The organism is Nocardiopsis sp. TRM 82005 (assembly GCF_056312425.1).
Window position 1 is genome coordinate 115,343 of record NZ_JBWDTQ010000022.1, and the last position, 46,134, is coordinate 161,476.

41 protein-coding genes (1 of these 41 running past the window's edge) are annotated in these 46,134 nt (G+C 70.8%); 37 read left to right on the top strand and 4 right to left on the bottom strand.

Features of this window, described 5'->3' with window-relative positions:
• The 36 genes from AC0T5L_RS18355 to AC0T5L_RS18530 form a co-directional block, all read left to right on the top strand.
• On the top strand, positions 1 to 86 hold the 3' portion of the coding sequence (locus AC0T5L_RS18355; protein ID WP_476166679.1) for a DUF948 domain-containing protein. It extends 307 nt beyond the left edge of the window; only the last 86 of its 393 coding nucleotides appear in the window; its start codon lies off the left edge, out of view; the stop codon is at positions 84 to 86.
• Entirely contained in the window at positions 83 to 355 is a 273-nt protein-coding gene (locus AC0T5L_RS18360; protein WP_476166678.1) for a hypothetical protein, read from the top strand. The genes AC0T5L_RS18355 and AC0T5L_RS18360 overlap by 4 nt, the downstream gene beginning before the upstream one ends.
• A gap of 118 nt (positions 356 to 473) precedes the next feature.
• The gene (locus AC0T5L_RS18365) at positions 474 to 1,121 is read left to right on the top strand and encodes a hypothetical protein (protein WP_476166677.1); all 648 of its coding nucleotides are present in this window, start codon (positions 474 to 476) and stop codon (positions 1,119 to 1,121) included.
• 345 nt (positions 1,122 to 1,466) lie between these two features.
• A complete protein-coding gene (locus AC0T5L_RS18370) occupies positions 1,467 to 1,943 on the top strand; it encodes a hypothetical protein (protein WP_476166676.1) in 477 nt (158 codons plus the stop codon).
• A gap of 41 nt (positions 1,944 to 1,984) precedes the next feature.
• Entirely contained in the window at positions 1,985 to 2,509 is a 525-nt protein-coding gene (locus AC0T5L_RS18375; RefSeq protein ID WP_476166675.1) for a hypothetical protein, read from the top strand.
• A gap of 224 nt (positions 2,510 to 2,733) precedes the next feature.
• Positions 2,734 to 5,400: an alanine--tRNA ligase gene (gene alaS, locus AC0T5L_RS18380; protein ID WP_476166674.1), complete on the top strand. Its 2,667-nt coding sequence runs from the start codon at positions 2,734 to 2,736 to the stop codon at positions 5,398 to 5,400.
• A gap of 584 nt (positions 5,401 to 5,984) precedes the next feature.
• Complete coding sequence (gene ruvX, locus AC0T5L_RS18385) at positions 5,985 to 6,473, top strand: Holliday junction resolvase RuvX (protein WP_476166673.1); 489 nt, start codon at positions 5,985 to 5,987, stop codon at positions 6,471 to 6,473.
• The gene (mltG, locus tag AC0T5L_RS18390; RefSeq protein WP_476166672.1) at positions 6,470 to 8,953 is read left to right on the top strand and encodes an endolytic transglycosylase MltG; all 2,484 of its coding nucleotides are present in this window, start codon (positions 6,470 to 6,472) and stop codon (positions 8,951 to 8,953) included. The genes ruvX and mltG overlap by 4 nt, the downstream gene beginning before the upstream one ends.
• Positions 8,953 to 9,813, top strand: coding sequence for a shikimate dehydrogenase (locus AC0T5L_RS18395; RefSeq protein WP_476166671.1), 861 nt, complete (start codon positions 8,953 to 8,955; stop codon positions 9,811 to 9,813). The genes mltG and AC0T5L_RS18395 overlap by 1 nt, the downstream gene beginning before the upstream one ends.
• Before the next feature lie 433 nt (positions 9,814 to 10,246).
• On the top strand, positions 10,247 to 10,813 hold the full coding sequence (gene infC, locus AC0T5L_RS18400) for a translation initiation factor IF-3 (RefSeq protein WP_274534038.1): 567 nt from the start codon (positions 10,247 to 10,249) through the stop codon (positions 10,811 to 10,813).
• A gap of 175 nt (positions 10,814 to 10,988) precedes the next feature.
• Complete coding sequence (gene rpmI, locus AC0T5L_RS18405) at positions 10,989 to 11,183, top strand: 50S ribosomal protein L35 (RefSeq protein WP_476166670.1); 195 nt, start codon at positions 10,989 to 10,991, stop codon at positions 11,181 to 11,183.
• A 156-nt stretch (positions 11,184 to 11,339) separates the two neighbouring features.
• On the top strand, positions 11,340 to 11,711 hold the full coding sequence (gene rplT, locus AC0T5L_RS18410) for a 50S ribosomal protein L20 (protein WP_476166669.1): 372 nt from the start codon (positions 11,340 to 11,342) through the stop codon (positions 11,709 to 11,711).
• Between the two features lie 25 nt (positions 11,712 to 11,736).
• A complete protein-coding gene (locus tag AC0T5L_RS18415) occupies positions 11,737 to 12,579 on the top strand; it encodes a TrmH family RNA methyltransferase (protein WP_476166668.1) in 843 nt (280 codons plus the stop codon).
• A gap of 527 nt (positions 12,580 to 13,106) precedes the next feature.
• Positions 13,107 to 14,339, top strand: a complete 1,233-nt coding sequence (locus tag AC0T5L_RS18420) for a sensor histidine kinase (RefSeq protein WP_476166667.1) — start codon at positions 13,107 to 13,109, stop codon at positions 14,337 to 14,339.
• 191 nt (positions 14,340 to 14,530) lie between these two features.
• On the top strand, positions 14,531 to 15,649 hold the full coding sequence (pheS, locus tag AC0T5L_RS18425) for a phenylalanine--tRNA ligase subunit alpha (protein ID WP_476166666.1): 1,119 nt from the start codon (positions 14,531 to 14,533) through the stop codon (positions 15,647 to 15,649).
• Positions 15,649 to 18,135: a phenylalanine--tRNA ligase subunit beta gene (gene pheT / locus AC0T5L_RS18430; RefSeq protein WP_476166665.1), complete on the top strand. Its 2,487-nt coding sequence runs from the start codon at positions 15,649 to 15,651 to the stop codon at positions 18,133 to 18,135. Before pheS ends, pheT begins: the two co-directional genes overlap by 1 nt.
• Positions 18,136 to 18,599: 464 nt before the next feature.
• Complete coding sequence (locus tag AC0T5L_RS18435; protein WP_476166664.1) at positions 18,600 to 19,826, top strand: aminotransferase family protein; 1,227 nt, start codon at positions 18,600 to 18,602, stop codon at positions 19,824 to 19,826.
• A 229-nt stretch (positions 19,827 to 20,055) separates the two neighbouring features.
• On the top strand, positions 20,056 to 20,544 hold the full coding sequence (locus tag AC0T5L_RS18440) for a MarR family winged helix-turn-helix transcriptional regulator (RefSeq protein ID WP_476166663.1): 489 nt from the start codon (positions 20,056 to 20,058) through the stop codon (positions 20,542 to 20,544).
• Between the two features lie 196 nt (positions 20,545 to 20,740).
• The gene (locus AC0T5L_RS18445) at positions 20,741 to 22,162 is read left to right on the top strand and encodes an NAD(P)/FAD-dependent oxidoreductase (protein ID WP_476166702.1); all 1,422 of its coding nucleotides are present in this window, start codon (positions 20,741 to 20,743) and stop codon (positions 22,160 to 22,162) included.
• A 163-nt stretch (positions 22,163 to 22,325) separates the two neighbouring features.
• Complete coding sequence (argC, locus tag AC0T5L_RS18450) at positions 22,326 to 23,354, top strand: N-acetyl-gamma-glutamyl-phosphate reductase (RefSeq protein ID WP_476166662.1); 1,029 nt, start codon at positions 22,326 to 22,328, stop codon at positions 23,352 to 23,354.
• Between the two features lie 12 nt (positions 23,355 to 23,366).
• The gene (locus AC0T5L_RS18455; protein WP_476166661.1) at positions 23,367 to 24,152 is read left to right on the top strand and encodes a bifunctional ornithine acetyltransferase/N-acetylglutamate synthase; all 786 of its coding nucleotides are present in this window, start codon (positions 23,367 to 23,369) and stop codon (positions 24,150 to 24,152) included.
• Positions 24,149 to 25,150: an acetylglutamate kinase gene (gene argB / locus AC0T5L_RS18460; protein WP_476166660.1), complete on the top strand. Its 1,002-nt coding sequence runs from the start codon at positions 24,149 to 24,151 to the stop codon at positions 25,148 to 25,150. Before AC0T5L_RS18455 ends, argB begins: the two co-directional genes overlap by 4 nt.
• Positions 25,147 to 26,355 carry an acetylornithine transaminase gene (locus AC0T5L_RS18465; RefSeq protein ID WP_476166659.1) on the top strand — a complete coding sequence of 403 codons (1,209 nt, stop codon included), beginning with the start codon at positions 25,147 to 25,149 and terminating at the stop codon, positions 26,353 to 26,355. Before argB ends, AC0T5L_RS18465 begins: the two co-directional genes overlap by 4 nt.
• 2 nt (positions 26,356 to 26,357) lie before the next feature.
• Positions 26,358 to 27,305, top strand: coding sequence for an ornithine carbamoyltransferase (gene argF / locus AC0T5L_RS18470; protein ID WP_476166658.1), 948 nt, complete (start codon positions 26,358 to 26,360; stop codon positions 27,303 to 27,305).
• Positions 27,302 to 27,835, top strand: a complete 534-nt coding sequence (locus tag AC0T5L_RS18475; RefSeq protein ID WP_476166657.1) for an arginine repressor — start codon at positions 27,302 to 27,304, stop codon at positions 27,833 to 27,835. Before argF ends, AC0T5L_RS18475 begins: the two co-directional genes overlap by 4 nt.
• A 55-nt stretch (positions 27,836 to 27,890) precedes the next feature.
• The gene (locus AC0T5L_RS18480) at positions 27,891 to 29,093 is read left to right on the top strand and encodes an argininosuccinate synthase (RefSeq protein ID WP_476166656.1); all 1,203 of its coding nucleotides are present in this window, start codon (positions 27,891 to 27,893) and stop codon (positions 29,091 to 29,093) included.
• Between the two features lie 67 nt (positions 29,094 to 29,160).
• The gene (gene argH, locus AC0T5L_RS18485) at positions 29,161 to 30,579 is read left to right on the top strand and encodes an argininosuccinate lyase (protein ID WP_476166655.1); all 1,419 of its coding nucleotides are present in this window, start codon (positions 29,161 to 29,163) and stop codon (positions 30,577 to 30,579) included.
• 386 nt (positions 30,580 to 30,965) lie between these two features.
• Positions 30,966 to 33,485, top strand: a complete 2,520-nt coding sequence (locus AC0T5L_RS18490; protein WP_476166654.1) for a sensor histidine kinase — start codon at positions 30,966 to 30,968, stop codon at positions 33,483 to 33,485.
• 1 nt (position 33,486) lies between these two features.
• Positions 33,487 to 33,921: a roadblock/LC7 domain-containing protein gene (locus AC0T5L_RS18495; protein ID WP_476166653.1), complete on the top strand. Its 435-nt coding sequence runs from the start codon at positions 33,487 to 33,489 to the stop codon at positions 33,919 to 33,921.
• Positions 33,918 to 34,406 (top strand): DUF742 domain-containing protein, encoded by a 489-nt coding sequence (locus AC0T5L_RS18500; RefSeq protein ID WP_476166652.1) that lies wholly within the window; start codon positions 33,918 to 33,920, stop codon positions 34,404 to 34,406. The genes AC0T5L_RS18495 and AC0T5L_RS18500 overlap by 4 nt, the downstream gene beginning before the upstream one ends.
• Entirely contained in the window at positions 34,387 to 34,983 is a 597-nt protein-coding gene (locus tag AC0T5L_RS18505) for a GTP-binding protein (protein ID WP_476166651.1), read from the top strand. The genes AC0T5L_RS18500 and AC0T5L_RS18505 overlap by 20 nt, the downstream gene beginning before the upstream one ends.
• Positions 34,984 to 35,142: 159 nt before the next feature.
• Positions 35,143 to 36,072, top strand: coding sequence for a sirohydrochlorin chelatase (locus AC0T5L_RS18510; protein ID WP_476166650.1), 930 nt, complete (start codon positions 35,143 to 35,145; stop codon positions 36,070 to 36,072).
• 304 nt (positions 36,073 to 36,376) lie between these two features.
• On the top strand, positions 36,377 to 38,803 hold the full coding sequence (locus AC0T5L_RS18515; protein WP_476166649.1) for a sensor histidine kinase: 2,427 nt from the start codon (positions 36,377 to 36,379) through the stop codon (positions 38,801 to 38,803).
• Complete coding sequence (locus tag AC0T5L_RS18520) at positions 38,790 to 39,257, top strand: DUF742 domain-containing protein (RefSeq protein ID WP_476166648.1); 468 nt, start codon at positions 38,790 to 38,792, stop codon at positions 39,255 to 39,257. The genes AC0T5L_RS18515 and AC0T5L_RS18520 overlap by 14 nt, the downstream gene beginning before the upstream one ends.
• A 65-nt stretch (positions 39,258 to 39,322) precedes the next feature.
• Positions 39,323 to 40,534: an L-2-hydroxyglutarate oxidase gene (gene lhgO / locus AC0T5L_RS18525; protein WP_476166647.1), complete on the top strand. Its 1,212-nt coding sequence runs from the start codon at positions 39,323 to 39,325 to the stop codon at positions 40,532 to 40,534.
• A 248-nt stretch (positions 40,535 to 40,782) separates the two neighbouring features.
• Complete coding sequence (locus AC0T5L_RS18530; protein ID WP_476166701.1) at positions 40,783 to 41,190, top strand: hypothetical protein; 408 nt, start codon at positions 40,783 to 40,785, stop codon at positions 41,188 to 41,190.
• A gap of 6 nt (positions 41,191 to 41,196) precedes the next feature.
• On the opposite strand, the gene AC0T5L_RS18535 is transcribed toward AC0T5L_RS18530, so the two are convergent.
• The 4 genes from AC0T5L_RS18535 to AC0T5L_RS18550 form a co-directional block, all read right to left on the bottom strand.
• Entirely contained in the window at positions 41,197 to 41,907 is a 711-nt protein-coding gene (locus AC0T5L_RS18535; protein WP_476166646.1) for a GmrSD restriction endonuclease domain-containing protein, read from the bottom strand.
• Positions 41,908 to 42,054: 147 nt separating this feature from the next.
• The gene (locus AC0T5L_RS18540; protein WP_476166645.1) at positions 42,055 to 42,636 is read right to left on the bottom strand and encodes a permease; all 582 of its coding nucleotides are present in this window, start codon (positions 42,634 to 42,636) and stop codon (positions 42,055 to 42,057) included.
• On the bottom strand, positions 42,636 to 43,235 hold the full coding sequence (locus tag AC0T5L_RS18545) for a TetR/AcrR family transcriptional regulator (protein ID WP_476166644.1): 600 nt from the start codon (positions 43,233 to 43,235) through the stop codon (positions 42,636 to 42,638). The genes AC0T5L_RS18540 and AC0T5L_RS18545 overlap by 1 nt, the downstream gene beginning before the upstream one ends.
• Complete coding sequence (locus AC0T5L_RS18550) at positions 43,228 to 44,037, bottom strand: alpha/beta fold hydrolase (protein ID WP_476166643.1); 810 nt, start codon at positions 44,035 to 44,037, stop codon at positions 43,228 to 43,230. Before AC0T5L_RS18550 ends, AC0T5L_RS18545 begins: the two co-directional genes overlap by 8 nt.
• 254 nt (positions 44,038 to 44,291) lie before the next feature.
• Here AC0T5L_RS18550 and tyrS point away from each other — a divergent pair, with 254 nt between their 5' ends.
• A complete protein-coding gene (gene tyrS, locus AC0T5L_RS18555) occupies positions 44,292 to 45,590 on the top strand; it encodes a tyrosine--tRNA ligase (protein WP_476166642.1) in 1,299 nt (432 codons plus the stop codon).
• The last annotated feature ends 544 nt before the right edge of the window (positions 45,591 to 46,134 follow it).

Genomic DNA, 46,134 nt, shown 5'->3' on the forward strand with positions numbered 1-46,134 from the left:
CGCTGTCCTACGGTGTGCGCCGCGTGCTCGGCCAGCGCAAGGCCCTGGCGGTGGTGCGGAGCCGCAAACGGAGGGCGAACCGGTGATCGGCAGGCTGTTCTATCTCGCGGCGGGGGCCGCCATCGGCGGTTACGCGGTCCACCGGGTGAACCGGGCCAGGCGTGCACTGACACCCGGGGGTATCGCCGACCGCGTGGAGGGCCAGGTCAGCGAGTACCGGGGTGCCCTGCGCGAACTCAACGAGGACCTGTCCCGGGCGGTGTACGAGCAGGAGGAGGAACTCCTGCGCCAGTACGCCCCGAAGGGCCGACGGTCCCTCCCCGAGGGCGACGGGCGGCCTCCGGAGCTGTCCTGAGGGCTCCGGAGGCCGCTGCCGTACGGGGCTGCGGCGTCATGGTGCTTTTCGCGGCAGCTGGGTAGGGGCGCCCGTAGAACCGACATAGGACCGTTCCCCAACTAATGGAGGTCGCCCCGTGTATCCGCAACAGCCTTCGGAGGATCCGAACAAGGGCGGACAGCGCTCCGGGGGTCAGTACCCCGGTGCCCCGCACGCCGGTGACCCCTACGCCGGGGGTCAGTACCCAGAAGGCCAGTCCCCACAGGACCCGGCGCAGTACGGCGGCTACCCGCCACCCGCCCCGGGGGCACCGGGCGCGGGTCCGGCCAAGATGCCCGGCGCGGCCATCGCCGTGCGGGTGCTGATGTTCATCGGCGGCGCCTGCGGCCTGCTGTTCGGCGGGCTGATGTGGATCGCCGCCGCGATGGCCGCCAGCGGCGGCCAGGTCGGTGAGGAGATGCGGCGCGCGATGCAGGAGGCGGGCCTACCGCTGTCCGGTGCCGAGGCCGGGGTGTTCTTCGGTGTCATGGGCGCGATCCCGTTCGTCTACGGGGTCGTGTCCATCGTGCTGGCCTCGCTCATGGGCCGCCGCAGCCCCGCCATCCTGTGGGCGGTCGTGGCCTTCCAGGGCCTGGCGGCGCTGATCCTGGTGATCAACCTGTTCACCGGCGGCCTCGCCGCGGTGATCCCGCTGGCCTTCACGGTGGCCATGATCGTGCTCATGCTTCTGGAGGGCACGCGTGCCTACTACACACGCCCCTCAACGGACGCCTACGGCTACTGATATCTCCTGGGCCCGTTGTGGCAGCGAGAGGGGGCCGGGTCGCACACTGACCGGCCCCCTCTCCGTGTCCGTGACTTTGCCCCACCTGCCCGTTTCGTGTTCTTTCGGAACCCCTCTGTAGGGTCGTGGCGCTGACACGATGGGTTACGGAAAGGCCGAAAAGTGAACCCAGCCCCCCGTCCCCAACAGTTCTCCGGTTCTCCGGAGCAGCCGCGGGGAGCGCCGTACGGGTACGGCGGCCAGTCGCCGCCACAAGCACACGGCCACCCGCCGGGACATGCCCTCCCCGGATATCCGGCCGCCCCACACCAGCACCCCCGGTATCCGTACGCGCCGCGCCCGCCGATGCCCGGCCAGGTGATCGTGGCGGTCGTCATGATGGGCCTCGGTGCCCTCCTCGGATTCGGCTTCACCCTGTTGTACGGGGCCGTGGCCCTCATCGCCGCGCTCAACGACGAGGCCAGGCAGGATTTCTTCAACGACGTCGCCGGCGCCGCGACCCCCGGGGCGATGGTCGTGCACACGACCCTCTTCGCCCTCATGGGACTGACCTACACCGTCGCCTCGATCACCATGGCCATCCGTGCGGGACGGCGCACACCGGCCACGCCCCGGGCGATCGCGGCCCTGCACCTCCTGGCCTCCCTCAGCCTGCCGCTGAGCGGATGGACCTCCTTCACCGGCGACGTCTCCACCGTGGTCCTCACGGGCGTCACGGGCCTGTACGGCGCGGTGGTCTGCCTGCTCGCCATGACGGGCCCGGCCCGCGCCTACTACCGGCCCCGAGACCGCCCGTCCACACCCCTCCACGATTCTCAGTAGAGTCCTGGCGTCATCCCCAACACGACCCCGAAAGGATCCCGGTGCACCCCTCACCGCAGCCCGGCCCCCACCAGCCCTTCCCAGGCCAGGCCCCGGCCGGTTACGGCTTCCCCGGGCAGATGCCTCCGCCTCCCATGGCCCCACCCGTACCGGTCGCCATGCCGGGCCAGGCCGTCACCGTCCGGGTGCTCATGTTCATCGGTGGCCCCCTCGGCATCCTCCTGGGCGTCCTCATCGGTGCCATCGCCCTGCTGGGCTTCGGCGTCGGAGAGATGCTCGGAGACGAGGACCCTGAAGGGTCCTTCGGCTTCCTGGCGGCCTTCACGGGAGCCATCGCCCTGATCCCCCTGGTCTACGGTGTCGCCTCCACGACCCTGGCCGCCCTCATGGGCCGCCGTAAGCAGGGCCTGTTCTGGGGCGTCGTCGCCTTCCACGGCGTCGCGTCCCTGATCCTGCTCCTCATGGTCGTCCTCGGCGACTACCTCTCCCTGATCCCGCTGGCTTTCGCCGCGCTGATGATCGGCCTGATGTTCACGCCCAGGGTCCGCGAGTTCTACCTGGCGTAGCCACGTCCTCCCGGGGCCCGCCAGTGGTCAGCGGCGATAGCCTTGGAACAAACCAGGCCGCCGACGCTGTCCAAGGGACGGGGCCCCGGCGGCCACCCGTAAACCACGCGCGCTGGCGCGGCGGCCCCCTCTACGATGGGCCCCTACCGACCACGCGTGACAACGGTCCCACGCTGGGACAGACACGTCGCCCCGGGCGGCGGAGCAAGCACAGGAGGGCATCAATGGAGACGGCAGAAATCGCGCGCCGCTTCCTCAGTTTCTTCGAGAAGAACGGACACACCGTGGTGCCCTCGGCAAGCCTCATCGCCGAGGACCCCACGCTGCTGCTGGTGCCCGCGGGCATGGTTCCGTTCAAGCCCTACTTCCTGGGCCAGCGCACGCCTTCCTACGACACCGCGACCAGCGTCCAGAAGTGCATCCGCACCAAGGACATCGAGGAGGTCGGCAAGACCTCCCGGCACGCGACGTTCTTCCAGATGCTCGGCAACTTCTCCTTCGGCGCCTACTTCAAGGAGCAGGCGATCCCGCTGGCGTGGGAACTGGTCACCACCCCTGTAGGCGAGGGCGGTTTCGGCATCGACCCCGACAAGCTGTGGGTGACCGTCTACCTCGACGACGAGGAAGCCGAGACGATCTGGCGTGACAAGGTCGGGGTCCGGCCCGAGCGCATTCAGCGCATGGGCATGGAGGAGAACTACTGGGACATGGGCGTGCCCGGCCCCTGCGGTCCCTGCTCGGAGATCTTCTACGACCGCGGCCCCGAGTACGGGGTCGAGGGCGGGCCCGAGGCGGACGAGAACCGCTACATCGAGATCTGGAACCTCGTCTTCATGCAGTACGAGCGGGGTGAGGGCAGCGGCAAGGACTACCCGATCCTCGGCGACCTGCCCAAGAAGAACATCGATACCGGACTGGGCCTCGAGCGCCTCGCGGCGGTCCTACAGGGCGTCGACAACATCTACGAAACCGACATCATCGGCCGCGTCCTGCACCGTGCCGCCGAGTTGGCCGGTACCCGTTACGGCGACAGCGCGGAGCAGGACGTCATGCTCCGCGTGGTCGCCGACCACGTGCGCAGTGCCGTCATGCTCGTCGGTGACGGCGTCAAGCCCGGAAACGAGAAGGCCGGGTACGTCCTGCGCCGCATCCTGCGCCGCTCCATCCGCAACCTGCGCCTGCTGTCGGGCACCGACACCGCCTTCCTGCACGAGCTGACCGAGGTCAGCATCGACGCCATGAAGGACATCTACCCCGACCTGCTGGACAAGGCCGACGTCATCCACGGTGTGATCGACACCGAGGAGAAGAACTTCGCCGACACCCTGCGCGCGGGCACCGCGCTGTTCGGCCGCGCGGCCGAACGCACCCGTGCCGCGGGCGGCACCGTCTTCTCCGGTTCGGACGCCTTCCAGCTGCACGACACCTACGGCTTCCCCATCGACCTGACCCTGGAGATGGCGTCCGAACAGGGTCTGTCCGTGGACGAGGGCGCCTTCCGCGAGCTCATGCAGCGCCAGAAGGACACCGCCAAGGCCGACGCCAAGGCCAAGAAGCTCGGCAACGCCGACATCTCCCTGTACTCGCAGCTGCTGGAGGGCGCCGGGTCGACCGACTTCCTCGGCTACACCGATGCCGAGAGCGAGTCGCACGTCAAGGGCATCGTCGTCGACGGCGCCTCCTCGCCCGTGGCCCGCGCGGGGGAGAGGGTCGAGATCATCCTGGACCGTACCCCGTTCTACGCCGAGAGCGGTGGCCAGCTCGCCGACACAGGCACGCTGACCGTGGACGGCCGCGGCGTCGTGGACGTGGAGGACGTACAGAAGCCGCTGCCCGGCCTGTTCGTGCACCGGGGCGCCGTCCGCTCGGGCGAGGTGGTCCTGGACGACACCGTGCACGCCACCATCGACACCGGCCGCCGTCACGCCATCGAGCGCTCGCACTCCGCCACCCACCTCATCCACTCGGCGCTGCGCAACTCCCTGGGCCCGTCGGCGGGCCAGGCTGGTTCGGAGAACCGCCCCGGCCAGCTGCGGTTCGACTTCACCGCGGACAACGCGTTGGGCGGCGCGCGCCTGGCCGAGGTAGAGGAGGAGGTCAACACCGTCCTGGCTGGTGACATCCCGGTCCAGACCGAGGAGAAGAACCTGGACGAGGCGCTCAGCATGGGCGCCCTGGCCATGTTCGGTGAGAAGTACGGTGACCGCGTGCGCGTCGTGGAGATGAGCGACTACTCCGTCGAGCTGTGCGGCGGCACCCACGTGCCCTCCACCGCCAGGCTGGGCATCGTCAAGCTCCTGGGCGAGTCCTCCATCGGCTCGGGCGTGCGCCGTGTGGAAGCGGCCGTGGGCGTGGACGCGTTCAGGCGCCTGTCCAAGGAGTCCGCGCTGGTCGGTCAGCTCTCCGAGCAGCTCAAGACCCCGCGCGAGGAGTTGCCCGAGCGGATCGACACCATGGTCTCCCGGCTGCGCACCGCGGAGAAGGAGATCGAGAAGCTGCGCGCCGCGCAGGTGCTCCAGGCGGCCGGCTCGATCGCCGAGGGGGCTCGCCGCCACGGTTCCGCGCTGGTCGTGGCCACCCCGGCGCCGGAGGGCGCCAGCGGCGACGACCTGCGCAAGCTGGTGCTGGACGTGCGCGGCCGTCTCGGCGAGAACGAGCCCGTGGTCGTGGCGATGACCGCCGTGCCCAAGGACCGCCCGGTCGTGGTGATCGCGGCGAACAAGGCCGCGCAGAAGGCCGGGATCAAGGCGGGCGAGCTGGTGGGTATCGCGGCCCGTGCGCTCGGCGGCGGTGGCGGCGGCAAGCCCGACATCGCCCAGGGCGGTGGCAGCGACGCTGGAAAGGTCGACGAGGCACTGCGTGCCGTCGAGGAGCGTGTGGCCAGGGACTAGGGAGTGTGTCTACGGGCGTGTGCGGAGACCGCCTACAGCGGTTTCGCACACGCCCGACGTGCGTCGCCCCCGTCGTAGCCAGCACGGCGCTGAATCGACGCACGGGCGTACGGCGAATCTGTAGTGTCGCGGTCTGTGACGATGTGGAGAATTCCGACACGCTCGGGCACCGCCGTTTCAGCAGGGCCGGAGCCCACCGCCGCAGGGGGTGGCGCCCCCGGGAGTCCGGTACGCCATGGCCGCACGTGCACCCGTCCGCGCCGGAGCGGCGCCGGAGCGGCGCCGGAGTGACTTACACTCAAACGGAACGCGTTCGATCCGGACCCCGCCGGTGCGGCCCCGTACGAGGAGACCGACGCGGACCGCGGACCAGTACCGCGACCGTCGGCGTCGAGGCTGCGCACCGTCATCGAATCGGGCATACTGTGGCGCGTCACAGCCGATCACACGGCTGTCTGTGCGGACTCTCCCGCGATCCAGCTGACGAACAGGACCACCGTGTTGAGGATTTTCCAGCCGCGGTGCTGTGCCGACAACGGTACGGCCCGCCCGCACACCATCCCCGGGGCCGGGGAGAGGTCCTCTTGAGGAACGGTGTGCGCCTGGCTGTGGACCCTGGCAACGCCCGTATCGGGGTCGCTGCCAGCGACCCCAGCGGCATGCTCGCCAGCCCGGTCGAGACCGTTCCGCGCGGCAAGGGCGACATGCAGCGAATCGCCCTGCTGGTCCTGGAACGGGAGGCGCGGGAGATCGTTGTGGGCTACCCTGCCTCACTGTCAGGCAAGGAGGGCCCGGCGGCCCGGTCCGCCAGGGAGTTCGCGAACGCGCTCGCCGCGCTCCTGCACCCCGTTCCCGTCCGACTGGTCGACGAACGCCTCACCACGGTGACCGCCCAGGGCCAACTGCTCTCCGGGGCTTCCTTCGCCAAGAAGGGCGCCAAGGGCGGGCGGGCCCGCAGGTCGGTCATCGACCAGGCCGCCGCCACCGTGCTCCTCCAGAGTGCCTTGGACCAGGAACGGTCAACAGGCCATCCCCCGGGCGAGATCGTCCGCTCCAGCCAGGGAGAAGAATGAACGACAGGGATGATTACCCCGACAATCCCTATCGTGGGCACCCCGACCGCGAGCGCGGTTACGACTACGACCCGCTCAGCGACCCCATGCCCGCGCAGCCGCCCCCACGTGGCCGCAGGGCGCGTCCCGAGTCCGCAGCCTGGAACGACACCCCCGGAGCGGGTGAGTTCCAAAGCAGCGGCCCGGACACCGGAGGGGGCCGCACGCCCCGGTACGCCAGCGGAGGGGGAGAGTACGACCCGCTGGGCCCAGATGCCCAGCCGCCCGGGCGCCGACGCCGCCCGGAGCCGCCCGTGGAGGGCCCCGGCGTCCCGCCTCGGCGCGTCGGGGCCGCCGACGCCCTGCGTGGAAGCCGTGCCGCCCGCTCCGGGACTTCCCACCCCCAGGGCACGGAAGAACCCCGGCCGCACGATCCCGCGCCGCCCCGGCGCACCGCCGGCGACCCGACCCAGGACGCCCTTGCCGCCCTGGCCAACCTGGGTGAGAGCGCCGCACCGTCCCAGCCAGTCGAGAGCGCTCCGCAGCCGCCCCCCGGAGCCGAGGAGCCGCCCCGGCGCAGCCGCCGCACCCGCTCCGAACCCGAGCCCGGGCCCCGTCGCGGGGCCGGCGGGGACGAGGACGTTCCCACGGGCCGTCGTGGCCGCCGCAAGCGCGGCAGGCGCGCGGAGGAGCCTGCCGGAGGCTTCCTGGACGACGTCCCCGAGGAGGACGGCGCCTTCGGCGCCGGCGCCCCCGCGGACACGGGAGCCTTCCGTGAGGAGGAGCCCCGGAGCCGTCGCGGCGGTCGTCGTAGACGCGGCATCCCGGTGGACGACGTGCCAGCCGGGGGCGCGGCCCCGCCCCCGCCCCCGGACGAGCAGCCCGAGGGCCGTCGTGGCCGCCGCAAGCGCGGCAGGCGCGCGGAGGAGTCCTTCGGCGGTTTCCTGGACGATGCCCCGGAGGACAGCGGGTTCTTCGACTCGGGGAGCTTTCCCGGTGTGAGCAGCTCCGCCGACACCGGTGCGTTCGCCGCGGTCAGCGAGCCCCCGGGTCGCCGCTCCCGTCGTAAGCGCGCCGACAGCGGAGACCGTGCCGACGAGGTCTCCGCCGACACCGGTGGCGACCCTGACACGGGTGCGTTCGCTGGGGACGTTCCTGAGGAGGCGCCTGAGCCGCGTGGTCGCCGTGCCCGCCGCAGGCGTGCGGCCGCGGCCGAGGACGAGCCCCGGAGCCGCCGCGGCAGCCGCCGCAGGCGAGGGCGGCGGGAAGAGCCGGAGGAGGAGCCGAAACCGGAGGAGGAGCCGGAGGAGGACGAGTACGAGTACGAGGAACCCGGACTCGCCGATATCGCCGAGGCCTACGGCGGCGGACGCAGCAGCCGTAGGAAGGCCAAGGAGCTCAAGCGGCGGGCACGCGCCAACGCGGGCAGGGGCGGCAGGAAGCGCCGCCGCAAGAGCAAGGGCATGATGATCCTGCTGGCCCTGGTCCTCGTCCTCGTGATCGCGGGCGGCGGCTACGGCGTCATGCGCACCTACGTCTTCCCGGCCGACTTCGAGGGCCAGGGCAGTGGTGAGGTCGTCTTCGTCATCGAGGAGGGCCAGAGCGGCACCGCCATCGCCGACAACCTCGCCGACGAAGGGGTCGTGGCCAGCGTGCGCGCGTTCACCAACGCCCTGGACGCCGTCCCGGAGGAGGAGCGCGGTGACGGGCTCGTCCCCGGCACCTACTCCCTGGCACAGGAGATGAGCGGCGAGGCCGCCGTGGCCGCGCTGCTCGACGCCGACAACCGGCTCGGCGGGCAGGTCCGCATCCGTGAGGGGCTGCGCTCGGAGGAGGTCCTCGAAGAGATCGCCGAATCCACCGACCTGACGGTGGAGGAGCTGGACGAGGCCTACGCCCGGACCGACGAGCTCGGCCTGCCCGGTTACGCCACCGAGGGTCCCGCGGGCTACCTGTTCCCGGCCACCTACCGGTTCGATCCGGGTACCGAGGCACTGTCGGTCCTCAAGACCATGGTGACCAAGCACCAGCAGGTCGCCGATGAGATCAGCCTGGAGGACCGGGCCGCCGATCTCGGCTACGACGCCAACGAGATCATGGCGATCGCCTCCATCATCCAAGCCGAGAGCGGTAAGCCCGAGGACATGCCGAAGGTCTCCCGGGTGATCCACAACCGCATGGACATCGACATGGCCCTGCAGATGGACAGCACCTGCTTCTACGCCATCGGCGAGTACGGCATCGCGCTCAACGACGATCAGCGCGAGAGGTGCAACCAGGACACCAGCGGGTTCGACACCTACCACAAGCCCGGGCTCATCCCAGGCCCCTTCGTCGCACCCGGGCAGGAGGCCATGGAGGCGGCCCTGGACCCGGCCGAGGGCGACTGGCTGTACTTCGTCGCCACCGACCCGGAGAACGGTGTCACCGAGTTCACCGGGGACCACGAGGAGTTCAAGCGGCTCAAGGAGGAGTTCGAGGAAAACTGGTTGGGGGATTAGTGCGCACCGCAGTGCTGGGCTCTCCCGTGGCCCACTCGCTCTCACCGGTTCTGCACACCGCCGCCTACACGGCGATGGGGCTGACGGACTGGTCGTACGGCAAGTACGAGTGCGGTGAGGAGGACCTCGCGTCCTTCCTCGCCGGGCTCGGTGGCGAGTGGGCCGGGTTCTCCCTGACCATGCCGCTCAAACGCCGTGCCCTGGAACTGGCCGACACGGTTACCGATCTGGCCCGGCAGGTGGGCGGCGCCAACACCTTCTTCCGGCGCAACGGAGCGTGGGAGGCCGCCAACACCGACGTCCCGGGGATCGCCGCTGCCTTGGCGGAGGCCGGGGTGACCACTCCGCGCGACGCGGTCGTTCTGGGCGCCGGGGCCACCGCGGCCTCCGCCCTCGCCGCGCTGCGCCAGCTCGGCCTGACCTCGCCGGTCACCGTGCTGGCCCGTGACACCAACCGCACAGGGGAGGTGACCGCCGCCGCCCGGCGGCTCGGCCACCCGATCAGGATCGCACCGCTCTCGGAGCTGGACGAGTACCTGGACGTGGACCTGGTGGTCTCCTCCCTGCCCTCGGGCGCGGCCGACCACCACGCCGACCAGCTCGCCGCCTCGGGCGCCGACCTGTTCGACGTCGTCTACTCGCCCTGGCCGACCCGCGCCGCCATGGCCGTCGCCGCGGGGGGCGGCCGTGTGGTCGGCGGTTTTCCGATGCTGCTCCACCAGGCCGTCGGGCAGGTCCGACTGATGACGGGGGTCGAGGACGTTCCGGTGGAGGCCATGCGCGAGGCGGGCAGCGCGGAGCTGGACCGCCGTTCCGTGTCCGTCGGGGCGGGCCGGCCCCCCGGCGCGCCTGGTGGCTGACCAGCGCGGCCGGACGGGGTCCGCCCTGCTTCCGCCGAAGCGGTGGGCCGAGCATGGGCCGACCCCTGGTATGATGAGGTATCGACTTGTTCCGGTGTGTTTCACACCGGAGCCGCAAGTGGAGGTGATCCTCCCACCTGCCGGGCACAGCTCGTGTAGGTCCGGTCCGGCGATCGAGCGCGCCAAGCTCTGTTGGCCGGGTGCCCGTGTCCGGGGTGCCTGGTGTGCGTGCCCGCTCCTCGCCGGGAATAACCGATTGGATCGCCCCGCTTGCAAACGCTGGCGGGGTTTCGCTGTATGTGGACCCCGACGAGGCCGAGCGCCCGACGGACGAGGGTGGCCCGGCCCGCAGGGCCGCCCACCGTCTGGCGGACGGCCGATTCCAGGTAATCCGAGAAAGCTAGGGAGGGGTCCCATCAGCGCCGAGCCCCGCATCAATGACCGCATCCGGGTGCCCGAGGTCCGTCTCGTCGGACCCAACGGTGAGCAGGTCGGAATCGTCTCCGTGCAGGACGCACTGCGTCTGGCGCAGGAGTCCGACCTCGACCTCGTCGAGGTCGCTCCGACCGCGCGCCCGCCGGTCGCCAAGCTGATGGACTACGGCAAGTTCAAGTACGAGTCCGCGGTCAAGGCCCGTGAGTCGCGCAAGAACCAGTCGAACACGATCATCAAGGAGATCAAGCTCCGCCCGAAGATCGATCCGCACGACTACGAGACCAAGAAGGGTCACGTGGTGCGGTTCCTCAAGAGCGGGGACAAGGTCAAGGTGACGATCATGTTCCGCGGCCGTGAGCAGTCCCGGCCCGAACTGGGTCGCCGACTGCTGGCGCGGCTGGCCGAGGACGTCCAGGATCTTGGCACCGTGGAGTCGCAGCCCAAGCAGGACGGCCGCAACATGGTCATGGTGATCGGCCCGCACAAGCGGCGGTCCGACCACAAGGCCGAGGCCCGCGCGGCGGCGGAGGACAAGTCACGCCGCGAGCAGCGTTCGGGCGCCTAGCGACGGGAAGTCCCCACCGCCCGGTCGCCGGGGAGGCACCGGGTGGTGGGGTGGGCTGTGCCAGCACAGCCCGGATGCATCGCATCAGCGCGCAGGGGCCCCGCCAGAGCAGCGGAAGAACCGTGCCAGCCGTCCCAGGCGGGTGGCACGCCGACGGAGTAGGAGACGCGGCGACATGCCGAAGAACAAGACCCACAGTGGGGCCAAGGACCGCTTCAAGCTCACCGGCTCCGGCAAGATCATGCGCCGCCGTGCCAACAAGAACCACATCCTTGAGCACAAGACCTCCAAGCGCAAGCGCAAGCTGAGCAACGAGTCCGTGCTCTCTCCCGCGGACACCAAGAGCATGCGCAAGCTGCTCGGCAAGTAGCCCCGAGACTCTTCCCAGGAGCGCCCACGTGCCGGGCAGTCAGCACGGTGACGGCCCCAGGAAGGGAACCACACGAAGCAACACGGCCGCCGGGTTCGTTGAAGCCGGGCCGGTCGGCGCGCCGCGCGCGCCGGACGAGACAACGAGGGAGTTCCAGTGGCACGCGTGAAGCGGGCTCTCAACGCCAAGAAGAAGCGCAAGGTCGTTCTCGACCGGGCGAGCGGTTACCGCGGTCAGCGTTCGCGCCTGTACCGCAAGGCCAAGGAGCAGATGCTCCACTCGATGACCTACTCCTACCGGGACCGCAAGGACCGCAAGGGGCAGTTCCGTCGCCTGTGGATCCAGCGCATCAACGCCGCGGCCCGGGTTCACGGCCTGACCTACAACCGCTTCATGCAGGGCCTGAAGCTGGCCGGCATCGAGGTTGACCGCCGTATGCTCGCCGAGCTGGCTGTCAACGACGAGGCCGCCTTCGCGAGCCTGGTGGAGACGGCCAAGAAGGCCCTCCCCGCCGAGGCCGCGGCCTAGGGTCGAAGGTGATCGGCGAATAGCGATGGCGAGCCACGAGTTCACGAGTATCCGCTCACCCAGGATCAAGGGGGTTCGGCGGCTCGCCAAGCGCACGTTCCGCCAGCGTGAGCGGCGCTTCCTCGCGGAGGGGCCGCAGGCGGTGCGGGAAGCCCTGTCCGCCGCGGGCGGCGGTGACGGGCGGCCCCACGGGGCCGCCCCGGGCGTTGTCGAGGTCTACGCCACGGCGGAGGCCATGCAGCGCCACATCGACCTGTTGGACGCCGCCCGCGCGGCGGGCGTACCCATTCACAGGGTCAGTCTGGACGTGATGTCGGAGCTGGCCCAGACCGTCACACCGCAGGGCGTCATCGCCGTCTGCGAGTTCGTCGACGTCCCCTTGGACGGTATCGGCGACGTTCGCCTGGTGGTCGTACTCTCCCACGTCCGCGACCCGGGCAACGCGGGCACGGTCCTGCGCACCGCCGATGCCGCCGGTGCCGACGCGGTGGTCTTCACCGACGCCTCCGTCGACCCCTACAACGGCAAGTGTGTCCGAGCCTCGGCGGGAAGCCTGTTCCACCTGCCCGTGGTCGTGGGCGTTCCGGTGTCACGCGCGGTCGACTTCCTACGCGGAGCCGGGGCGCGGGTATGGGCCGCCGACGGCAGCGGCACCCGCGACCTGCACACCGTCGCCGACGGCGGCGGCCTGGACGGCCGGGTCGGCTGGGTGTTCGGCAACGAGGCCTGGGGCCTGCCCGGGGACGTCGTCTCCCTGACCGACGGCGCGGTCAGCGTTCCGATCTACGGCGGGGCCGAAAGCCTGAATCTGGCCACTGCCGCAGCTGTGTGCCTGTACACCACCGCACGGCAGCAGCGGCGCTCCTGACCGATCCGGACGGACTTGGATCGTGCCAGGTCAGGGCCTGGCCGGTCACTTTGGGTGATCTCCTGGTGGCGCCTGACCCGCCCCTGTCGCGGGGTGTTACCCGGACGCACGCGCTCAGTCCGTGCGTTCATCTGCTTGAAATGCACGTGCACGGGGCCTGGGTGCCGATAGGGTCGCCAGGAGAGGGATCGCGGAGGGTCCATGCGCGTTGCGCGTAGGATCCAGCGTGCTCACCCGTGTTAGGGGTGGACGCTGTGACGTCCCGGCCTCACCCGGCAGGCTTGACGACACCGCGTGAACACGCGGGGCGTACTCGGATCGGCGATCCCTGTTCCCGGGTGGCGGGCCGACCGGAGAGGGCTTGTACGCTCTTCTCCCGCCAGGCGCCCGATCCCGGGCCGCGAGGCGTACCAGGTGGAAGTGCAGGGTAGACAACCTGCGGTGGTGCCCACGGGGTTGACCACCGGTCAGCGGTCCTCGGCCCAGGAGCCTGCGGTCGTGGACCTTCAAGGGGAGCGGGGAGAGGCGTGGGCAGCGGCCGGCAGGCGGATCACCCGGCGGAGGACTCGGGCGACGGAACCGCGCACTCCCCGGGCGGCCCCGGACAAGGGGCCGACCCAGCCACCGAGGCCTCTCCAGAGGCTGAGGACGACCGCGAACCCGGTATCCGCGACCCCTTCGGCGCGCAGACCACAGCCGCCCTGCAAGAGGTCGGCGGCGCCTCCGCCGGAACCGGCCCACTGCACCCCGACGACCTGCCCGACGGTGTGGTCGTGGCCGACGCGCGCGGCCGGGTCGTGCTGTTCAACGTCCAGGCCGCCCAGCTCATCGGTATCCCCGTCGAGGCGGCCCTGGGCCGCGACTACCGCGCTGTCCTGCCGCTGCTGGGCATCGACGGCAACGACTGGTGGGAGGCCAGCAACCCCTACGGCGGCGCACGTGACCGCGTCCGCCAGCCCGAGCGCGCCCTCCTGTTGCCCGACGACCGCGAGATCCTCGTCGCCGTGCGCTACGTGCGCGCCCGACCCGGCGGCGAGCTCGTCCGTCTGGTCGTCACCCTGCGGGGCGCCTCCGTGCGTGCCGAGCGCTCCCGTGCCGACCTGGTCTCCCAGGTGGCCCACGAGCTCCGCTCCCCTCTGACCAGTGTCAAGGGATTCACCTCCACCCTGCTCACCAAGTGGGAGCGCCTCACCGACAAGCAGAAGCTGTTCATGCTGGAGACGGTCAACGCTGACGCCGACCGCGTCACCCGACTCATCCACGATCTGCTCGACGTCTCGCGTATCGAGTCCGGCCGCCTGGAGGTGCGCCGCCAGATCGTCGACCTGCCCGAGGCCGTGCGCCGGGTCGTGGCCGGGCGCGTGGCCTCCGGCGAACCCGAGGAGCGCTTTCGCGTCGAGACCCGGGGCGAGCTGCCGCGTATGTGGCTGGACGCCGACAAGATCGAGCAGATCCTGTTGAACCTGGTGGAAAACGGCGTGCGGCACGGCGCTGGTACTGTCAGTGTTGTGATCGAGCCGTGTGAAGGAGGAACAGCGGTGTCGGTGCGCGACGAAGGCCAGGGCATAGCGCCCGAGACCATTCCGCGCGTCTTCCGCCAGTTCTGGCGCAGCAAGCGCCGGAGCGGGACCGGCCTCGGACTGTTCATCGTCAAGGGCCTCGTCGAGGCCCACGGCGGCACGATCACCGTCGGACGCGCCCCCAGCGGCGGTGCCGAGTTCCGATTTACCATGCCCGCCGGGACGCCTGAGTTCGTCTGAATACCCTTCGGACCCTCCAGCCTCCCCGGTGGGCGCCACGGCGTGCTCCCGGCCCCGCAACGGACTCTTTTCCGGGCATGCCCGCAATCCGTCTGCTTTCCCTGTCGGCTTCGTCCGCCCCGTCGCGGACCGTGACTGCCGCCCGTCCCCCCTCATCCTGGTCGGGGACTTCGGCGGCGAGGCAACCAACCATGTCTGCACCGAACAATTCCTTCGATCCGGTCGAGGTGACCCCCCTGCACCCCGACGAGGTCGCCCGCATGCGCGAGGAGGCCCTGGCCGCCATCGAGGCGGCCGCCGACCTCGCCGAACTCAAGGAGGTCCGGCTCGCACACGCCTCGGACCGTTCCCCGCTGGCCCTGGCGAACCGGGAGATCGGCGCCCTGCCCCCGGCCGCCAAGGCCGACGCGGGCAAGCGTGTGGGCGGCGCCCGGCGCGATGTCGGCCAGGCCCTCAAGGCCCGCCAGGCCGTCCTGGAGGCCGAGCGGGACGAGCGGGTCCTCATCGAGGAGCGGGTCGACGTCACCCTGCCCTGGGACCGGGCCCCGCGCGGCGCCCGTCACCCGCTGACCACCGTCGCCGAGCGCGTGGCCGACATCTTCGTCGGCATGGGCTTCGAGGTCGCCGAGGGCCCCGAGGTGGAGGCCGAGTGGTTCAACTTCGACGCCCTCAACTTCCAGCCCGACCACCCGGCCCGCACGATGCAGGACACCTTCTTCGTGGAGGGCCCCGACGGTGGTGAGTCCGGCCTGGTCATGCGCACCCACACCTCGCCGGTGCAGGTGCGCGCGCTGCTCTCCCGCGAGCTGCCGGTGTACGTGGTCGCGCCCGGCAAGACCTTCCGCACCGACGAGCTCGACGCCACCCACAGCCCCGTCTTCCACCAGTTGGAGGGCCTGGTCGTGGACAAGGGCGTCACCCTGGCCCACCTGCGTGGTGCCATTGACGCCTATGTGGAGGGTGTGTTCGGCGAAGGGCTGCGGACCCGGTTCCGCGCCTCCTACTTCCCGTTCACCGAGCCGTCCGCCGAGGTGGACATGGAGTGCTTCGTGTGCCGGGGCGCCTCCGTGGGCAACCCCGACGCGGCCTGCCGCACCTGCTCCAGCGAGGGCTGGATCGAGATCGGCGGCTGCGGTGTGGTCAACCCGCGCGTACTCACCGCTGCGGGCGTGGACCCCGAGGTCCACACCGGTTGGGCCTTCGGACTGGGAATCGAACGGACACTGATGTTCGCGCACGGTGTGCGCGACATGCACGACATGGTCGAGGGCGACATTCGCTTCACCTCGGCGTTCGGGAGTGAGAACTGATGCGCGTCCCCCTTACCTGGCTGCGGGAGTACGTCGACCTGCCGGCCGACGTCACCGCCCGCGACCTCGCCAGTCGCCTCACCCTGGCAGGTCTGGAGGTCGAGACCGTCGACGAGCTCGGCTCCGACATCAGCGGCCCCATCGTCTACGGTCGCGTGCTCTCCATCGAGGAGCTCACCGGGTTCAAGAAGCCCATCCGCTACTGCCGTGTGGACGTGGGAGAGGCCAACGGCAGCGGTGAGCCGCAGGAGATCGTCTGCGGCGCCCGCAACTTCTCCGAGGACGATCTGGTCGTGGTCTGCCTGCCCGGCGCCGAACTCTCCGGGGGCTTTCGGATCGGGGCCCGCAAGACCTACGGCAGGATGTCGGCGGGCATGATCTGCTCGGCCACCGAGCTGGGCCTGTGGGAGGACCACACCGGCATCATCGTTCTGCCCGAGGGCTTCGGTGAGGTGGGCGAGGACGCCATCGGCCCCCTCGGCCTGCGCGAGGACGTCCTCGACATCGCCGTCACCCCCGACCGCGGCTACGCGCTGTCCCTGCGCGGCGTGGCCCGCGACGCGGCCGCGCTGTACGGGGTCGGCTTCCGCGATCCGGCCGACCGCGCGGTGTCCGAGCCCGCCGGCGACGGCTGGCCCGCCGAGGCCGACCCGGCGCTGTGCGACCGCTACGTCCTGCGCGGCGCCACCGGATTCGACCCTGACGTGCCCAGCCCGCTGTGGATGAAGCGCCGCCTGCACCAGAGCGGCGTGCGCCCGCTCTCCCTGGCCGTGGACGTCACCAACTACGTGATGCTCGAACTCGGCCAGCCGCTGCACGCCTGGGACCGCGCCCAGCTCAGGGGAGGCCTGCGTGTGCGCGCCGCCGAGGCGGGGGAGAAGCTGGAGACCCTGGACCGCGTCCAGCGCTCCCTGGACACCGACGACATCGTCATCGCCGACGACAGCGGCCCGGTCAACATCGCGGGCGTCATGGGCGGCCTCAGTACGGAGATCTCCCTGACCAGCACCGAGGTGCTGGTAGAGGCTGCGCACTTCGACGCCATGCACATCGCCCGCGCCTCGCGCCGCCACCAGCTGTCCTCGGAGTCCTCCCGCCGGTTCGAGCGCGGTGTGGACTCCGCCGTGCAGCTGGCCGCAGCCACCCGCGCGGTCGAGCTGATCGCGGAGCTGGGAGGTGCCACCGTCGAGACCGCCTACACCCACCTGGACCGGACCCCGCCCCGTGAGCCGATCACGGTAAGGGCCTCACACGCGGGCTCCGTCGCCGGTGTGGACTACCCCGAGGGCACCACGGAGAAGTGGCTGCGCGTCATCGGCTGCACCGTGGAGGCCGACGGGGACATGCTGAGGGTCACCCCGCCCACCTGGCGGCCCGACATCACCGACCCCAACGACCTCGCTGAGGAGGTCATCCGGTTCGAGGGCTATGAGAACATCCCCTCGGTCCGCCCGCTCGCCTCGGGCCGGGGACTGACCGCGAGCCAGCGCCTGCGCCGGGCGGTCGGCCGTACCCTGGCCGACACCGGCTTCCACGAGGTGCTGAACTACCCGTTCGTCGGCGAGCGCGACCTCGACGGGCTCCAGCTGGAGGCCGACGACGATCGCAGGAGGGCGCTGCGCCTGGCCAACCCGCTCAACGAGGGCGAACCGCTGCTGCGCACCTCGCTGCTGCCCGGTCTGTTGAAGGCCCTGGCCCGCAACGCGGGGCGCGGCTTCACTGATGTGGCCCTGTACGAGATGGGACTGGTCTACCAGCCCAGGCACGAGGCCGCCCGCGCTCCGATGCTTCCGGTGGACCGCGGCCCCAGCGCCGAGGAGCTGGCCCGGATCGACGCCGCCCTGCCAGAGCAGCCGCGCCGGGTGGGCGCGGTGGTCTCCGGGCTCGCCGAGCGGGCCGGATGGTGGGGCACGGGCCGAGAGGCCACATGGGCCGACGCCGTCCAGGCCGCACGTGACATCGCACGCGTCGCCGGAGCGGAGCTGGAGGTCGAGGCCGACCAGCACGCCCCGTGGCACCCGGGCCGCTGTGCCGCGCTGTACGTGCGCGCGGGCGGTGAGCGTCTGCTCGTGGGGCACGCCGGTGAACTGCACCCGCGTGCCGTCAAGGCATTCGGGTTGCCCGAGCGCACGGCGGCTGTGGAGGTCGAACTCGACCGGATCGAGAGGGCCCGTATCCCGGTCACCGCCCCGGAGGTGTCCACCTACCCGGTGGCCGCTCAGGACGTGGCCCTGGTCGTGGACTCCGCGGTGCCGGTGGGGCGGATCAGCGAGGCCCTGGCCGAGGGCGCGGGTGAGCTGTTGGAGAATGTGCGACTGTTCGACGTCTACACCGGCGAGCAGGTCGGTGAGGGCCGTAAGTCGGTGGCCTTCGCCCTGCGCTTCCGGGCCAAGGACCGGACGCTGACCGCGGAGGAGGCCAGCGCCGCGCGAGACGCGGCCGTCGCCGCCGCCGCGGAGCGCACGGGGGCCGTCCTGCGCGGCTGAGGCGCATGTACGGGCCCGTGCCCGGGTCCGGCGGGGCCGGTCACCTCCAAGACGGGGTGACCGGCCCTTTTCGCGTGAAGGGGAGGGTGCGCAGAGTCACGATGCTGCCCGCGTGCTGCCGAAAGCTCTGATGAGAACCCCCGGATTCCAGAATTTTTTCAGCCTGTTTTTCCAGGCCAGCAAGGGTTTTGGTGCTGATTCCGGAGGGTAGCTGGCATGAAGTTTAAGTTTCGGGGCATGAATCGTCGTTTTGTCTCTTGCTGTGAGGTGGGTCGCCCGCTTAGCCTGCAAGCACCTGCCACTATCGGGCGTCCGGGTGCAGGTCAGATCAACCTGGGTTTTCCACTGCGCTCTCGCGCATGACACGGCTCGGAGGTCGCCATATGACCGAAACGGTTGTATCGTCCGCACTCGCTCCCCGGGAACACCGGGAGCCCAGCCGCCTCTGGCACACTTTCTGCGATATGAACACCGTGGCCAAGGGCCCGGAGTTCATGGTGGCCCGCGCCGAGGGCGTGTGGCTCTGGGATGACTCCGGCGACCGCTACCTGGACGGTACGGCAAGCCTCTGGTACTGCAACGTCGGGCATGGACGCACCGAGATCGCGGACGCGGTCCACCGCCAGCTCAGCACCCTGGACGCTTACACCGTCTACGGGGACTTCACCAACCGGCCGGCGGCGGAGCTCAGTGAGCGCTTGGCCGCACACGCGCCCGTCACCGATCCGAGGGTGATCCTGACCTGCGGTGGCGGAGAGTCCATCGACACCGCCGCCAAGCTGGCGCGCCGGTACTGGGCGGTCACCGGTCGGCCCGGGCGCACCCACCTGATCAGCCGGACCGGCGGCTACCACGGCCTGCACGGCTTCGGCACGAGCATCTCCGGCATGGACCGGTTCCGCAGCGGCTACGGCAGGCTGGTCGAGGACACCTCGGTGGTGCCACACGACTCAGCCGCGGCCCTGGAGGCCGAGATCCTGCGGGTGGGACCCGAGCGGGTCGCGGCCTTCTTCGCCGAGCCGGTGGTCGGCGCGGGCGGGGTGTTCCTGCCGCCGGAGGGCTACTTCGCCGAGGTCTCGCGGATCTGCCACAAGTACGACGTGCTGTTCGTCGTCGACAGCGTCATCTGCGGTTTTGCCCGGATGGGCAACTGGTTCGGGATCGAGCGCTTCGGGGTCGACCCGGACATGATCGTCTTCGCCAAGGGCGTCTCCAGCGGGTACCTGCCGCTGGGTGGCATCGTGGTCAGCGGGCGCGTGGCCGACCCCTTCTACAACGGTGAGGGCAACCCGTTCATGCACGGGACCACCTACGCCGGTCACCCGACGGCCTGCGCGGCGGCGTCGGCCAACCTGGACATCCTGGAGCGCGAGGACCTGTTCACGGTCTCGCTGGAGGTCGAACGGCACCTGGACGGCGCGCTGCGCGGCCTGGCCGACCACCCGCTGGTGGCCGAGGTCCGCTCGGGTGTCGGGGTGATGGGCGCGGTGGAGCTTACTGAGGAGGCTCTCACCGGGCGGGGGATCACCACGGCGGAGGTGTTCGCCGAGGCGAGGGCCCGCGGGGCGATCCTGCGACCGATCCCGACGGCACTGCTCGTCTCGCCGCCCCTGATCATCACCTGGGAGCAGATCGACCACCTGGTGTCCACCCTGGCGGCCGCGCTCGACGCGGTCGCGGCCCGTCACTGACCACGGGGCCCTGCCGTCTCCGGGGAGCGCGGCGGGGTCCTGTGGAGCATATCCGTCCAACCTCATACCGGTTTGCTGACCCGGCGCGTGGCAAGGCGCGCCGGGTGTGACGTGTTCACGGGTGGAACACATTGGGTGAAACGCCCGTTGTCGAGTAAAGTTTACTGGGAAGATATTTCTTGTGGGTGGGATGCGCGCCGGCGTCCGGCCCGAGGGACAGGAGCGGGGCATGACCACACAGCCGACCGAGACCGTGGCAGGCACGGGGACCGTGCCGAGCGACGACGACCTCATCACCACATGGGGGCTGGTCCACGAGGCGATGAACGCCATCCAGCCCAGGCTCCTGAGCGGCATCACCCCCGACGGCAGGGACATGGCGGGGCCCTGGTTCGAGGTGCTCATACGCCTACAGCGCGCCCCGGGCCACCGGCTGCCCATGAGCTGCCTGGCCCGTGAGGTCAGCCTGAGCACGGGCGGGTTCACCAAACTCGCGGACCGCCTGGAGCACGAGGGCTACCTGGCGCGGGAGAACTGCTCCTCCGACCGCCGGGTCGTCTACGCGGTGCTCACCGACAAGGGCCTGGACTTCATCGGGAAGACGCGTACCAAGCACGTCGAACGGCTGCGTGAGCACGTCCTGGGCCCGCTCGGCGACGACGGCGTCCGTCAGCTCGCCAACATGGCGCGCACCCTCCGTGACAGTGCCTGCTGCTGACAGTGCGTCCGCATCGAGGCTGTAAGTAGCCGAATTCGTCTTTCTCGACCGGTCATCGCTCACGAAGGCACTGAAAACATCCCACGAACCGTCGTTCCCGTGTAGGTTGGCGTGAGTTCGTGGGTTCCACGCGGGGTGGGCCGTGAGCGCACAGGTTTCGGGGGGAAAGATGGGACTGTTCACCACTGCCGCGCAGATGAGGACGATTCCCCGGTCCTCACGTTTCGCCAACGGGGGCGTGTCCTTCTGGTTCCGCGACACCGGGCTCCCCGAGCGTCGTGCGCCCCTGCCCGGCACCGCCGACTACGACGTCTGCGTGGTCGGAGCCGGATACACCGGCCTGTGGACCGCCTACTACCTCAAGAAAGAGCAACCGGATCTGCGGGTGGCCGTGGTCGAACGCGAGTTCGCCGGATTCGGTGCCTCCGGCCGTAACGGGGGGTGGCTGTCGGCCGAGTTCGCGGGCTCGCGCGAACGCTACGCACAGTCACACGGCAAGGCCGCGATGATCGCCCTACAGCGGGCGATGATGGACACCGTGACCGAGGTGGCCTCGGTAACCGACGCCGAGGGCATCGACGCCGACATCGTCCGCGGCGGCATGCGCCTGGTGGCCACCAACGCCGCCCAGCGCGAGCGCCTGGCCGAGGACATCGAGTACCTCCAGGAGTGGGGCTACTGGCCCGACGACATCCACTTGGTGGGCAGCGACCACGAGCCCCGGCTGTCGGTGTCCGGTGCGGTCGCCTCCGCCTACTCCCCGCACGCCGCCCGCGTGCACCCCGCCAAGCTGGTCACCGGCCTGGCCCGAGTGGTGGAGGACCTGGGCGTGGCGATCTTCGAGGACACCGCCGTGGAGGAGATCCGCCCCCGCGGCGGCGCGTCCCGCCCCGCGGTCTTCACCGAGCACGGGACCGTCTACGCCGACCACGTCGTGCGCGCCACCGAGGGGTTCACCTCCACACTGCGAGGCCAGCGCCGCGAGTGGTCGCCGATGAACTCCTCGATGATCGCCACCGAGCCGCTCCCCGCGAATCTGTGGGAGAAGATCGGCTGGGACGGCCGCGAGGTCCTGGGCGACACCGCCCACTCCCACGTCTACGCCCAGCGCACCGCCGACGACCGCATCGCCATCGGCGGACGCGGCGTCCCCCATCGTTTCGGCTCCGGCCAGGACAAGGACGGCGCCACCCAGCCGCAGGTCATCGCCGGGCTGTGGCGTGCGCTCACCCGCCTGTTCCCCGACGCGGCCGAGGTGCCGGTCGAGCACGCCTGGTCCGGCGTGCTGGGGGTGTCGCGCGACTGGTGCCCGACCGTGCACATGGACACCGAGGCCGGCCTGGGCTGGGCGGGCGGCTACGCGGGCAGCGGTGTGACCACCAGCAACCTGGCCGGGCGCACCCTGCGCGACCTGATCCTGCGCCGGGAGACCGACCTGACCCGCCTGCCCTGGGTCGGCCACCAGGTCCGCGGCTGGGAGCCCGAGCCCCTGCGCCGGGTGGGCACCCAGGTCATCCACGGGCTGTACCGCACCGCCGACCGCCGCGAGTCCCGGACCGAGGACAAGGCCCACACCTCACGCTTCGCCGGGATCGCCACCCGCATCGCGGGCCGCTGACCGGAGGGCGCGGAGCCCACCGTCACCAGTCCTCACCAGTGCCCCGGGCGCGACCGGGGACTCGGGACCGTGCTCGGGTCCGGGCGACACCCTCGTCATTGCTTGCATAAATTTACATGGTCATGCATGATGGTTCAGTCAGTTTCGACCAGGGGGCATCACCATGGGATACACAGCGGCCATCGCCGGCGCCAGCGGCTACGCGGGAGGCGAGCTGCTGCGCCTGATCCTGGACCACCCCGAGATCGAGATCGGCGCGCTCACCGCGGGGAACAGTGCCGGGACCCCCCTCATCCAGCACCAGCCGCACCTGCTGCCGCTGGCCGACCGGGTCCTGGCGCCCACCACCGTCGAGGAGTTGCGCGGCCACGACGTCGTCTACCTCGCCCTGCCGCACGGCCAGTCCGCCGAAATCGCCCAGCGGCTCGGAGACGGCACCCTCGTGGTCGACTGCGGCGCCGACTTCAGGCTCAACGACGCCGCCGCGTGGGAACGCTTCTACGGAACCCCGCACGCCGGTACCTGGCCCTATGGTCTGCCCGAACTGCCCGGGCAGCGTGAACGACTCGCCGAGGCACGCCGCGTCGCCGTCCCCGGCTGCCACGTCACCGCTGCCACGCTGGCCCTGCTGCCCGGCCTGGCCGAGCAGCTCGTGGAGCCCGACCTGACCGTCGTCGCCGTCACCGGCACCTCCGGCGCGGGCAGGTCGCCCAAGCCCAACCTCATCGGCAGCGAGGTCATGGGAGCCCTGAGCCCCTACGGCGTCGGCGGTGCCCACCGGCACAACCCCGAGATCGTCCAGAACCTCACCTCGGTCACCGGCGAGCCGGTCAAGCTGTCCTTCACCCCGATCCTGGCTCCGCTGCCCCGCGGCATCCTCACCACCTGCACCGCACCCCTGCGGCCCGGCACCACCGCCGACCAGGTTCGCGCCGCCTACCAGGCCACCTACGCCGACGAGCCCTTCGTCCACCTGCTCCCCGAGGGCACCTGGCCCAGCACCGCCATGACGCTGGCCGCCAACACCACACTCGTACAGGTCACCGTCGACCCCGACGCGGGCCGCATGGTCGTCGTCGCCGCCCTGGACAACCTCACCAAGGGCACCGCGGGCGGCGCCCTCCAGAGCACCAACCTCGCCCTCGGCCTGCCCGAGGACACCGGCCTGCCGCTCGCCGCGGTCGCACCCTAGGAAGGCAGCACCGTGAGTGTCACCGCACCCCGGGGCTTCCGCGCCGCCGGAGTCGCCGCGGGCCTGAAGGACGACGGCGCCCGGGACGTCGCGGTCGTCGTCAACGACGGCCCCTCCCGTGCCGCGGGGGCAGTCTTCAGCGTCGCCGACGACAAGGCCGCCCCCGTCCTGTGGTCCGAACAGGTCGTCTCGGGCGGACGCGTGCGCGCCGTCGTCCTCACCTCCGGCGGAGCCAACGCGGGCACCGGCCCCCTCGGCTTCCAGGACGTCCACGCCCAGGCCGAACACACCGCCGGCCTGCTGGACGACTCCGCCGCCGAGGTCGTGCTGTGCGCCGCTGGCCCCGTTGGCACACGCCCACCCCTGGACACCCTGTGCCAGGGCGCCGCCACAGCCCTGGCCGAGGCCTCGCGCAGCGGGGGACTGGCCGCCGCCGACGCCATCCGCACCACCGACACCGTCGCCAAGATCGCCTTCCGGCGCGGTGACGGCTACACCGTCGGCGCCATGGCCAAGGGTCCCGACGCCTCCCTGTCCTCGGTGCTGTGCGTACTCGCCACCGACGCCGACCTCACCGCAGACCAGTGCCAGCGCCTGCTGGCCTCCGCCGCGGACAAGACCTTCGACCCGCTGACCGCCACCAACGACACCGTGCTGCTCATGGCCAGCGGCGCCAGCGGCACCACTCCCGACGAGGGCACCCTCGTCGCACTGCTCACCGAGGTGCTGGCCGAGCTGGCCACCCAGATCGGCGCCGACACCCCCGCCACCGACCACGACCAGGCCGAGAACTCATGATCGCGCGCTCTCCCCATCCCTCTGAGGACCAGTCCAGGGCTGACGCCCTGGGCAAGGCCGCCCACCTTATCGAGGCGCTGCCCTGGCTCTCCCGCTTCCACGGCCGTACCGTCGTGGTCAAGTACGGTGGCAACGCCATGGTCAGCGAGGAGTTGCGCGTCCGTTTCGCCGAGTCCATCGTCTTCCTGCGCTACGCGGGCCTGCGGCCCGTCGTCGTGCACGGCGGCGGGCCCCAGATCAGCGCCCAGCTCAAGCGCTCCGGCGTGGAGTCCACCTTCGCCGCCGGGCTGCGTGTGACCACCGACGAGGCCATGGACATCGTCCGCATGGTCCTCACCGGCCAGGTCAACCGAGAGATCGTGGGCCTGGTCAACCAGCACGGCCCCTTCGCCGTGGGTGTCTCCGGCGAGGACGCCAACCTCCTGGCCGCGGAGCGCAAGACCGTCGAGGTGGACGGCGAGGCCGTCGACCTCGGCCGTGTCGGCCAGATCACCGGCGTCGACCCGGGCGCCGTCGCCGCGCTCCTGGCCGACGGCCGCGTCCCCGTGATCGCCAGCGTCGCCCGAGCCGACGACGGCGGTGTCTACAACGTCAACGCCGACACCGCCGCCTCCGCACTCGCGGTCGCCCTGGGCGCGAGCAAGCTCATCATGCTCACCGACGTCGAGGGCCTGTTCTCCGACTACCCGCACAACACCGAGCTGATCAGCCGCCTGGACGTCGACGAGCTGCGGTCACTGCTGCCCTCCCTGGCCTCGGGGATGCTCCCCAAGATGGAGGCCTGCCTGCACGCGGTCGAGGGCGGCGTCCCCCAGGCCCACATCATCGACGGCCGCATCCCCCACTCCCTGCTCCTGGAGGTCTTCACCGACCAGGGCATCGGAACCATGGTCGCCGACGAGGAGCTGGAGGCCGCCCTGCTCGCCGGAAACGGCCACACCCAGCGCCCCTGGCGCCCCACCGAAACCACCGCCACGAACGCAGGAGGCGTACAGTGACCAGCGGCCCCGAACTGCGCGAGCGCTTCGCCGCCTCGCTCATGCCCACCTACGGAGTCCCGCCCGTCGCCCTCACACTCGGGCGCGGCTGCGAGGTCTATGACGCCGACGGCCGCCAGTACCTCGACCTCATCGCCGGAATCGCCGTCTCCAGCCTCGGACACGGGCATCCCGCCCTGGTCAAGGCGGTCGCCCACCAGACGGCCACCCTGGCCCACACCAGCAACCTGTTCGTCCATGAACGCGAGGTCGAACTCGCCGAGCGCCTGATCGGCCTGGTCGGCGGCGACGCCAAGGTCTTCTTCGCCAACTCCGGAACCGAAGCCAACGAGGCCGCGCTCAAGCTGGTCAAGCGCGCCACCGGTCCCGGCCGCCACTACTTCGTGGCCGCCGCGAAGGGCTTCCACGGCCGTACCTCCGGCGCCCTCGCACTCACCGGCAAGGACACCATCCGCGAACCCTTCGGCCCCTTCGGCATGGACGTGCGCTTCGTCCCCCACGGCGACCTGGACGCCCTCGCCGAGGCCGTGGACGAGTACTGCGTCGCCGTGTTCACCGAACCCACCCAGGGAGAGGCAGGGGTCGTCCCCGCACCCGACGGCTACCTCGCCGGAGTCCGCGGTATCTGCGACGACACCGGTGCCGCCTTCGTCCTGGACGAGATCCAGAGCGGCATCGGCCGCACGGGACAGTGGTTCGCCCACCAGGCCGAGGACGTGCGCCCCGACGTTCTCACCCTCGCCAAGGGCTTGGGCGGCGGCCTCCCCATCGGTGCCTGTGTCGGCTTCGGCCGCTACGCCGACGTCTTCGAAAAGGGAGAGCACGGCTCCACCTTCGGCGGCAACCCCGTCGCCTGCGCCGCCGCCCTGGCCGTCATCGACACCATCGAGAGCGAGGACCTGCTCGCCCACACCGCCGTCATGGGCGACCTGCTCGCCGAGCAGATCGACGCGCTCGACCACCCCCTGCTGGCCGGACAGCGCGGCAGCGGACTGTGGCGGGCCATGGAGCTCACCGCGCCGCACGCCGCACACGTGCAGGAACAGGCGGCGGTCCGCGGCTTCCTCGTCAACGCCGTGGCACCCGAGGCCGTCCGGATCGCCCCGCCCCTGGTCATCACACCCGAACAGATCGGCCTTTTCATCGAGGCGCTGCCCACCATTCTGGACGCCTCCGAGGCCGCAGCGACGAAGGAGCAGCAGTAACCGTGACACGCCACTTCCTACGCGACGACGACCTCACCCCGGACGAGCAGACCCGGGTGCTCGACCTCGCCGACGAGATGAAGACGGACCGCTTCGGCCACCGGCCGCTCGCCGGTCCGCGTACCGTCGCCCTGCTCTTCGACAAGCCCTCCACCCGTACCCGTCTGTCCTTCTCCGTCGGCGTCGCCGACCTGGGCGGGAACTCGCTGGTCCTGGACACGGCCAGCACCCAGCTGGGGCGCGGCGAACCCCTGGAGGACACGGCCCGCGTCCTGGAGCGCCAGGTCGCCGCCGTCGTGTGGCGCACCTTCGCGCAGAGCGACCTGGAGACCCTGGCCGACCACATCTCCGTCCCGGTGGTCAACTCGCTCACCGACGACTTCCACCCGTGCCAGATCCTCGCCGACCTGCAAACCATCCGAGAGCACAAGGGCACCCTGGCCGGGCTCACTCTGAGCTACCTCGGCGACGGCGCCAACAACATGGCCCACTCCTACCTGCTCGGCGGCGCCACCGCCGGACTCCATGTGCGCATCGGCGCCCCCGAGGAGCACCACCCCGACCCCGCCGTGGTCGCACGCGCCACAGAGATCGCTGAGAGCACCGGAGGGTCGGTCACGGTCACCGCCGATGCCCACGAGGCCGCCCAGGGGGCCGACGTTCTGGCCACCGACACTTGGACGTCCATGGGGCAGAAGGACGGGGCGGCCGAACACGAGGCGCTCTTCCACCCCTACGCGGTCAACGCCGGCCTGCTCGCCGCCGCCCACCCCGAGGCCGTCGTCCTGCACTGCCTGCCCGCCTATCGGGGCAAGGAGATCTCCGCCGAGGTCATCGACGGACCGCGGAGCCTGGTCTGGGACGAGGCCGAGAACCGCCGCCACGCCCAGAAGGCCCTGCTCGCCCTCCTGCTCGAGGTCAGTGACAGGCCCGGGACCGACCGACGATGACGGTGGACAACGGTGGTACGGCGCCAATGACCAAAGCGGCCAGGCACGCCCGCATCACCGAGGTCCTCACCCGCGAGGACATCCGGTCCCAGGGTGAACTGGCCAGGCGCCTCGCGCGGGCGGGGGTCCAGGTCACCCAGGCCACCCTGTCCAGGGACCTGGACGAACTGGGCGCGGTCAAGCTCCGCACAGCCGACGGCCACCTGGCCTATGTGCTGCCCGGGGAGGGCGGAGAACGCCTGCAACGCACCCGTCCCGACAGCCTCGACCTCGAACAGGTCTCCGGCGCTCGCGTGACCCGACTCGCCGAGGACCTTCTGGTCTCGGCCGAAGCCTCCGCCAACATGGTCATCGTCCGCACCCCGCCAGGAGCGGCCCAGTACCTGGCCTCGGCCATCGACCACACCGACTTCCACGCCATCCTGGGCACCATCGCCGGTGACGACACCATCCTGGTGATCTCACGCGACCCCCAAGGCGGCGAGGAGCTGGCCGCCGCGCTCCTGGGGCTGGCCGACCGCAGACCGTAGCCGCGCATGCGAAGCCCAGCACGCCGGATCCGACGAAGTACCAGAGGGGGACCCCATGACCGAGCGCGTCGTACTCGCCTACTCCGGAGGGCTCGACACCTCCGTGGCCATCGGCTGGATCGCCGAGCGGACCGGTGCCGAAGTCGTCGCCGTGGCCATCGACTGCGGTCAGGGCGGGGAGGACCTGGACACGGTCCGCCAGCGCGCCCTGGACTGCGGCGCCGTCGAGGCCGTCGTCGCCGACGCCCGTGACGAGTTCGCCACCGAGTACTGCGTCCCGGCCCTTCAGGCCAACGCCCTCTACATGGACCGCTACCCGCTGGTCTCGGCCCTGTCGCGCCCGCTGATCGTCAAGCACCTTGCCGACGCCGCCCGCTACCACGGCGCCACCATGGTCGCTCACGGCTGTACCGGCAAGGGCAACGACCAGGTCCGCTTCGAGGCCGGGCTCGCCGCCCTCTTCCCCGAGCTCAGGGTCCTGGCCCCGGTCCGCGACTCCGGTATGACCCGCGACAAGGCCATCGCCTTCGCCGAGGACAAGGGCCTGCCGATCGACGTCAGCAGGAAGTCGCCCTACTCCATCGACCAGAACCTCTTCGGCCGCGCGGTGGAGACCGGTTTCCTGGAGGACCTCTGGAACGGCCCCATCGAGGACGTCTACGAATACACCCAGGACCCCGCCCAGCAGCGCGAGCCCGACGAGCTCGTCATCACCTTCACCGCAGGGGTGCCCACCGCAATCGACGGCAAGGACCTCACACCGCTCCAGGTCATCGAGGAGATGAACCGGCGCGCGGGCGCCCAGGGCATCGGCCGTATCGACATGGTCGAGGACCGCCTCGTCGGCATCAAGAGCCGCGAGGTCTACGAGGCCCCGGGGGCGATCGCCCTCATCGCCGCCCACCAGGAGCTGGAGAACGTCACCGTCGAGCGCGAGCTGGCCCGCTACAAGCGCGGCGTCGACCAGCGCTGGGGGGAGCTCGTCTACGACGGCCTGTGGTTCTCCCCGCTCAAGAACGCGCTACAGGCCTTCGTCACCGAGGCCAGCAAGAACGTCACCGGCGACATCCGCGTGGTCCTGCACGGCGGCCGTGCCGTGGTCACGGGCCGCCGCGGCGAGGCTTCCCTGTACGACTACGACCTGGCCACCTACGACACCGGCGACGCATACGACCAGTCCCTGGCCCGCGGCTTCATCGACATCTTCAGCATGCCCGCGAAGATCGCCAGCCTGCGCGACCAGCGCCTCAACAAGTAACGCCCCCGGTGGTGCGGGCCGCCCCGGTCCCGCACCACCCACACACCACACGAGGAGAGAGACCACCATGGCCGACCAGCCCGAGGCGCTGCGCCTGTGGGGAGGCCGCTTCGAGGGCGGCCCCGACCAGGCCCTGGCACGGTTGTCGCTGAGCACCCACTTCGACTGGCGCCTGGCCCGCCACGACATCGCGGGTTCGCGTGCCCACGCACGCGCACTGCATCGTGCCGGTCTGCTCACCGCCGATGAGCTGGAGCGCATGATCGAGGGCCTGGACCGGTTGGAGGCCGACGTGTCCTCCGGGGCGTTCACCCCCGTCCTGGCGGACGAGGACGTGCACACCGCGCTGGAGCGGGGCTTCATCGAGCGGGTCGGCCCCGAACTGGGCGGCCGACTGCGCGCCGGGCGCTCACGCAACGACCAGATCGCCACCCTCGTGCGCATGTACCTGCGCGAGGAGGCCCGCCAGATCGCCGACCAGCTCCTGGACCTGGTGCAGGCCCTGGCCGACCAGGCCGCGGCCCACCCCGCGGCCGCCATGCCCGGCCGCACCCACTTGCAGCACGCCCAACCCGTGCTGCTGGCCCACCAGCTCATGGCGCACGCCTGGCCGCTGGTGCGCGACATCGAACGGCTGCGCGACTGGGACCGCCGCGCCGCGGTCTCCGCCTACGGCTCCGGTGCCCTGGCCGGCTCCTCCCTGGGCCTGGACCCGCAGGCGGTCGCCGCCGAACTGGGCTTTTCCGACTCGGCGGACAATTCCATCGACGGCACCGCCGCACGCGACGTGGTCGCCGAGTTCTCCTTCGTCACCGCCATGATCGGGGTGGACCTGTCCCGGCTGTCGGAGGAGGTCATCCTGTGGGCGACCAAGGAGTTCTCCTTCGTCACGCTCGACGACGCCTTCTCCACGGGCTCCTCGATCATGCCGCAGAAGAAGAACCCCGATGTCGCCGAGCTCGCCCGCGGCAAGGCCGGGCGCCTGGTCGGTGACCTCACCGGGCTGCTCACGACCCTCAAGGGCCTCCCCCTGGCCTACAACCGCGACCTACAGGAGGACAAGGAGCCGGTCTTCGACGCTGTGGACACCCTGCACCTGCTGCTGCCCGCCATGACCGGCATGGTCGCCACCCTGACCTTCCACACGGAGCGGATGGCCGAACTGGCACCGCAGGGCTTCTCCCTGGCCACCGACATCGCCGAGTGGCTGGTGCGCGAGCGTGTGCCGTTCCGTGAGGCGCACGAGATCGCGGGCGCCTGCGTGCGGGTGTGCGAGGAGCGCGGTACCGATCTGCCCGACCTCGGCGACGACGACCTCGCCGCTGTCTCCGAACACCTGACCCCGGCGGTGCGCGAGGTCCTCACCGTGCCCGGCTCACTGGCATCCCGCTCCGGCAAGGGCGGCACCGCGCCGGCCCGGGTCGCCGAGCAGCTGGAGCGGCTGCGTGCGGGGATCGACGAGCACCGGAAGGGCTTCGTCGCCTGAACCCACCCGTCCTACGCGCGGCCCGCGGACACGGCCCCCACCGTCCGTCGCCCTCCACCACCTCGACGGACGCGCTCCGCGCGCGATCCTTCCCGCTCCCCTCGTTCGGGCGCGCACCCAGTGCGGGTGCGCGCCCGAACACGTTCGTACAGAGCCCTCCCGCGACCGCGTCCACGGTGCCAGTGCTCTCCTCGCATCCATTTTGGAATTCGCCCCGCGACGACCATGAGAGTGCGATAGCGTCCTGAGTCTGCGGGCACCATGCGTGGTACGCCCTGTGCGCACAGTGACGCTCCCTTCGGCGCACGGCCCTTCGGCGCACCAGCGCGATGCGCGGTGCACCCACGCCTGACAGGCGTCCGCGACCAGTCCGTGGGAGGAACGCAATGGGGAACCCGGGAGGAACCGGCTGCGGCGGTATCAGGGCTCAGATCAACAGGATCGTGCTGATCCCCAGCATCATCTTTCTGGTGCTGTTCATCGTGCTCAGTACGGCCACGCTGGCCCAGGCCGTGTCTCTGCGGGTCGCGGTCGGCGACGGGCGGGCCGGGATCCAGCTCGCCGACGCGCTCGTCCTGCTACAGGAGGAACGCCGACTGAGCGCCGAGTACCTCGCCGCGTCCGGAGAGGAAGGCCGCGAGGCACTCACCGAAGCGGTCGGGCGGACCGACGAGGCGCTCGAGCCCGTACGCGAACTGCGCGACACCCTCGGGGACCAGGACGACCCGGCCACCGCGCCCCTCACCGAGGACTTCTTCGCGTCACTGGACGCCATCGGTGAACTGCGAACTGACAGCCTCTCCGACCCCGGTCCGGCCGACGCCGCCGTCACCGTCTACACCACCGCCATCGAACAGGGCATCCTCCTCTACGCAGGCACCGTGCGCTCCCTGGACGACGGGCCGGCCTCCGCCGAGGCCGCCGCCGCCACCGATCTCATGTGGGCTCAGGAGAGCTTCAGCCACGCCGACGCGCTCATCAGCGTCGTGCTCGCCAGCGACACCCTGGACCGCGCCCAGCAGCTCCGGGTCGCCGAACTCACCGCCGACGCCCGCCACCGCGTCGGTACCGTCCACCCCGGTGTCGACGACGACCGCGAGTCCTCCGCGCTGACCGCCCTCGCCGAGAGCCGGGCCTGGAAGGACGCCTTCACCATCGCCGACACCCTCGCCCACCACGAGGCGTCCGTCAGCATCGACCCCCTCACCTCCGAACAGAACCGCGACCACGAGCCGCCCACCGGCCTCGACGGCTGGCGCGAGGCCGCCGACCGGGTCAACGCCGACCTGGGCGACGTGACCACCGCACGCGCCGACTCCGTCGTCACCGCCACCGAGGACACCAGCTCCTGGATGCTCACCCTCGCCGTGGGCGGCAGCATCATCTCGCTGTTCGCGGGCACCCTCGCCTACGGTGTGGCCGCACGCTCCGCCGGACGGCTCACCTACCGGCTCGCCCAGCTGCGTGCCGACACCCTGGGCACCGCACGCAGCGACCTGCCCCGTATCGTGCGCCGACTGGAGGCAGGCGACCATGTCGACCTCGACACCGAGATGAAGCAGCTCGACCACGGCGACGACGAGGTGGGCCAGGTCGCCGACGCCTTCAACATCGCCCAGCGCACCGCCGTGGGCGCCGCCGTCAAGCAGGCGGACATCCGTGCGGGCGTCAGTCGGGTCTTCCTCGGCATCGCCCACCGCCACCAGTCCCTCCTGCAACGCCAGCTCCAGCTCCTGGACCGCGTCGAGCGCGAGGAGGAGGACCCCGACCTGCTGGAGAGCCTCTTCCAGCTCGACCACCTGGCCACCCGGGGGCGTCGCCACGCGGAGAACCTCATCATTCTGGGCGGCGCCCAGCCGGGCCGCCGTTGGCGTCGGCCCGTCCCGCTCGTGGACATCCTGCGCGGCGCCATCTCCGAAACCGAGGAGTACGCCAGGGTCCGGCTGACCTCCGTCCCCGACCTCTCCCTGTCCGGCGCCGCCGTGGCCGACGTCATCCACCTGCTCGCCGAGCTCGTCGAGAACGCCACCGCCTACTCGCCACCGCACACCGAAGTCGCCATCGCCACCGAGGCCGTGCCCAAGGGCGTGGCCGTGGAGATCGAGGACCGCGGCCTGGGCATGACGGAGGAGGTGCTGGCCAGCTCCAACAGGACGCTCAGCGAAGCACCCGAGTTCGACGTCATGACGCCTGGAGCGGACTCGCACCTGGGCCTGTTCGTGGTCGCACGCCTCGCCGCCAAGCACGACATCCGGGTGCAGCTGCGGCATTCGCCCTACGGCGGGACCCGGGCCGTGGTACTCGTTCCCAGCGCCCTCGTCGCCGCATCCTCCACCGCGCCCGAACGTCCCCGCTCCGCCGTCCGCCAGGGCGCCCACTCCGCGGGGCAGGATCCGGGCGCGGAGGAGCACACCGACCTGCTCGCCGTGGGGGACACCCCCCACCACGCCCGCCCCGTCCTGCGCCCGGTGCCCCGGCAGGTCGACGACGACGGCGGGCACCGGACCGAACGCCCGGCCCGGGAGGCCCCCCTGCTGCGCCGGGTCCCCCCGCCGGCCCCCGAAGCGGCTTCCGCTCCCGCGGAGCACGGCGTGCTTCCCGACACCGCCCCCTCGGCCCCCGCCGAACGGGTCGGCGCCGGACCCAGCCGCGCCGGACTGCCCAGGCGCAGGCGCCAGACCAACCTCGCCCCCCAGCTCAGGACCGAACCCGCAGTGGAGCGGGACCAGCCCGCCCCGGCGGACTCCGTCGAGAGGAGCCCCGAACAGGCACGGCGAATGATGAACGCCTTCAGCGCCGGGACCCGGCGCGGCCGCGCCGCGGACATCGACGCCGACGGGCGTGAACACAGCAGTGACGGTCAGGTCGGTGCAAGCACCGACGATCACACGGGAGAGAGCGACTGACATGGTGGGCAAGAGCAAGGCCGCGGACAACCTGGACTGGCTCCTGGACGACCTGGTCGACCGCGTCGTCGGCGCCGAGCACGCGATCGTGCTGTCGGCCGACGGGTTGTTGCTCGGACGCTCGCGAGGCCTGGCCCCAGAGGACGCCGAGCACCTGTCGGCCCTGGCATCGGCGTTCCAGAGCCTGGCACGGGGGACGGGACGGCACTTCGGTGGCGGGGACGTCCGCCAGACCGTGGTGGAGATGGAGCATTCCTACTTCTTCGTCACCGCCGCGGGTGCGGGAGCGTGCCTGTCCGTGCTGGCCACCGAGGACGCGGACGTCGGGCTGGTCGCCTACGAGATGAACCTGAGGGTCAAGCGGGTGGGCCAGTTCCTCACCGCCGCGCCGCGCAGGTCGGACCAGCTCACCACCACGGGGGGTGCCGGTTCGTGAGCACGTCCGACGACCGGCGCGGAGTCCGCTCGCCCGGACCCGCGGACGGGGCGGTGGCCCCGTCACACGGCCGCCAGACGCCGCCGTGGCACCGGGGCCGGGGGCATCCCACGTCGGAGGGGCCATCGGCGGGGGTCGCGCTCGGCGACGCCCCCGTGGGCCCCCTGGTGCGCCCCTACACCATGACCCGGGGCCGTACCCGCCCGTCCACCGGCCCGCGACTGGACCTGGTCACCATCGTGGTCACCGCACGGGACCTGCGGGAACGGGACAGGGAACCGGAGCACGAGGCGATCATACGACTGTGCCGCAGACCGATATCGGTGGCGGAGATCTCCGCGCGGCTCGACATCCCCCTGACCGTCGTCAGGGTGCTCCTGGGCGACCTCCTCGCCGACGGCGACGTGCGTACCAGGGCGGCCATGACACAGCTTCCCGAGAAGAAAGTACTTCAGGCGGTACTCGATGGCATCCGCAGACTCTGAGACCAGGCCGCCGCAGGCGATCCCCCAGGCGGTCAAGATCATCATCGCCGGGGGGTTCGGCGCGGGCAAGACCACCCTGGTCGCCTCCGTCAGCGAGATCACTCCGCTGAGCACCGAGGAGGTGATGACCGAGGCCAGCTACGGTGTGGACGACCTCGGGGGAGTGGAGCACAAGACCACCACCACGGTCGCTCTGGACTTCGGCCGCATCACCATCAACCCCGACATCGTCCTGTACCTGTTCGGCACCCCCGGCCAGGACCGGTTCTGGTTCATGTGGGACGAGCTGGCCGAGGGGGCGCTGGGCGCGGTCGTGCTGGCCGACACCCGTCGCCTGGACACCTGTTTCCACGCCGTGGACTTCTTCGAGCGGCGCGGGGTGCCGTTCGTGGTCGCGGTGAACCGCTTCGAGGGCTCCACCGCCTACTGCGAGGAGGAGATCCGCGAGGCGCTGGACGTCTCCGCCGAGGTGCCCGTCGTCATGGCTGACGCCCGGGAGCGAGAGTCCTGCAAGAAGGTGCTGGTCGAGCTGGTCACCCACGTGATCCGGGGGCGGAGCCCCGTCATGAGCGGCTGATCCCCGCTGGGCGCCACCCCCCGGGCGCTCCCCGCGGATTCGATCCGGTATACGTTCGGGGGGACACGCTCATGAAACAAGGTGCTGAACGCTACAATGTCGCGGCAGTGACCACCGGTCCGCCCGGGCACCCCATCCGCCTCTCATCTGAATCCTGGTATGCGAAACTCTGATCGACTTCCTCCACGCGAACTGCCCAAGCGCCGTTCCGGCCGCCACCGCAACCCCTTGTCCTTCGACAACTGGTTCGGCACTCCCACCCTGATCATGGCGGTCCCGGGCACGGCCGAAGCGGCCAGGTGCGCCGACGGCGAGTCGATCGGTGCTCATATGGCCGACCTCGTGCGCGCCTACCGTCCCGAGGTCACCATCCGTTACGGGCACACCGAGGGCGACGAGCAGACCCTCACCGATGCGCTCGCCGGTCTGGAGCGCTCCGATGGCCGACCTCTGGCCGGCGTCGTCGTCCCGCTGGTCACGGCCCCGCATACGGGGGTGTCCGCAGTGATCGATGAGGCCGTCGCCCAGAACAACGCGGATGTGCGCGTCACCGAGGGCCTGGGCCCGCACCCGATGCTCGCCGAAGTGCTCCACCTGCGCCTGGCCGAGGCCGGATACGTGCGTGCTGACCGCATGCGGCTGATCAGCGTGGTCGCCCGCGACACCACCATGGCGGACGGCGTCGTGGTCGGAGCCGTCGGCGGTGAGGGCGCTGTCGGGGCCGCGGGCGTGACCTCCGTCCTGCTCGCCGCACGCCTGGGCCTGACCGTGCTGCCCGCCGACCTGGAGAACGAGGCGGCGGTCGAGCAGATGGTGGCCCAACTGCGTCAGGGCGGCTGCCAGCGCCCGGTGATCGCGCCCAGCGCCCTGGGGCCGGAGCTGCCCCGCGAGGAACTGGAGGCGCTTGCCACACGTTTCGGCGCCAGGCTCGGAGAGCCCCTGGGATCCGACAGCCTGCTGGGCAAGATCGCCGCCCTGCGCTACGCCGAGATCCTGAACTCGCTGGGTGTGGAACAGCCGCCCACGGTCGAGGAACTGCCCGCTCCGGTGGGCTCCCGGCACCGCCCGGACTCCGAGGGGCAGGCATGAGAACGAGGCGGCCTGGCCGCACGGTGGTGTGAGAACACGACACGCCGTGCCCTGCCGGGTAACACGTGCCCCGAGGGCCGTCCGCGTAGCGGGCGGCCCTTCGTCGTTTCCACTGGAGGACCTGCGGTTTCGTTCTTCGGAGGGACGCCGTAGCACGTCTTGGGTCGATGCACGGCCAAAGAAAAGACAACCGATAGTGATCGTTTGACAGCATAAAGCAAGGATTTTTCGATAGCCTCGGCACGACCGAAAGCCGCCGAGGCACCCTCCCGGAGCCCGGCAACCGCACAGGCTGGAGGGGGCCATGCGCAGAACCCGCGTCAACGCGCCCACGATTCGCGGGCAGCTCACCCGCATCGTGCTGATTCCGAGCCTGTGTTTCCTCGCGCTCTGGCTCGTCGTCGCCGCTGTCGTCACGGTTCAGGCCGTCCAGCTCATGGGTGCCGTCGCCCAGGCACGTGAAGGAACCCAGGTCTTCTCCGACGTGTCCGAGGAGCTGCGCGCCGAACGCCGCCTCTCCCTGATCTACCTGGGTCGTTTCGAGCACAGCGGACCCGACACCCAGGCGGGCACCGCCCTCGACGAACAGCGTGAGTCCACCGACGCCGCCATGGCGGATGCCGCCACCTTCGCCGAGCGCCTGTACGGAAACAGCGACGACGAGGTCCAGCGCAGCGCGACCGCTTTCCTGGACGGCCCCGAGGCACTGGAGGAGGTCCGCCTGCGCCTCGACGAGCACAACATCGGACAGGAGGAGACCCTCCTGCGCTACAGCGGGATCCTGGACACCGCGACCGGTGCCATCACCGCGCTCGTGCACACCACCGACGGCGGGAAGAACCTCACCGACGCCGTCCTGACCAGCGATCTCCTGAGCGCGCGTTCCGCCTACGCCACCGCCGACGCCCTCCTCGCCGGCAACATCGCCCGCGAGGAGATGAGTTATGAGGAGACGGCGCACTTCACCTACCTCACCGCCTTCTACCGCGAGACCCTGGAGTCGGTCGGTTCCGTCATGCATCCGAGCGTGCGGGCCCACTACGACACGATGACCTCGCAGCAGTCCTGGACCCGTGCCGAGGACCTCAGCCGCCAGGTGGTCACCCGTCCCCCCATCACCGAGCCCGAAGAGGCCGAAGTGACCGAAGCAGCTGATCCGGCCGATCCGGCCGACCCCGAGGGCGATGGGTCCAACATCCGGTGGAACACCGACATCGACGTCGACGCGGGAGAGTGGGACGACTCCTCGGCCAAGGCCGTGCTGTCGCTGGACGATCTGGTCCGGGCCCAGACCGGGCGGACCGTCGACCTGGCCTGGAGCGCTGCCCTGCTACAGGTCTCCCTCGCCGCGGCGGCGGCCGGACTGACCCTGGTGTGCGGTATGGCCGCCATCGCGGTGGTCAGCCGCTCTTCGCGACGCCTCACCGACCGCCTGACCCGCCTGCGCGGACAGACCTTGGAGCGCGACGAGGACCTGCCCGACATCGTCGACCGGGCCCAGCGCGGTGAGAAGGTCGACGTCCAGGAGGAACTGCCGCCGCTGGACGAATGCGGGGACGACGAGGTCGGACAGGTCGCCGAGGCCTTCGACGCCGCCCAGCTCACCGCCGTGGAGACGGCGGTGCGCCAGGCCGAGATCCGCCGAGGTGCCAACCGCGCCTACCTGGGCATCGCCTTCCGCAACCAGACCCTGGTCCAACGCCAGCTGCGCCTGCTCGACGAGATCGAGTACCACGAGCAGGACCCCGAGGCGCTGCGCCGCCTGTTCCGCCTGGACCACCTCGTCACCCGGGCACGCCGCTACTCCGACAACCTCATCATCCTGGGCGGCGGTCAGTCGGTCCGCCGCTGGCGCCAGCCGCGTCCGCTCGTGGACGTGCTACGTGTCGCCATCGCCGAGACCGAGGACTTCGAACGCGTTCGCCTGATCTCCGCGCCCCGTGTGCTCATGCACGGCCAGGTGGTCGCCGACGTGGTGCACCTGCTCGCCGAACTGGTGGAGAACGCCACCCAGTTCTCCCCGGCGGGCACCCCCGTGGACGTCAGCTGCACCCCGGCCTCCGAAGGGCTGGTGGTGGAGGTCGAGGACCGGGGCCTGGGCATGTCCGAGCACGGGTACGCGGAGGCCGAGCGAACCCTCGCCCAGCCTCCGGAGTTCGATGTGATGGCGCTACCGGACGACCCCCGCCTGGGCCTGTTCGTGGTGTCCCGCCTGGCCAACCGGCACGGCGTGCGGGTGTGGCTGCGGCCCTCGCCCTACGGGGGTACCCGGGCGACCACGCTCATCCCGGACACGCTGCTCGAACCGGCGGAGAACCCCGTGGCGGTCGTGGACGCGCTGACGGGGGGCAACGGCTCGATGGGCAACCCGGGGCATCCGTACGGAACGGGTTCCCCGAGCGGTCCCCTCCCGCTACACGGCTCCTTCCCCGGCAACGGAGCGGTGCACACGCCGGGAGGCCCCGGAAGCGGCGGCCCCCAGAACCCCGTCCCGACCGGCTCCCAGGGGGCCCCGCCCGTTCGGACGGGACCCCAGGGTCCTGTGCCGCCCAACGGGCACAGCGGGCCGCAGCCCTTCGCCGCGCCGCCCGTCCCAGCCGGCTCCCAGGGACCCCCGCCCGTTCCGCCCGGGTCCCAGCGGTCCGACCTGCCCAAGAGGCAAGCCCGGACCGGCAGCACCGTGTACCGGACGTCCGCTCCCACGCCGCCGGGGGGGAATGGTGAGAACTGAGAGAACCGACGGCTCACACAGACACAGATCGGCCGCGGGCACGCCCAGGGAGGAGACCGGCCGCGTTCCGACGCCGGACGGTCCGCGACACGACGAGGAGTTCGGGCAGGAACGTTTCCTGCGCCCCTTCGCCGTAACCGCGGGCGACCCCGACGCCCACGCCGCGCCCGGCCCCGACCCCTCCGGAATCGACCTGCTCAGCCTGGTCGTCGCCGCGCGCACCCCGGGCCGCGACGAGTGGCTGCGTCCCGAGCGCGAGGCCATCCTCAGCAATGCTCTGCGCGCCCGCACCGTGATCGAACTCGCCGCCGAGGCGCGACTGCCGGTCGGTCAGGTCAGGGGCATCGTCGCCGCCATGATCGCCGACGGATCGCTCCAGCGCTGTGGCCCCTCGCGCCCCCTCGGCCACCAGGACGTCCTGCACGCCGTCCTGGTCGGACTGCGCTCGCTCTGATCCGGAGGGCCGGCTCCGTCAGTCCCGGCGCGGCCCGGGCCGCGCCGGATTGCTAGCGTGCCGCCATGCGCAGCACCGAACACATCGGCATCATCGGAGCGGGAATCGTCGGCCTGGCCCTCGCCCGCCACCTCATCCTCCACCGCCCCGGCACCCGTGTCACCGTCCTGGAGAAGGAGGACCGGGTCGCCGCGCACCAGACCGGCCACAACAGCGGCGTCGTCCACGCCGGGCTCTACTACGAGCCCGGATCCCTCAAAGCCACCCTGTGCCGCCGCGGCGTCGGCCTGCTCAGGGACTACTGCGCCGAGTACGGGCTGCCCTACCAGGAGATCGGCAAGGTCCTGGTGGCCGCCGACGCCGAAGACGAGGCCCGCTTGGACGGCATCGAGCGCCGGGCCAGGGACAACGGGGTCCCGGGCCTCACCCGGCTCGGCCCGGAGGGGCTGCGGGGGATCGAGCCCCACGCGGTCGGGACCGGCGCTCTGCACTCGCCCAGTACCGCGGTCACCGACTTCGTCGCGGTCGCCGAGCAGCTCGCCGACGACGTGCGCCGCTCCGGCGGCCGGATCCTGCTCAACACCCCTGTCCTGGACCTGCGCCAGAACCACGGCGATGTCAGGGTCCTGACCGGAGACCCGCAGGGTGAACGGCTCTTCCACCGCTTCGACCGCCTGGTGCTCTGCGGCGGCCTGCACAGCGACCGCCTCGCCCGCATGGCCGGAGCCGCCGACGAACTCCGGGTCGTGCCCTTCCGCGGTCAGTACCACGAACTCGTCCCTGAGCGCCGCCACATGGTCAACGGCTTGCTCTACCCCGTCCCCGACCCCCGGTACCCCTTCCTCGGGGTGCACCTGACGCGCCATGTCCACGGCGAGGTCATGGCTGGACCCAACGCCATCCTCGCCACCGCCCTAGAGGGTTACCGGGCACGTGACCTGCGCACCCGCGAACTCGCGCGGACCCTGTCCTGGCCCGGATTCTGGCGTCTGGCCCGCCGCCACTGGACCATGGGCGCCAGGGAGACCATCGTGTCGGCCTCGCGCGCGGCCTTCGCCGCCCAGGCACGGCGATTGCTGCCCGAGCTGGCCGCCGCCGACCTGCGCCCGGCGCCGGCCGGGGTGCGTGCCCAGGCCCTGGCCCGGGACGGTTCCATGCTCGACGACTTCCACGTCGACACCCACGGGCGGGTGGTGTGCGTGCGCAACGCCCCCTCGCCCGCGGCCACGTCCTCGCTGGCGATCGCCGAGTTCCTCACTGACACGTTCGTCCCCTGACCTCACGGGTACACCGTCCCGGCGCGTGCCGGGGCGTGTCGGGACGGGTTTTCCACAGGCTGGAGGACACCCTGGTACTGGTCTTCGCGGCGCTTCACCATAGGAGACGGCGGTGATCCGGGACGGTCCCGCGACCGCCGCCGGAGGTGACCATGCGCGTTGTCCGGTGGGCCGCGGCGTTCCTCGCCGCAGTGCTCGCACTCGTACTCACCGCTGCCTCGGCCGCCACCAGCCCACGAGGGGGAGAGTTGGACGGATTCACCATCGGGCGCCTGCCCGAGCAGATCGACGACCAGACCTCGGTTTCCGACTTCGAGTACGAGTGGGGCGACGTGTCCTTCTCCAGCCGGGTGTGGGAGAAGACCCTGGAGGGAGGAGGGGCCAGGGTCGTCCTACAGGTCCTGGTCATGCGCGGCACCGGACTCACCGACCTGGCGACCGTGCGCGACTTCCTCGCCGAGTACCACGAGCGCGCGCCCGACTGGGAGCTCACCGAGTTCGACAACAACGGCCGCACCGCCCTGCACGGCGAGACCGAGGCCTTCTGGACCCCGGCCGAGGGCGTGGCGGTGGAGGTCCGCGACGCCTTCGGCCTCATCGGCCAGGAGGAGTTGCTGGCCACCGCGCGCGGTGTCAGAGCCGAGGGCCCCGGCTGAACGGCCTCAGCAACCGGAGAGCACCTCGCGCAGCGCGGCCTCCTCGCCCGGGTCCATGGTCAGGTCCCACACATGTTTGACCTCGATCCACGAGACCACGTAGTCGCAGTGCGAGGACTCCAGCGGCGGTAGCCAGTCCGCGGGGTCGGCGTCTCCCTTGGACCGGTTGGACGAGGCGCTGACCGCCCACAGCTGGGAGGAGTCCAGGTCGTTGGCGAAGCGCCCGCGCTTCTCGGTCGTCCACGAGTGGGCGCCCGAACGCCAGCCCTCCTTCAACGCCACCATGTGATCGATGTCGATGTCCTGCGCTTCGGTGAGCGTCTCCCCGTCATAGGAGCTGGCCCAGGAACCGGACACCGGCTGACAGTCCTCGTCGGTCTCCACGTCCTCGCCGTCGCGCAGCAGGACCACCTGGCGGGTGGTGCAGTTGTCCTGGACACCGCTGTCCCAATGGGGGAACAGCGCACGGTCGTACCCGTCCGGGTCGTTCTCCGCCTCCACCCGCAACTCCTCGAGTTGCTGGCGGGCCTGCTCCACCGGCAGTCCGGAGGAGGACGTGTCACCGGTCTGCGGTTCGGCGGCGCCCGCCTGGCCGTCGGCGCCCTCCTGGTCCAGCTCGATCACTCCCAGCTGGTACAGGACGAACGCGGCGACGGCGAGAGCGCCGACCACGGCGGACACGACTCCGCCGATCTTCGACGAGGCCTTCTTGGACATCAGAGAACTCCACAATGCTTCGGGCACCGCGCACGGGGACGGCGGCGGTCGTGCCACCAGCTTGGCCCATGCCGGCATTCAGCGGAAACACCGACGGGGCCAGGGGTTCCTTATCGGGGGAGGTTACGGCCGCCGAAAAGCGGGGGCTCAGGTCAGGAGGAGGTCGAACAAGAAGGAGCCCACCAGGAGCAGGCCCACACCCGCGCTGTACAGCCACGCCCGGGTGCGGTCGTGATGGTCCCGGAGCGTGCGCCAGGCGTACAGGACCGTCCCCGCTAGCACCAGCGAGCCCTCGACCACGGCCGCTGCCGCGGGGAACTCCCACAGTCCCAACCCCAGGAGAGGCAACCCACCCGCGCCACCGGGCAGGGGTACCAGGTCAGGCCGGTGCACCAGCAGGTCCAGGAGCCAGTGGCTGAACACCACGCCACCCAGGACCGCGCCGGCGTCCCGTCCCCACCGGTCCCGAAGTAACACGTGCGTCAGTCCGCCCACGAGCAACGCCAGCACCAGGTTGCCGACCAAGGTATGTGAGTACTCCGCGGTGATGAGGAGGGACCCGTATCCGCTCAGGCCGGGCTCGGCCGGCTCCGCGCTCTCGACCCCCAGCATGGACAACGGCAGGAAGACCAGTTCGGGTAGTTGTGCCGCCACCAGAAGCGCACCCATGGGAAGCGCCGGGCGCCAGGCCCTGACGATCCCCGCTACCCCGAAGTGCCCGGCCAGCATCAGTCACGGCTCCGTTCCGTGTTCGTTCGTTCCGCCGTGCCGGGCCACTGCCGGAGGGCGCGCACGAGGCCCTCCACCAGGAACGCGTAGGTATCGTCCACGTCCTCCGGAAGCCCGAAGCCGTCGCGGGTCTCCAGGTCCACGAACCCGTGCAGTGCGCTGCGCAGGACCCGGATCGCGTGCACCATCTGGTCCTCGGGGACCCCGAAGCCGCGCAGCACCGCCGCCAGTACCCGCACGGGGTCGGTGGTCAGATCCGCCTCGGCCCCGGCCAGCCGGGGCAGCTGCTGCAGGGCCGTGTAGCGCCCCGGGTGGGTGTACGCGTAACGGCGGTAGGCCTCAGCCGTCGCGCGCAGCGCGTCGGGGCCGGAGCGGCCCACGGCGGCACTCTGGACCCACTCACCGAGTCCGTTCGCGCCCAGCAGCGCCACCTCCCGGCGCAGCCCCGCCAGTCCGTCGACGTGTTTGTACAGGCTGGGGGTAGCGACCCCGAGTCGTTTGGCGACCGAGGCCAGGGACAGGGAGTGGAAGTCCTCCTCGTCGCTGAACCGCGCCGCCTCCTCGGCCACCAGCGCCGGGGTCAGACCCGCCCTAGGCACTGGACACGACCTCCCCGAGCAGGGCCTCCAGGGCGGGCACGACCACGTCGGGCCGCTGGGACTGGGGATAGTGGCCGCACTCGGGCACCATCACGGCGGGGCCGTGGACCACCGAGGCCGCCCATTCGGCCTCCGCTCGCGGGTCCTTCCAGTCGGAGTCCTGTTCGCCCACGATCACCACGGACCTGACCCGCAGCTCCGCGGCTTCCAGGACCTCCTCGCTGGGTGCGTAGATGGTGTCGTACACGGCTCGGTACCTGTCGGCCGGACGCAGCATCCCCAGGATGCGGTCCAGGTGTTCCCGGTGCCCCTCGGGGGTGCGTCCGGTGTTCAGGCTGTCGTAGTAGCCCGTCACCGCTCGGGGCCCCCACAGCCGTACCAGCATGAGCCGCAGCGCGATCCGAACGAACAGGTGGAGGTGGGGCTGGCGGAGGAAGGGCGCCAGCAGGGCTATCCCCGCTACCAGGTCGGGCCGCTCCTTCGCGGCGATGGTCACGGCCGCACCGCCCATGGAGTTGCCGACCATCACCACGTTCTCCCCGCCCAACTCCTCGGCGAGCGCGATGGCGTCGGTGGCCGCCGCCCGGTTGGTGTGGACCTCGAAGGTGGTGTCGCTGTCACCGTGGCCGCGCAGGTCCATGGCGGCGACCCGGTATCCGGCCTCGGCCAGACCGGCACCGACGAAGCGGAAGGAGGCCCGGTGGTCGAACATGCCGGGCACGCAGACCACGAGGGGGCCGGGGTTCTCCGCCCCGTAGAGGTCGTAGGCGATGCGCCCCCGGGGGCGCATGAGGTGGTGCATCGGGGAGCTCCTCACGTTCTGGCTTATCCCTGTAGCTAAGAAGCTAATCTAATTAGCCAAATAGGGCAAGGAGTCGACCGGGGTTCTTCGCAGGTCCGCGATCGATCCGGGGAGCAGGCCCGTGAACAGCGACTCGGGGGCAGCCGATAGCGTGGAAGCGGGTCAAAACCGGGTGCCCATTCGCAGCATCCGGCCTACACTTCAAGGCAGATCGAGCCCTTACGGGCCCGCCTACACAAACAGAGAGCAACACAGTGACCGACATCATCGACGAACTCCAGTGGCGCGGCCTGCTCGCGCAGACGACCGACCTTGACGCACTGCGCAAGGCGCTCGCCGATGGTCCGATCACTCTGTATTGCGGATTCGACCCGACGGCGGGCAGCCTGCACGTCGGCCACCTCACCCAGATCCTGACCCTGGCCCGTTTCCAGCAGGCCGGGCACCGCCCGGTTGCCCTGGTCGGCGGCGGCACCGGTCTCATCGGTGATCCCAAGCCCAGCTCCGAGCGCCAGCTCAACTCGCTGGAGACCGTGCAGGGCTGGGTCGGCAACCTGGCCGGGCAGCTGTCCGCGTTCCTGCGCTTCACCCCCGAGGACGAACAGCCGGGACCGACCGACGCGGTCCTCGCCAACAACGCCGACTGGCTCGGTGAGATCAACGCCATCGAGCTGCTGCGTGACGTTGGCAAGCACTTCAGTATCAACCAGATGCTCGCCCGGGAGACGGTGAAGAGCCGCCTCGACGGCGAGGGGATGAGCTACACCGAGTTCAGCTACGTGTTGCTCCAGTCCTACGACTACGTGCAGCTCTACCGGCGCTACGGCTGCACGTTGCAGACCGGCGGCTCCGACCAGTGGGGCAACATCACCGCCGGCCTGGACCTGGTACGCAGGATGGACGGCAACGAGCCGCACGGCCAGGCGCACGGGCTGACCACGAACCTGCTCACCAAGGCGGACGGTACCAAGTTCGGCAAGACCGAGTCCGGCAGCGTCTGGCTCGATCCCGAGCTCACATCGCCGTACGCCTTCTACCAGTTCTGGTTCAACGCCGACGACCGCGACGTGGCGCGCTACCTCAGGACCTTCAGCTTCCGGGGCCGGAGCGAGATCGAGGAGCTGGAGCGCCAGACCGAGGAGCGTCCGCAGGCCCGCGCCGCCCAGCGCACCCTGGCCGAGGACCTCACCACGCTGGTGCACGGCGAGGAGGAGTGCCGCAAGGTCAAGGAGGCCAGCCTGGCCCTGTTCGGTCGGGCTGATCTGTCCGACCTGGACGCCCGCACGTTGGACGCCGCTCTGGCCGAGGTGCCCAAGGCCGAGGTCAGCGGTTCCGTGGACGAGCTGCTCGTGGTCGACCTGTTCGCGCGGAGCGGCCTGACGCCGAGCAAGTCCGCGGCCCGCCGCGCCATCCAGGAGGGCGGGGCCTACGTGAACAACGCCAAGGTCACCGACGTGGAGGCCACGCTCAGCGCCGAGGACGTGCTCCAGGGGCGCTTCGTGGTGCTGCGCAAGGGCAAGCGCAACATCGGCGGCGTCGTCCTCGACGGCTGACACGCACCGCGGGCCGGGGCCCACCCGGTTTCGGCCCGCGGCGCATCCCCTGCCGGCCTCCGGAGGTTTGCAGGAGGATGAGGGTTTCGCGAGGGAATCTTCCGGGCAGGACCTGCGTTGTCTGATACATAAAGCCGACGTAACCACGCGGACCTGGTGTGAGGACCGTGTACGTCACGGGGGCCGTCACAAGCCGCCCATACGGGGCGAGGAGGTCCCGGAACCCGGGCTCAACGCCCGATCCGGGCTTCAGCTTGACGCTTGCCCCCTCCCTCCCTATACTCGAAAGAGTCGCTGCGGGACGGCGAGCGGCCCTTCGGGGGTCGCCTCGGAACCGGACCGTGTAGCGCGCATTCTTCTCTCCAAGGCGAACTGGTTCAGGCAGTGTTCTTGATCCGGTAAGCTCAGGGGGCGCTCCCAAGGAAACGCGGAAGCGAAACGGGCTTTACCCCGAACAGGAACACCACAAACCGCCGATTTGGCGGGGTGCGGAACACCTGATAAAGTAAAGACACAACAAAGCGGAAACGCACAACGCTTTCCA

What these genes read in the sequence shown, in the direction of transcription:
- AC0T5L_RS18370 (WP_476166676.1), top strand. Translation starts at nt 1,467, where the DNA reads ATGCCCGGCCAGGTGATCGTGGCGGTCGTCATGATGGGCCTCGGTGCC.
- alaS (WP_476166674.1), top strand. Translation starts at nt 2,734, where the DNA reads ATGGAGACGGCAGAAATCGCGCGCCGCTTCCTCAGTTTCTTCGAGAAG.
- mltG (WP_476166672.1), top strand. Translation starts at nt 6,470, where the DNA reads ATGAACGACAGGGATGATTACCCCGACAATCCCTATCGTGGGCACCCC.
- rpmI (WP_476166670.1), top strand. Translation starts at nt 10,989, where the DNA reads ATGCCGAAGAACAAGACCCACAGTGGGGCCAAGGACCGCTTCAAGCTC.
- AC0T5L_RS18415 (WP_476166668.1), top strand. Translation starts at nt 11,737, where the DNA reads ATGGCGAGCCACGAGTTCACGAGTATCCGCTCACCCAGGATCAAGGGG.
- pheS (WP_476166666.1), top strand. Translation starts at nt 14,531, where the DNA reads ATGTCTGCACCGAACAATTCCTTCGATCCGGTCGAGGTGACCCCCCTG.
- pheT (WP_476166665.1), top strand. Translation starts at nt 15,649, where the DNA reads ATGCGCGTCCCCCTTACCTGGCTGCGGGAGTACGTCGACCTGCCGGCC.
- AC0T5L_RS18435 (WP_476166664.1), top strand. Translation starts at nt 18,600, where the DNA reads ATGAACACCGTGGCCAAGGGCCCGGAGTTCATGGTGGCCCGCGCCGAG.
- AC0T5L_RS18440 (WP_476166663.1), top strand. Translation starts at nt 20,056, where the DNA reads ATGACCACACAGCCGACCGAGACCGTGGCAGGCACGGGGACCGTGCCG.
- AC0T5L_RS18445 (WP_476166702.1), top strand. Translation starts at nt 20,741, where the DNA reads ATGAGGACGATTCCCCGGTCCTCACGTTTCGCCAACGGGGGCGTGTCC.
- argC (WP_476166662.1), top strand. Translation starts at nt 22,326, where the DNA reads ATGGGATACACAGCGGCCATCGCCGGCGCCAGCGGCTACGCGGGAGGC.
- argB (WP_476166660.1), top strand. Translation starts at nt 24,149, where the DNA reads ATGATCGCGCGCTCTCCCCATCCCTCTGAGGACCAGTCCAGGGCTGAC.
- AC0T5L_RS18475 (WP_476166657.1), top strand. Translation starts at nt 27,302, where the DNA reads ATGACGGTGGACAACGGTGGTACGGCGCCAATGACCAAAGCGGCCAGG.
- AC0T5L_RS18480 (WP_476166656.1), top strand. Translation starts at nt 27,891, where the DNA reads ATGACCGAGCGCGTCGTACTCGCCTACTCCGGAGGGCTCGACACCTCC.
- argH (WP_476166655.1), top strand. Translation starts at nt 29,161, where the DNA reads ATGGCCGACCAGCCCGAGGCGCTGCGCCTGTGGGGAGGCCGCTTCGAG.
- AC0T5L_RS18490 (WP_476166654.1), top strand. Translation starts at nt 30,966, where the DNA reads ATGGGGAACCCGGGAGGAACCGGCTGCGGCGGTATCAGGGCTCAGATC.
- AC0T5L_RS18495 (WP_476166653.1), top strand. Translation starts at nt 33,487, where the DNA reads ATGGTGGGCAAGAGCAAGGCCGCGGACAACCTGGACTGGCTCCTGGAC.
- AC0T5L_RS18505 (WP_476166651.1), top strand. Translation starts at nt 34,387, where the DNA reads ATGGCATCCGCAGACTCTGAGACCAGGCCGCCGCAGGCGATCCCCCAG.
- AC0T5L_RS18510 (WP_476166650.1), top strand. Translation starts at nt 35,143, where the DNA reads ATGCGAAACTCTGATCGACTTCCTCCACGCGAACTGCCCAAGCGCCGT.
- AC0T5L_RS18515 (WP_476166649.1), top strand. Translation starts at nt 36,377, where the DNA reads ATGCGCAGAACCCGCGTCAACGCGCCCACGATTCGCGGGCAGCTCACC.
- AC0T5L_RS18520 (WP_476166648.1), top strand. Translation starts at nt 38,790, where the DNA reads ATGGTGAGAACTGAGAGAACCGACGGCTCACACAGACACAGATCGGCC.
- lhgO (WP_476166647.1), top strand. Translation starts at nt 39,323, where the DNA reads ATGCGCAGCACCGAACACATCGGCATCATCGGAGCGGGAATCGTCGGC.
- AC0T5L_RS18535 (WP_476166646.1), bottom strand. Translation starts at nt 41,907, where the DNA reads ATGTCCAAGAAGGCCTCGTCGAAGATCGGCGGAGTCGTGTCCGCCGTG.
- AC0T5L_RS18540 (WP_476166645.1), bottom strand. Translation starts at nt 42,636, where the DNA reads ATGCTGGCCGGGCACTTCGGGGTAGCGGGGATCGTCAGGGCCTGGCGC.
- AC0T5L_RS18550 (WP_476166643.1), bottom strand. Translation starts at nt 44,037, where the DNA reads ATGCACCACCTCATGCGCCCCCGGGGGCGCATCGCCTACGACCTCTAC.